Raw genomic sequence first — 57107 nt, 5'->3', positions numbered from 1 at the left:
TGGCGGGAACATCACGATCAACAATCCGGCACCCTCGCCGTCCCCCAGCCCAAGCCCGACCCCCACGCCAACGGCGCAAATCACCCCTGCTTCGGGCTGTCCGACGATTGCCGATCCGCAGGGCCTGACCGACAATGGTACGATCACCAACCCGACCACGGGCACCTATCGCGTCTGCGCTCTGCCGACACAGATCAACGCCAGCATCAACCTGCCCTATATTCAGGGTGTGGTGTATGAACTGCCCGGTCGCGTCGATGTCGGAACCGACGGCGGTCCGACCGCATCGAACGCCGATACCGATGTTACGCTCAGCATCGAACCCGGCGTCGTGATTTACGGCGGCACCGGCGTTTCCTGGCTGGCGGTCAATCGCGGCAACAAGATCAATGCTGTCGGCACCGCCGACAAGCCGATCGTTTTCACCAGCCGCGACAATATCCTTGGTCTTAACACCGACAGTTCGTCGGGCCAGTGGGGCGGCGTCGTGCTGATGGGCCGTGCGCAGGTCACCGACTGTCAGGATCCGGCCGCAACGCCTGGCACCACGGCTTGCGAACGGCAGACCGAAGGCGCGGTTGATCCGGCGCTGTATGGCGGCAACACCAATGACGATGACAGTGGCGTGATGGACTATGTCCAGATCCGCTATTCGGGGTATGTGCTGTCGGCCGATAGCGAGCTTCAGTCGCTGACCCCGGAAGGCGTCGGTTCGAAGACCAGGATCGGTCATTTCATGTCGTTCAACAGCTCTGACGACGCCATTGAGATGTTCGGCGGTCATCCGCGCGTCAAGCACATGGTTTCGGTCGGTGCCGAAGACGACAATCTCGACAGCGACACCGGTACCAAGGCGCATCTGCAATATGTGCTGGTCGTTCAGCGTCAGGGCATCGGCGATGCGATGATCGAGGCGGATACCGATAACTCCTCCGACGGCGACACGCCGCGTCAGAATACGAAGCTCGCCAACTTCACCTTTATCGACCGTTCGCCGAACAATTCGGATCAGGCGTCGATCCTGCTGCGCGGCGGCACCGACTACACGATGGTCAACGGCGTATTGTCGAGTGCCGACAATCCCTGTCTGCGCATCAGCCGCACGCAAACCGCATCGACCACGGCCAATGCAGCGATCGACGAAGCCGGTGCGCCGGTCTTCCGGTCAGTGGTGATGACCTGCGGCACGCCGAAATATATCGGCAGCAACGGCGTAACGGCGGCTGAGGTCGAAGCGATCTTCGGTTCGGGCAAGAACAACAACGATGATTCGTTCACGCTCAGCCTGACCAACCTTTTCGTCAACGGCGCCAACGAAAACGCGGTGACACCGTTCGATGCGGCGACCCTGAACGATACCGGCGACACCTTCTTCGAAACCACCGATCATATCGGTGCGGTGAAGGACGCCAACGACACCTGGTATCAGGGCTGGACCTGCTCCAGCGCGACCGTCGACTTCGGCGGTGGCGAAAGCGCGTGCAGCTCGCTGCCGGTTTACGACAGCTAAGGTCACACGATCCGATACGGGGGCGGGGCATGTCACGGCATGGCCCCGCCCTCACTTCAGGCCGATTTCCCAGGGGGTCCGTACCAATGAAAACCATGCCGGCGTTTGTCCGCCTGCTGCTCGCCAGTTCGGCACTGATCGTGCCGGGCGCCGCTTCGGCGCAAACCGGCGACACCGCCCAGACAGGGGGCGCCGTCGTTCCCGGCACCGCCCCTGACGCCACGGCGGATCAGCCGCAGACCGATATCTCCATTCCCGGTGCCGACATTGTCGTGACCGGCCGCCGCAACGCCAATATCGAACGCGACACCGATCAGGTGGTGTCGGTCCTGTCGACCGAAGATATCGCGCGCACGGGTGAAGGCGACATTGCCGGATCGCTGTCGCACGTTTCGGGCCTCAGCGTCGTCGGCAACGGCTATGTCTATGTGCGCGGCCTTGGCGACCGCTATTCGCTGTCGCTGCTCAACGGCCTGCCGCTTCCCAGCCCGGAGCCGCTCAAGCGCGTCGTGCCGCTCGACATCTTTCCGACCAGCGTCATTTCCTCGGCACTGGTGCAGAAAAGCTATTCGCCGAATTTCCCCGGTGAGTTCGGCGGCGGCGTCATCAATCTGACGACCATCGCGGCCCCGGAAAAGAGTTTCCTTTCGATCGACGGCGGCGTCGGCGTGAACAGCGTGACCACCGGGCAGCTCGGCTATACCTATTTCGGCAGCCCCTCCGACTGGACCGGGTTCGATAACGGGCAGCGCGATACACCGCCCGCGCTTCAGGCGTTTCTGAACAGCGGCGATCAGATCGGTTCCTACGCCGATGAACAGGATGTCGCCAAACAACTGGTGCTGCCGCGCATGGCGGTCGTGCAGCGCAACACCGATATCCCGGTCGACTGGAGCGGCAACATCACCGGTGGCACGTCGTTCGACCTTGGCGGTTCGCGCCTCGGCATCATCGCATCGGCGGGTTACAGCAATGAATGGCGCACCCGCGACACGCTCAATCAGACGGCGGATTCCGCCGACCTGTCTACGCTGCGTACCAATTACGAGCGCGTCATCACCGATAACCACGTCGTTGTGAACGGCCTGTTCGGCATGGGGCTGGAGTTCGGCCGCAACAAGATCCGCTGGACCAACCTCTATATTCGCGACACGCTGAAGGATACACGGCTGGCGCAGGGCGACAACAGCTACAATAATTATCACAGCATCATTCAGGACACCGCCTGGTACGAACGCCAGTTGATCGATACGCAGCTTGTCGGCGAGTTCAAATTCGATCCCGTCGATGTCGATATCCGCTTCGGTTATGCCAATTCGAAGCGACGCTCACCCTATGAAACCAGCTTCACCTATACCCGCGTCGATGCGCCGCTGAGCGAGCCGGACAAACAGTCCTGCTACACCGATTATCAGGATGGATGCGGATATGTCGGGTTATATGCCAACGTCCTTGATAACCAGTCTGGTTCGGCATCGGTGGCCTTTTCGCGACTGAATGAAAATCTCTGGTTTGGTGGCGTCGATTTCACGGTCGATGCCGGGCCCGACCTGAAATTCGTAAGCGGCGTTTCCTATACCGATACCCGACGTACTTCGACGCGCCGCGATTTCGGCTTCACGCTGCAGAACCGCACCGCGGACGGGTTCGGCTTCAACATCGCCAATCCCGGTCCGGTCTCGCTGTTCCGGCCCGACTATCTGCTCGAGCCGACGGTCATCGAATATTATGACGTCCGTCTGGTGGAGCGCGATCCGGGTTCCGCCGGATTCGGGGCGAGCCTGACCAACATGGCGGCGTATCTTCAGGGCAAATGGGACGTCAGCGATACGGTCCATGTCGATCTGGGCGTGCGCTATGAAACCGCCAAGCAGACCACGGCGCCGCTCGACGTGTTCACCGTTCCCATCGCCTCGACGCAGGGGAACAAGATCGACCGCGACTACTGGTTGCCCGCCGCAACCGTCACCTGGTCCTTTGCGCCCGATATGCAGTTTCGCCTGAGCGGATCGAAGACGATCGCGCGTCCGCAGTTCCGCGAGTTGCTGTATCAGCGCTATTACGATCCGGCGACCAATCGTACCTATACCGGCAACCCCTATCTGACCGACAGCCAGCTTTATAACGCCGAGGCGCGGTACGAATGGTATTTTGCCAGCGGTCAGCACATCTCGCTTGCCGGTTTCTACAAGCGGCTAGAGCATCCGATCGAGCAATATCTCTACACCGACGGCAACAGCTATTTCTCTAGCTTTGCCAACGCGCCCAAGGCCGATCTGTACGGTGCGGAGATCGACGTCACCAAATATTTCGACCTGTCCGCACTGAGCGATACCGGCTTTTTCGCGGCGCGGCGTATTCGCCTCAATGCCAATTATACCTACACCCATTCGCGGGTGAAGGTGACCGCCGGCGACATGACCTATAACAATACGGGCGCGTATATTCCGTCGACCAACCTGTTCCGCGACGATCGTCCGCTGACCGGGCAGTCCGACCATGTCGCCAATCTGGAATTCGGCATGGAATCGCGCGACGGGCTGTCGCAGCAAAGCTTTATCCTGAACTATGCCAGCAAGCGGCTGACTGCGCGCGGTCCGCTGCCGCAGCCGGATATTTTCGAATATCCCGGCTTTACGCTCGACTTCGTGGCGCGGCAGGGCATTCGCATCGCCGGGATCGAGCTGAAGGCAAAGGTCGCGGTGCGCAACATCACCGGCAATATCTATAAGGAATATCAGCAAAGCGACGACAACCGCGTTTACTGGAACCGCTATCGTCAGGGTACGAGCGCGAAGTTCACGCTCGGCCTGGATTTCTGATCGGAAGAGGGGGCTAACTGAAGGGGGTAATCCCCCTGATCGGGGGCGGGGCTAATGTGCCCCGCCCCGTTTGTCATCTATGCTTCATAGAAACGTCAGCAAAACGTCATTGAACTATGGGAACCGGCTGTATCGGCGGGTGGGGGATTCGCGTGCAGCGTACCATTATCTTGAAGCGGCTGGCCGCGGTACGGCACTGGCTTCCGGCGGACGTTTATTTGTGGCTGAAGGCATTGTTGCTCGCCGTGCTTGCGGTACAGGCGGCGTGGTTGGTGTGGGTGCTGGCGACACCGACAGGACCGTTCGGCGCGTGGCGACCGGCAGCACCGCAGGCGATGGCTCCGGAGATGCAGAGCGCCTTGCTGGCGCGGTTCGATCCGTTTTTCCGGTCGGGTGCGGACAGCGCGGATGACAGCGGCACCGTCACCGACCTCGACCTGCAACTGTTCGGCGTGCAGATCAATCGTGGAGCGGGCACCGGATCGGCGATCATCGCCGGGCCGGACGGTGAACAGCAAAGCTATGGGGTGGGCGAGGAGATCGTCCCCGGTGCGAAGCTGCTTGCCGTGGCGTTCGACCATGTCGTGATCGATCGCGGATCGCGCAGGGAAAGTCTCTATCTCGATCAGTCCACACCGGCACCGGTGGCCGGCGCTTCGGATAGCCCGGCGCCGACGCCCACGCCTGTTTCTGCCGGGTCCGGCAAACCGCCGATCAAGCTGACCCCGACCGCAGTACGGGACGGCATCGCCTTCACGCCGCGCAGCGAGGACGGGAGAGTCAGCGGCCTCGTGCTTGCTCCCAGGGGCGATGGCGCGGTGTTTCGTGCCGCCGGATTTCAGCCCGGTGACATTGCCACCGCCGTGAACGGTCAACGCATTACGTCCGCTGCAGCTCTGGCCGCGCTGCAATCGCAGATCCGGCCGGGCGCGCGGCTTTCCATAACGGTTGAACGGGGCGCTGCGTCCGTTCCCGTTTCCCTCAATCTTGCGAGCGAATAAGCGTGAAGAAACTCCTCCCTCTTGCGGCTTTGGTGATGACCGCCGTCGCGCCGAATGTCGCTATTGCGCAATATTCGCTGAATATGCGCGATGCTGATGTACGAGCCTTCGTGGCCGATGCGGCGCGCGTCATGCACATGACGATGATCGTCGACGGACGCGTCAACGGCAAGATTTCGGTCGTCACTGAACGCCCGCTCAGCCGATCGGAATATTTTGAAGTATTTCTGTCGACCTTGCGTGCCAACGGGCTGGTCGCGATTCCCATTCAGGGCGGCTATCGCATTCAGCCGATCAACGGTGCCGCATCCGAACCGACTCGGATCACGCAGCGCGCCAGGGGCGGCAACCAGTTCGTTACCGAGATTTTCCGGCTGAAAGCGATTGATGCGGCGGGCGCCATCGAAACGCTGCGCCCATTGGTCAGTTCGCAAGGGTCGGTGACGGCCAACCGCGATGCCAATTCGCTGGTCGTCGTCGATTTCGCCGATAATGTCGCGCGCATTCGCCAGCTTCTGGAGCGCATCGACCGGGACAATGCGACCAGCCAGATCGTCTATCTGAAAAATGTCGGCGCGCGCGAGGTGGCGGAATCGCTCACTAATCTCGCGGGCAAAGGCGCCAACGGCTCCGCGCCGCCTGTCACCGTAACGGCCATCGACAGCAGCAATGCGCTGGCGCTGCGCGGTGATACCACCGCCGTTGCACGGTTCGTGGCGATGGCGCAGGGGCTGGATCAGCACGCCGCCGACGGTACGCAAATCCGCGTTTACTGGCTGGAACATGCCGATGCCGAACAGTTGCTGCCGGTGCTGCAACAGCTTCTCGGCCAGCCGGTGACGCAGCCCAGCGAAGCCCCCGGTTTCATCACCAGTTCGAGCGGCAGCGCGTTCGGCAAATCGGGGTCGAGCAGCACCGCCGCCACCTCATCGCCCACGCCCAGTCCGACGCCGACAAGTTCCGGCACCAGTTCGGGCAGCGGAGCCGGGGCCGGAATCGCCACACACGGCCCGGCGGTGGTCACCCGCTATCAGGGGGCGAACGCGATCATCGTCGCCGCGAATTCGGACGTCCAGCGCAAGCTGGGCGAGGTTATTCGCCAGCTCGATACGCGGCGCGAACAGGTGCTGGTCGAAGCGATCATTGTCGAAATCAGCGACAATGCCGCACGCAAGCTGGGGGTACAGTTTCTGCTCGGCGGTAAGAATACGCCCTTTCTGGCCACCAACTATTCCAATGCCGATCCCAATATCCTGACCCTGGGCGGTGCGGCTGCCAATTACCTGCTCGGACGGCAGACCTCCACCAGTTCGGACGGCAGCACCACGACCACCTATGACAATCCGCTGGGCAGCGGCATCACCGATGCGGCGGCGCAGTCGATCCTGAATGCCACCGGCGGCTTTGGCGGTGCAGTGACGGAGATCGGCAAGAATGCGGTATTCGGCGCGATCCTGAACGCGGTGAAGTCCGACACGGAATCGAACGTTCTGTCGACGCCGTCGATCATGACGCTCGATAATCAGCAGGCGCAGTTGCTGGTCGGGCAGGAAATTCCGGTGACCACCGGCGAAGCGCTGTCGAGCAATTTCGACAATGCGTTCCGTACCGTGCAGCGCGAAAATGTCGGCATTCAGCTCGACGTGAAGCCGCAGATCAATTCCTCCGGCTCGATCAAGCTGTATATCCGGCAGGAGGTGTCGAGCATCTCCGGCCCGGTGTCGAGCAACTCCAGCGACCTGATCGTCAACAAGCGCGAATTCAAGACGGTGCTGACCGTCGATGACGGCGACATTCTGGCGATCGGTGGCCTGCTCGACCAGAATGAGCGGCGGACGCTGGAGCGTATCCCGCTGCTCAGCGATATTCCCCTGCTGGGGGAGCTGTTCAAATCGCGCTCGCGCAGCAAGGTGAAGACCAACCTGATGGTCTTTATCCGTCCGACCATCATCCGCTCGGCGGAGGATGCACGCAAGCTGACTGCGCGGCGTTATGGGTATATTCGCGGGCGACAGCTAGCGCGCAATCCGAACGAAGAGCCTTCGATCGACGCGCTGGTGCGCGATTATATGGGCGCGGCTCCGCCTGCCGCGACGCCTCAGCCCGGCGACGTGACGTACGACGGGTCGGCCCCGCCCCCCGCCGGTCCGGAGACCGATCAATGAGCGCAACCGGCGGCGATATCGACGCTGTGGGCGAACCGGCGGTGCCGATGGGCGCGGGTCACGATTTGCCGATGGAATTCGATGCGCCGGTGCATGACGATCTGCCGGTCACTGCCGTGCTCGATATCCCGCACGGTTTTGCCCGCGCACATGGCGTCATCCTGTTGCCGCGCGACGATGGCCGGTTGACCGTGGCGTTGCGTGAAGGCGCCGATCCGGAAGTGCTGATCGAGGTGCGGCGCCATCTTGCCGAGGCTTTCGATATCGCCTTTGTCGATGCCGCGACCTTCGACCGTCATCTGCAGGAGCGCTATACCATCGACGACAGCGCGGCAGGGCTGGCCGGCTCGATCGCGGCGGAGGACGATCTCGACGCGCTGGCGGGCGGCATCCCCAGTGCGGAGGATCTGGTGGGCAGTGCCGATGACGCACCCGCCATCCGCCTGATCAACGGCATCATCGCAGAGGCCGTGCGGCAGGGTGTCAGCGACATTCATATCGAACCCTATGAAAGCGGGCTGACGGTACGGATGCGCATGGACGGCGTGCTGAAGGAAACGCTGCGCATGCCGCCGCATGTCGCGCCCGTGGTGGTCAGCCGCGTGAAGGTGATGGCGCGGCTCGACATCGCCGAACGCCGCATTCCGCAGGATGGCCGAATCGCCATCACGCTGGGGGGCAAGCGCCTCGACGTGCGCGTCTCCACCCTGCCCGGTCGTGCAGGCGAGCGCGTGGTGCTGCGTATCCTCGACAAAGATCAGGCCGGGCTGTCGCTCGACCTGCTGGGGCTGGGCGGTAAGGCGGAAATCGTGCTGCGCGAAGCGCTGGCCGAACCCAACGGCATCATTCTCGTCACCGGCCCCACCGGATCGGGCAAGACGACGACGCTCTATGCCAGCCTGTCGCAGCTTAACGACGGCAGCCGTAATATCCTGACCGTCGAAGACCCGGTCGAATATGCGATTGACGGAGTCGGGCAGACGCAGGTGAATGCAAAGGTCGGGCTGACCTTTGCGGCGGGCTTGCGCGCGATCCTGCGGCAGGATCCGGATGTGGTGATGGTCGGCGAAATCCGCGACCGCGAAACCGCTGAAATCGCGGTACAGGCGTCGCTGACCGGCCATCTGGTGCTGTCCACCGTCCATACCAACGACGCGGTCGGCGCGATCACGCGGATGCGCGATATGAAGGTGGAGCCGTTCCTGCTCGCTTCCACGCTGCGCGCGGTGGTGGCGCAGCGGCTGGTCCGCCGGTTGTGCGACCATTGCCGCAGGCCCGAACAGGCGGATCAGGGCGTGGCGGCGCTGTTGGGATTCGATTCAGGCGCGATCGTCTATCGCCCGGTCGGCTGCAAGGAATGCGGCAATACCGGGTTCAAGGGACGGATCGGCGTGTTTGAGGTGGTGCGCGTCGATACCACCATCCGCAAGCTCATCAATGACGGCGGCGACGAGGCGATGATCGCGCGGCATGCCTTTCTCAACGCGGCCAATCTCGGCTCGGCGGCACGCGCACTGGTGAAGGCCGGCTTGACGACGCCCGAAGAGGCGATCCGCATTTCACGGCGGGAGAGCGAGGACGGCGATGGCTGACTTCGCCTATGTCGCCATCGACGCGCGCGGGCGCGAACGGCGCGGCCATCTGAACGCTGCCAATGACGGTGCGGCACGCGCAACGCTGGCGGCACGCAGGCTGCATGTCGTGCGTATTGCCCCCGGTGCTGCGCCCGCCAAATCGAGTCGGGGACCATCGCTGCTGTCAGCGCTCAACGCGCGCAGGCTCTCGGCCAAGCAACTGACGCTGTTTACCCGCCAGTTCGCGACGATCAGCCAAGTCAGCCCGATCGAGGAATCGCTGCGCACCATTGCCCGGCAGAGCGAGCAGGATCATGTCCGCGCCATTGTCGCGCGTGTCGCCGACGGTGTGGTTGAGGGGCGCAGACTGGCCGATGCGATGGCGCGCGAACCGCGCAGCTTTCCGCCGCTCTATCGCGCGATGGTGTCGGCGGGCGAAAGCTCCGGCACGCTGCCCGACCTGCTCGAACGACTGTCGGCGCTGCTGGAGCGGCAGGCGGAGATGCGCGGCAAGGTGTTTTCCGCGCTTGCCTATCCGGTCGTGCTGACGCTGGTGGCGATCCTCGTCGTCGCGGTGCTGATGATCAAGGTGGTGCCCAAGGTGGTGGAACAGTTCGACAATGTCGGCCAGCAACTGCCGCTGCTTACCCGTCTCGTCATGGGGGTGAGCGGTTTTCTGGCAAGCTGGTGGTGGGCGCTGGCGATCCTTTTTGCGCTGCTGGCGGCGGGGTTTGCACTGCTGATGCGGCGGGAGGATTTTCGTTTGATCGTCGACGGCGCGATGCTGCGTGTGCCGCTGCTGGGTCGGTTGATCCGCGACCTTCATGCCGCGCGCATGGCGCGCACGCTGGCGACGATGGTCGAAAGCCGCCTGCCGCTGATCGACGGCATTCGCCTGACCGGGCAGACGGTGCACAACCGGGTGCTACGCAAGGCAACCGCGGAGATCACCGAGTCGATTCGCGCGGGCGGCAGCCTGTCGGGCGCGCTCGGCCGCGCGGGCGTGTTTCCGCCGTTGCTCGTCTATCTCGCGGCGAGCGGGGAGACGGCGGGACGGCTTGGCCCCATGCTGGCGCGCGCCGCCGACTATCTCGAACGCGAATTCGACAATTTCACCGCGACCGCGCTGTCGATGCTCGAACCGGCGATCATCGTCGTGATGGGCGTCGTCGTGTCGGTCATCATCCTGTCCATCCTGTTGCCCATCCTGCAACTGCAATCGCTGATCGGAGCCTGATTCCATGCGCCTGCCGCATTGTCGCCATCTCAACCGCCTGCGCCGCATCCTTGCCGTACAGCGCCGCCGCGCCACCCGTCATCGCGATCCCGAAGCCGGGTTCACGCTGGTCGAACTGATGGTCGTCATCGTCATCATCGGCCTGCTGGCCACGGTCGTTCTCATCAACGTGCTGCCCAGTCAGGACAAGGCGATGGTGACGAAGGCGCGCGCCGATATTGCCACGCTGGATCAGGCGATGGAGATGTACCGCCTCGACAACATGACCTATCCAAGCGCGGCTGACGGGTTGCAGGCACTGCGCACGCCGCCCGCCGACCTGACCCAGCCGGGCCGCTATCGCCCCGGCGGTTATATCAAATCGCTGCCCAATGATCCCTGGGGGCGTCCCTATCAGTTCAGCGTTCCCGGCAAGGATGGACAGCCTTTCTCCATCTATTCGCTGGGTGCGGATGGTGCTCCCGGCGGCGATGGCCTGAACGCGGACATCTACGCGCAACAAGGCTGAGCAGGGTTTCAGGTCCATGCGGCGCAACGGCTTCACTCTGGTCGAAATGCTCGTCGTCATCACCGTGATGGCGCTGATGGCGGGCGTCGTGGTGATGTCGATCGGCCCGCGCGGCAATGGTCCGGCCACCGCCGCCGACCGGTTTGCCAGCCGTGTCGCCGCCGCGCGCGACGCCGCGATTACCACCGGTGCGCCGGTGGCTGTATGGGTCAGCGCCTCGGGATACGGCTTTGAACGCTATGCCGACCGCCATTGGGAACCGATGACGCAAAAGCCGTTCAGGGGCGATGACTGGGGCAGGGATATGGTCGCGACCATGGACCATGCCGAGCGTGGCCGCATCGCATTCGATACGATCGGCCTGCCCGCAACACCGGTATCGGTGACGCTCAGCGACGGGTCGCGCAAATCGGTGGTGACGGTGCGCGCCGACGGCGATGTCACGGTGCTGTGATGGCGACAATAGCCTATCCTTCTTCCGCCCGCCCGGACGAACAGGGCTTTACCCTGATCGAGATGCTGGTGGCGCTGGCGGTGTTTTCCATCGCCGCGCTCGCGCTGCTGCGGCTCGACGGCTATGCGGTCGCGACCACGGCCGATCTCGACGCGCGCTCGATGGCCGAACTGGTCGTCGATAATCAGGCCGCATTGATCGCTACCGATCCGGCACCACCCGATAAGGGTGATGCAACCCTTCAGGTCACCAATGGCGGGCGCCGCTTCACCGTTCATATCCGCACCGCACCGACGGTCGATCGGCGGCTGGTGCGCGTCGACCTGCTTGCCGTGGAGCAGGGCGGAGTCGGGCGCGCAGGCCGCACGCTGGTAAAGCAGGTGCAATGATGCCGGACGTGCCCGCTTCCCAACGCGGCTTCACGCTGGTCGAGATGCTGGTGGCGCTGGTTGTCTTCGCACTGCTGGCGAGCGCAGGCGTCGGCCTGTTGCGCGCCAGCGTCGACACCCAGTCGGCGGTGGCGCAGCGCCTGAGCGAACGCAAGGGCGTGGAGCGGCTGCGGCTGATGTTCACCACCGATCTGGGGCAGGCCGTCGACCGCCCGACCCGCGATGCGCGCGGTGCCAACGAGCCGGCCTTTGCGGGCGATCAGGGCGGCTTCATGCTGGTGCGCGGCGGCTGGAGCAATGTCGGCGATGCGCCGCGTTCCGATATGCAACGCGTCTATTGGCGCTTTGACGGCGATCATGTCACCCGCGCCGGTCAGGTGACGCTGGACGGATCGCAGCCCCGGCCGCCGATTGCGCTGGCCGATGCGGCATCCGCGACCATGCGCTATCGCGGGGCGGATGGTGTCTGGTATCCGACCTGGCCGGTACAGGGACAAATCCTGCCCGTTGCGGTCGAACTGACGATGCAGGCACAGGGGCAGGCGCCGCTGACCATCATCGCCACCCTGCCGCCGGGGCCACGTCCGGTGGCACCGTTGTCTGCTGAGGCATCGTCATGATCGGGAAGCGGAACGAACGCGGCATGGCACTGCTGACGGTGTTGTTGCTGGTATCGGTGATGGCGGTGATCGCCGCGACCGCGCTCGACCGGCTGACGCTGGCGACGCGGCTGGCGGGTAATGCGGTAACGCTGGGGCAGGCGCGCGCCTGGCTCGGCACCGCGGAACTGCTCACCACCACCCGGCTCGATGATATGCTGGCGGCCAATCTGTCGCAGACGACGCTGGATGCCAGCTGGCTGGGGCAGCCGCGCACCATTGCCCTGCCCGACGGTGCGGTCGTTACGGCGACGCTGACCGATGGCGGCAATTGTTTCAATCTCAACAGTCTGGTCAGCGAAAAGCAGCCCGGTGTCTATGGCACGCGGGCCACTGGCGTTGCCCAGTTTATCGCGCTGATGGAGGCTCTGGGCATCGGGCAGGGGGTAGCCGTCAATGTTGCCGGTGCTGCCGCCGACTGGATCGACAGCGATGACGTTGCAGGGCCATCGGGCGCGGAAGATGCGGCCTATGCCGGGCGGGAAGGGGGCGGACTTGCCGCCAGCCGCCCGATGGCGGACAAGAGCGAATTGCGCGGGGTCGCAGGCGTCACGCCAAAGCTCTACGCAACGCTCGAACCCTGGATATGCGCGCTGCCTGTGACTGACCTGTCGCCGATCAATGTCAACACGCTGCTACCGGCGCAGGCGCCGCTGCTGACCATGCTCGCGCCCGACCAGATCAGTCCCGGTCTGGCGCGCGCGCAGCTTTCCAGCCGTCCGGCCGGAGGCTATGGCAGCGTCTATCGTTTCTGGAATTCGCCGATGCTTGCGCGCCTCGACATTCCCCGCGGCGTTGCCGCACAGGTTCAGGTAAAGACCGACTGGTTCGATCTCGATGCACGTGTCGGATCGGGAGGGCTGGACGTCAGCGAACAGGCGCTGGTCGATGCCCGCAAACAGCCCGTGATGATCGCGCGGCGGCAATGGACGAGTGTACGGTAGCGCATGGCGGAAACGATCCTGATCGCATTGCCTGCCGCACCGGAACAGGCCCCTGCCGAAACGCCCTGGTGGCGGATCGCCGACGGTGCCGTGATCGCGCATGGTGAAGATGCACGCTGGCTGGATGTGCTCGCGGATCCCGCCATAACCGTGGACCTGATCGCGCTCGCCCCGGTTTCCCGTGTGCGGCTTGGGTTCGCGCACAATGCCGACATGCCGGTGCGACAGGCAGTGGCGGTGGCGCGCGTCCGGGCCGGGGAAACCAGTCTTGGCGATCCCGAAACGCTGCACATTGTCGCGGCGGCGATGTCGGGCGCGGACGGGATGATTGCCACGGCTACGGTCGCCAATGACGCGATGCTGGGCTGGCGCGAATGGCTGGACGGACTGGGCTGCAAAACGGCCGCCATCGTGCCTGCCGGGCTTGCCATGCCCTATGGTGAGGACTGGCATCGGGCGAGTCTGGCAGGCGAAACCGTGCTTGCGCGCGGCCGCACTATCTTCCCCGACGAACCCGCGCTGGTACAGGCACTGGCGGCAGGTGCGGCAATCGCCGATGTCGATCCGGCGACGACAGACACCGAACTGGTCGCGCTGGCGCAGACGCGCCCGCTCAACCTGCTGACCGGTCGGTTCGCCATCCGACGCCGCTGGAAGGTCGACCGTCTGCGCTTGCGGGAATTGTTGATTCTGCTGGCGCTGGTTGCGATGCTCGGCTTGTTGATAGCGCTCGCCCAGCTCTGGCGGATCGATCATGCCGCGAACCGGCTCGACGCCGAGGCCGCGCGCGCTGCATCGCAGGCACTGGGTAAGCCGGTCACCATCGACACCGCAGAGGCGGAACTGGATGCGAAAGCCGCGCGCCGGCCCGGAACCGGCGGCGATTTCGCATCGCCCCTTGCCGCGTTGTTCGCGGAAATGGAGGGTAACGCCTCCGTTACTGCCACCGCTATCGGGTGGCAGGGGGACGGAACGCTGACGGCCACGCTCGCCGCGCCGCGCGCAGAAGACATCAACCGCGTCCTGCTCGCATTGCAACGGCAGGGCTGGACCGCCACCGCCGTTTCGCGAAATGCGCCCGATGGCCGGATCATGGCGGATATTACCTTAAGGGCAACACCATGACCGCTTCACTTAGCCAGTGGTGGCTCGGCCGCAGCAGGCGCGAACGCAACCTGCTGTTGTTGATGCTGGCCATCGCGGTGCCGATCCTGCTGTGGCTGCTGGTGGTGCGACCGCTCGACACCGCATTTACCACTGCCCGCCTGTCGCTGAACGAAAGCATCGCCCGCCATGGCCGGATTATTGCGAAGGCCGATGCCCTGATGGCGGCACCTGTGCCGGACGCGCCAAAGGGAAAGCCGCTCGACACGCTGGCGTCGCTTAGCGTGCTGGTGGCCGATGCCGCCAGCCAGATCGGTCTGACGCTCGATAGCGCCAATCCGGTCGGCAGTAACGCCATCGACATCCGTATCGCACAGGCGCGACCGGCTGCCGTTACCGGCATGCTGTCGCACCTTGAGACGCGCGGGCTGAGCGTTGAAAGCATGCGCATGACACCTGCCGGGACGGGCACGGTGTCGGTCAGTGCGCGTCTGGTGCGTAGATGATGAGGCGCGTTCGCTGGCCCCTGTGGATCGCGGGTGTGTTCGTGCTGGCGCTGCTGGCCCTGTTTCCGCTGCGCCCCGCCCTGCAAATTGCGGGGGCGGAGCGATCGGGACTTGCCGCCCGTGCCGTTGCCGGGACGGTATGGAACGGCGCGATGGGCGATGTGCGGCTGCGTCATCTGCGGCTTGGGGATTTTTCCGTTTCGCTCAATCCGCTGGCGCTGCTGACGGGATCGGCCAACCTCCATTTAACCCGTTTCAAGGATAGCGACGGGCCTCTGACAGGGGTGTTGCGAAGCGGGCGCCATACCGGCGGGGTCGCGCATCTGAAAGGGCGGGTCGCCGCCGCCGGTCTGTTCGGACAGGTGCCGCTTGACGCTCTGGAATTTTCCGACACCACGATCCTGTTTCGCGACGGCCATTGTGCGCGGGCGGAAGGTACGATGACCGCGATGCTGGGGCAGGCGCTGGGCGCGCTCGATCTTTCCCCCGATATGCGCGGGCAATGGCGTTGCGACGGTGACAGGGCACGTATCGTGCTGAGCGCTGGAGCGGGTCAGCAGGTCGATTTTTTACTTGCCGCGAGCGGTAGATACCAGATCGAAATGCGCATTGCGTCGCGGAGCGGGGAGCAGCAGGTCGCATTGGGGTTGTTCGGATTTCACCCGCGCGACGGTGCGATGGTGCTGACGACCAACGGGCAGTTGTGAACACGCTTCTTCTCGGTATTTCGCCACTGGTCAGTGCGTCGACCCTTGGCGTGCTGGGCGCGATTTTCGGCAGCTTCCTCGCTACCCTGTGTCTTCGCTGGCCGCGCGGAAAAAGCGTGCTGAAAGGGCGTTCGCAGTGCGATGGCTGCGGTCGCTTCCTGACCGGAATCGACCTGATTCCACTGTTCAGTGCTGTGTTTAGCCGCGGACGGTGCGGACGCTGTGGTGCTCTGATCGCCCCGTTGCACTGGAAGGTCGAACTGACGGCAGCACTTGCCGGGATCATTGCTGCGCTATGCTTTCCTTTTGCACAGGCGGCGGCTCTGGCGGTGCTGGTCTGGCTGGCATTGCCGCTGATCGTGCTCGACTGGCGGCATTTGTGGCTTCCCGACCCGCTGACCTTCCTCCTCGCCCTGGCCGGGTTGGTGCTGGGTGGATTGCTCGGCATTTCCTTCGATGCGCAATTGATCGGGGGCCTGACGGGCTTCGGGATGCTGTGGAGCATGGCGGCCGGCTATCGCCTTTTGCGCGGGCGTGACGGCATGGGGGCGGGCGATACCAAGCTGTTGGGCGCGCTGGGCCTGTGGGCGGGATGGCAGGCCCTGCCGTTCATTCTGTTGCTGGCGGCGCTGGGCGGGCTTGGCATCGCCTTGCTATATCGTACGCAGGAGCGCCTCGACGAGCGTCAGCTTCCCTTCGGTGCCTGCCTTGCCAGCGCAGCGATCACGGTTGCCGCTGCCAATCTTCAATATGGCTGGTGGTAGGAAACGACGTTACCGGCTGTCGGCCTGCAAGGCGTCGAACAGGCGGCTGCGGATGGTGCGGATCGCCGCCATCGCATCCTGTTCGACGGGTTTTTCCTGCCGCTCGGTTTTCAGCAACTGCTGCACCCCGCGAATGGTATAGCCTTCCTTGTTGAGCAGCCGGTGGATACGCCGCACCAGGGCGGCATCTTCGGGCCGGTAATAGCGCCTCTGGCCTGCGCGTTGCAGCGGACGAAGCTGAGGAAAGCGCGTTTCCCAATAGCGTAACCGGTGCTGCGGCAGGTTCAGTTCCTGCGCCAGCTCGCCGATGGTGCGAAAGGCGCCGGACGCCTTGGTCGGTTCCGGCCCGGTCACGCTCAGTCGGCGTCGATAATCCGGTCGCGCAGCATCTGGCTGGCGCGGAAGGTCAACACGCGGCGCGGTGCAATAGGCACTTCCACGCCGGTTTTCGGATTGCGGCCGATGCGTTCGCCCTTGTCGCGCAATACAAAGCTGCCGAAACCGGCAATCTTCACATTCTCACCATCGGCGAGGGCGTTGCACATATGTGCCAGAATCTGTTCGACAAACTCGCCGGAATCCGCACGCGAGAGACCGATCTCGCTATGCAGGGCATCGGCCAGATCTGCTCGGGTCAGCGTACCGGTCATCACATCTCCCCGCTTTCGAGTCCATTTTGAACGAAACAATAGAGTATCATATTGACGAAATTGCGCAAACATCAACCATAACGGCTCCGTTATGATTAGTAGCGTATTACGGATGCGCCCCAGGTGAACCCGCCACCCATCGCTTCCAGTACCAGCAGGTCGCCGCGTTTGATCCGGCCGTCCCGAATCGCAACGTCAAGCGCCAGCGGAACCGATGCTGCGGAGGTATTGGCGTGCCGGTCCACCGTAACCACCACTTTTTCCGGCGAAAGGTTCAGTTTTCGTGCTGTGGCGTCAAGAATCCGGGCATTTGCCTGATGGGGTACCACCCAATTGACGTCATCGGCGGTCAATCCCGCAGCTTCCAGCGCTTCCGACATGACATTGGCAAGGTTCACCACCGCATGCCGGAACACTTCGCGTCCCTTCATGCGCAGTTTGCCGACAGTACCGGTGGTCGACGGGCCGCCATCGACATAGAGCATGTCGTTATGGCGCCCATCGGCGTGCAGGCGGGTTGCCAGAATGCCTGCGTCGCCCTCGCGCGCTTCCAGAATGATTGCACCCGCCCCGTCCCCGAATAGGACACAGGTGCCGCGATCTTCCCAATCGAGGATGCGGCTGAAGGTTTCGGCGCCGATTACCAGTGCCCGATTCGCGGCACCGCTGACGATCATGCTGTCGGCGACCTGCACCGCGTAAAGGAAGCCCGAACACACCGCGGCGACATCGAATGCCACGCAATCGCCAATGCCCAGCGCTGCCTGTACCTTAGTCGCGGTCGATGGAAAGGTCTGGTCGGGCGTGGCCGTCGCCAGCACAATCAGGTCGATATCGTCAGCCGGGATTCCTGCATCCGCCAGCGCCGCTCTTGCTGCATCGGCGGCCAGCGTGCCGGTGGTCTCGTCCGGGCCGGCGATATGGCGAAATCGGATGCCGGTGCGTTCGACAATCCATTCGTCGGACGTGTCCACCGTTTCCGCCAGCTCGGCATTCGATACCCGGCGGGCGGGGAGTGCCGAGCCGGTTCCGGCGATCACGGCGCGACGGGTCATGCGGCCTCCGCTTCGAAATTACGCAGATTGTCGGAGATGCGACGGGTCAGGTCGTCGCGCACCATCTTCGCGGCCACGCCGATCGCGGTAGCCACGCCCAGTTCGTTGGCACCGCCATGGCTTTTGACCACCAGTCCGTTCAGGCCCAGAAACACCGCGCCGTTATGGTTGTTGGGATCGAGCTGGTCGCGCAGCAATTCGGTGGCCGGGCGTGAAATCAGGAATCCGACCTTCGACCGCACGGAACTGCGGAAGGCGCGTTTCAGCAGGTCGGCGACGAACCGCGCGGTGCCTTCGGCGGTCTTGAGCGCGATATTGCCCGAAAACCCGTCGCATACCACGACATCGACTTCACCGCGCGACAACCGGTCACCCTCGATATAGCCGTTGAAGGTCAGCGGCAGATGGGTGGCGGCGCGAAGCTGTGCGGCGGCATCGCGGATGCTTTCGATCCCCTTCTGCTCTTCGGTGCCGATATTGAGCAGCGCGACACGCGGGCTTTCCAGTTCCAGCGCGGTGCGCGCATAGGCAGCACCCATAACGGCGAACTGGACGAGATTGCGGGTGTCGCATTCAGCATTGGCGCCGAGGTCAAGCATGACCAGATCGGTCTCGCCCAGACTGGGCAGCAGTGCCGCAAGCGCCGGTCGATCGATCCCCGGCATGGTGCGCAGCGACAGCTTGGCCATCGCCATTAGTGCGCCGGTATTGCCGGAGGAAACGGCGGCGGCGGCCTCTCCCCGCTTGACCAGATCGACGGCGATTCCCATCGACGTGGTGCGGGCGCGGCGCAGCGCCTGGCTCGGCTTCTCGTCCGAACGCACGACTTCGGCCGCGTGGACGACTTCCGACGCGGCGGACAGGCCGGGATGGTTTTTCAGGCCGCCGCGAATCGCCTCTTCGTCCCCGACGAGCAGGAATTTCGCGTCGTTATATTGGCGCCGCGCGCGCGCGACACCGGCCAGCATGACGGCAAGTCCTTCATCGCCGCCCATCGCATCGACGGCGATCCGGGAGCTTGAAGTCATGTGCGAACCGTCCTGTACCTTAGTGTTCAGCCCTCGACCGAAACGATCTCACGGCCGTTATAATGGCCACAGGCATTGCACATATGGTGCGGGCGCTTCAACTCGCCACAGTTGGGGCATTCCTGAAATGCCTCGACCTTCAGCGAATCATGGGCGCGACGCATGCCACGCTTGGACGGGGTGGTTTTTCTCTTCGGAACGGCCATTTCGGCACCTTCTTCAAAATCTGTTCATGTGTTCGGGTGTCGCGATACGCCGCGCGCGCGATCAAGGCAAGCGGCCACACAGTCCGGCCACTCGCCGGACCGGCAAGCGGCAGGTCACGAAGCGAGCGAGCGCCTATACCGATTTTCCCCGGCATTGCAAGCGTTCGCGCTCCGTGCCACTGGAGGCAACGGCAAACGAAACAGGGGATGCATGGTGCTTACGGTAACATTGGTGACGGCTGGGGCGTGCGCGATCCTCAACCTCTGGCTTGCCTTTCGTGTCGGGCAGGTACGCCGCGGCAAAAAGATCTTCATCGGTGACGGCGGCGATACGCAACTGATCGCACGCATGCGTGCGCAGGCCAATTTCGTTGAATATGCGCCGTTCATCCTGATCCTGATCGGTCTGATCGAATATACGCAGGGGACATCGCTGCTGTTGTGGATTGTGGGCCTTGCCTTCGTGCTCGCCCGTATCCTGCACCCGTTCGGCATGGACGGCTGGATGCCCGGCCGCATGGCGGGCACCGCGATCACGCTGCTGCTGTTGCTGATACTCGGCATCTACGCCGCCACGCTGCCCTTCACCGCAGGCCCGCACAGCAGCGGCACCACCCACGCCGTCGAAGCACTGCCGCGCACGGGGTGAGCGGGAGCGCCTCTTGCTCAACGTCATGCCAGCGCAGCCTGGCATCCATGTCTCTCGCCACACTTAACAGCGCGCACAGTATAGAGACAGACCCCGGCCTGCGCTGGGGTGACGATGGACGGCAGGCGGGGAATGCGTCGCTCCCGCCTACCCCGCCTCCGCGCGGAAACGCGCGACTGCGGTGTCGGAGACGAACGGGTTGCTCTGCCGTTCATGCGCGAAATTGCTCATCGGGCCGTGGCCGGGAATGAAGGCGGTATCGTCGCCCAGCGGCCATAGCCTGCCGGTGATCGCGTTGATCAGCGAGGGATGGTCGCCCAGCGGAAAGTCGGTACGGCCGATCGAGCCCTGAAACAGCACATCGCCGACAATCGCCAGTTTCGACGGTGCATGGTGGAACACGACATGGCCGGGCGTGTGGCCGGGACAGTGATAGACGTCGAGCGTCAGCTCGCTCACCGTTACCCGATCGCCCTGTTCCAGCCAGCGATCGGGTTCGAACACCATGCCGTTGACGCCGTAATTCTTCCCGTCCTCATCCAGTCGGGAGATCCAGAAACGGTCGGCCTCCTGCGGCCCTTCGATCGGCACGCCTAGTTCTTTGGCGAAAGTGCCCGCCTCTCCGCAATGGTCGATATGGCCATGGGTGATCAGGATTTTCTCGATTTCCACGCCATGTTGTTCGGCAGCGGCGCGCAGCCGGTCGAGATCGCCGCCGGGATCGACGAATGCCCCGCGCATCGTCTTTGTGCACCAGATCAGCGAGCAATTCTGCTGAAGCGGGGTGACGGGGATAATAGCGGCGCGCAGCGGTGGGTTTTGCATGGTATCGACATAGGCGGCGCACCGCTTTGCGGCAACACGGGCTTGCCGTTCGCGCGCTTGCGCTGCATGTCGCAAGGCATGACGCGGCTTGATGACGCCAATCCCTTTGTGTTGCTGGACGACGCCCGCCCCGGCGGTGCGCCCGCGCGGCTCTATACCGATCCGGTCGAGCTGGTGGAGGCGTGGAGCGCCGATGCCGTGCCCGCCTGCCTCGACCGCATTCGCGCTGCTGCCCGCGATGGCCTGCACGCTGCCGGCTTCCTCGGCTATGGTGCAGGCGCCGCGTTCGAACCGATAATGCCGACGGAGGGCGATGGCGAAACGCCCCTGCTGTGGTTCGGGCTGTTCCGGAGTTGGGAGGAACTGACGCCGAAGGAAGTGGAGGCACTGCTTCCTGACCCGACCGGGGCGTGGATCGGCAGGCCGCAACCCGATATCGACTTTGCGGCCTACGCCGACCATGCCGAAACCGTGGCCGGGCATATTCGTGACGGGGACATTTATCAGGCGAACCTGACCTTTCAGGCGACGGTGCCTGCCGAGGGGCATGTGCTGGCGGTGTATGCGGCGCTGCGGCGGCGGGCGCGGGCTGGCTATGGCGCGGCGGTGTGGACTGGGCAGAACTGGCTTTTATCCTTCTCTCCCGAACTGTTTTTCGCGCTGGAAGGGGGCAGATTGCGCGTTCGCCCGATGAAGGGCACCGCGCCGCGCGGTACCACGCCGGAGGAGGATAAGGCGCTGGTCGAGGCATTGCGCAGCGATCCCAAGCAGCGCGCGGAAAACCTGATGATCGTCGATCTGATGCGCAACGATCTCAGCCGTATCGCCCGTCCGGGCAGCGTCGCGGTGCCCGAAAAATTCGGGATCGAGACTTATCCGACAGTCCACCAGATGGTGTCCGGCGTGACTGCCGAGCTGGCACCGGGGAAGGATGCCGTCGATGTGCTGGGCGCCCTGTTTCCCTGTGGCTCGATCACCGGCGCCCCTAAAATCCGCGCGATGCAGGTCATTGCCGAGGTGGAACAGGGGGTGCCGCGTGGTCCATATACCGGTGCGATCGGGCGGATCGACGCGGACGGCGATGCGATGTTCAACGTCGCTATCCGTACATTGTGGTCGGGTGAGGGGGGGCGGTTCCGCATCGGTCTCGGCTCCGGCTATGTCGCTGATTCGGAACCGCGGCGCGAATGGGAGGAGTGTCTTGCCAAGGGCGCGTTTCTGAACGCCGGGCAGCGCCCCTTCGACCTGATCGAGACGATGGCGTTCGATCCGCGCACCGGCATCACGCTGCTCGAACGGCATCTGGCACGGATGAAGGAAAGCGCTGCCCGGTTCGGCTTCAGTTTCGACCGCCATGCCGCGCGCAACGAGTTGCAGGCCGCGACCTTCCGCCTGCGTGCGCCCTCGCGGGTGCGGCTGCTGCTCAGCCCCAGCGGTGCGGTGGCGATCGGCATCGACCCCATGCCTGTGCCGCCCGACGAGCCGGTGCTGGTGGCGATCCGTCCGCTGCCGGTGGACAGCAACGACTTCCGATTGCGCCACAAGACCACGGACCGGGCTTTCTATGATGACGCCCGACGTGCAAGCGGTGCGTTCGAGATCGTGTTTACCACCCCCGACGGCGCGTTGACGGAAGGCAGCTTCACCTCAATCTTCGTGCCGCAGGGCGACCGGCTGGCCACACCGCCCATCCGATCCGCCCTGCCGGGCGTGCTGCGCGCAGAACTGCTGGAATCGGGCAGGGCCTTTGAAAAAACACTGAAAGCCGATGACCTCACGCAAGAATTTTACATCGGCAACGCACTTCGTGGCCTGATTCGTGCGCGACTGGTTGCGGAAAGCCCGGCGCGCGGCTAAAGCGCCCGCGCCGTATCCGACAGGGAACCCGATCCATGCAGACTTCGACCGCGCTCGACCGTATCCAGCCCTCTGCCACGCTCGCCATGACCGCGCGCGCCGGCGAGCTGAAACGTCAGGGTGTCGATGTGATCGGCCTGGGTGCGGGCGAACCCGATTTCGACACGCCCGATTTCGTCAAGGAAGCCGCGATCGAGGCGATTCGCGCGGGCAAGACGAAATATACGCCGGTCGACGGCACGCCCGAACTGAAAGAAGCGATCGTCGCCAAGTTCAAGCGCGATAACGGCCTCGATTATGCCACCACGCAGGTCGGCGCACAGGTCGGCGGCAAGCATACGTTGTTCAACGCGATGGTGGCGACGCTGAACCCCGGCGATGAAGTCATCATTCCCGCCCCCTATTGGGTCAGTTATCCCGATGTCGTGCGCTTTTGCGACGGGCAGCCGGTGGTGGTGCAGGCGGGGCCGGAACAGGGCTACAAGCTGACACCCGAACAGCTTGACGCCGCGATCACCGACAAGACCAAGTGGCTGGTACTCAATTCTCCGTCCAACCCGACGGGAGCGGCTTATAGCGCCGATGAACTGCGCGCGCTGGGCGAAGTGCTCGAACGTCACGAACATGTCTGGATCTTCGTCGACGACATGTACGAACATATCACTTATGACGGGTTCGAATTCACGACGCTCGCACAGGTCTGCCCGTCGCTGTATGGCCGCACGCTGACTGTCAACGGCTGTTCGAAAGCCTATGCGATGACCGGCTGGCGGATCGGCTTTGCCGGTGGTCCGCAATGGCTGATCCGCGCGATGGCGAAGCTGCAGTCGCAATCGACCTCCAACCCGACCTCGATTTCGCAGGCCGCTGCCGTCGCGGCGCTGACCGGCGATCAGAGCTTTTTGAAAGAACGCGCCGCTGCGTTTGAAAAGCGCCGCGATCTGGTGGTGTCGATGCTCAACCGGATTGACGGGATGACCTGCCCGCGTCCGCAGGGCGCATTCTATGTCTATCCCGAATTTTCCGGGCTGATCGGCAAGAGTACGCCTGACGGCACGGTGATCGATACCGATCAGGCGATGGTCGGCTATCTGCTCGATCATGCACGCGTGGCGGCGGTGCATGGCGCGGCATTCGGTCTGTCGCCCGCGATGCGGATCAGCTACGCGACCTCGGACGCGCTGCTGGAAGAAGCCTGCAATCGCATTCAGGAAGCCTGCGCTTCGCTTCGCTGAACAGGTTGCTCACCGCAGGTTAACCCCCGCCGGTATATATATACGCACCCTGACAGAAATGTTCGGGAAACTTTTGGGTTGCATTTTACAACGCGCACCCCATTTGTGCACCGCACACAAAACGCAGAACAACAGTAGAATGACGATGAAAAAAGCGACTGGCGCAACCAGCTTTACCAAGCTCTTTCTCTCCGGCTTCGTGCTCGGCACCGCCGGGCTGCTCGCCGCGCATTCGATTACGGCGCAAGCCTCTCCCGCCAACCCTGCGGCGGTGCATTCGACGATCCAGCGTTAAGCCGATGAGGATGCTGCGCCTTTCCGCAGCATTGGCCGGCCTTGGAGCGCTGGCTGTATTTTTCATGCCTGTCGGGCATGCCGAAAAGGCAGTTCCGCTTCCTCCTCCCGCTTTTACCATGGCGCCTCCTGCAAAGATGCAGACGGCGGTACTGGCCGGCGGCTGTTTCTGGGGCATGGAAGCAGTGTTCGAACAGTTGAAGGGCGTCCACAAGGTCACGGCTGGCTATGCTGGCGGCAGGGCGTCGACCGCCACCTATCGTCAGGTCAGCAGCGAAACCACCCGTCATGCCGAAGCTGTCCGGATTACCTATGATCCGCGCCAGATCAGCTATGGCCGGTTGCTGCGCATTTATTTTTCGGTCGCGCATGATCCGACCCAGCTCAACCGTCAGACACCCGATGTCGGCACCAGCTATCGCAGCGCGATTTTTCCGCAAAATGTCGCGCAGAAGCAGGTTGCCCAGCGCTATATTGCACAACTGAACAAGGCAGGCGCTTTTTCGAAACCGATCGTCACCCGGATCGAAGGCGGGCATTTCTATCAGGCCGAAGCCTATCACCAGCATTATTACGACCGGCATCCCGACAGCCCCTATATCGTGCGCTGGGACAAGCCGAAGGTTGCGGCGCTGAAGGCCGCCTATCCCGACTGGGTGCGCTGAGCCTTAGGACGGATCGCCATTCAGCCCTGATGGCCTGCAAAAGGCGGCTTTCCGCGCTTCCAGTGCTCACGTACTGAAAGTACGCTGCGCGCCGGGTCACGAAAATCCACCATATTGTTCTACGAACGTCTGCGACTCCGTCACATCATCTTCTGAATGCTGATCCGTCCTAAAGCAGCGACAGTTCGTTGAGCTTGCCGATCAGCGCCGGCGGCATCGCGGCGACGGCTTCTCCGGCGGCATCGAGATCGGCAGGAGCATCTTTCCCTTCCAGATAGCGCCAGCCCTGATGCGCGCGCTTGGGGTGCGCCTGCACCAGAATCAGGCGGGGTTCGAGATGGATGGCGGTGCGCCCGTTTTCCGCTTCGCTGAACCCCAGGATCGGTGAACGCGCGACCAGTTGATGGCGCAGGATCCAGTAGAGCGACCCGCCCGCCATTTCTTCGTGGCGGCGCGGCAGGTAGCGGGTGACGTGCGTGAAGCCGCCCGCCGCACGACGCGCGGCAATGCGTTCCTCAAACGCTTCCAGACTGTCGATGCCGAACGCGACCTTGGTGATGTGCAACGCCATGACGCGGATGTGGGGCTTCAGCGGACGTGACTCAAGTTCAATGGACGTTGAACAGCGTCGCCAGCCCCAGCAGTGCGAAAAATCCCATGCAATCGGTCATCGTCGTGACGAATACCGTGGAGGTGATAGCCGGGTCGATCCGCAGCCGGTCCAGCCCGATGGGGATCAGCACCCCCGACAGTCCGGCATTGATACTGTTGATGATCATCGCCGCGAACAGGATCAGCGACAGTGCTGTGTCATGATAATAAAGCTGACAGCCGAGCGCCATCAGGAACCCCAGCGCAATACCGTTGGCGATGGAAATCCACCATTCGCGCAGGATCATGCGCCAGGTGTTCGACGTGGTGAGCTGATTGGTGGCAAGCGCGCGTACCGTCACCGCCATCGTCTGAGTCGCGGCGTTGCCGCCCATGCCCGATACGATGGTCATCAGCGCCGACAGGGCGACCAGCTTGGCGATGGTGCCGGAGAAAAAGGCGATGACCGTTGCCGCCAGGATCGCGGTGCCCAGATTGATGAGCAACCAGGTCATCCGCGTCCGGATGGTGCTGGGCAACGGCTCGTTGATGTCGCCTTCGCCTGCACCGGACAGGCGCAGAATGTCCTCGCCCGCTTCCTCGCTGATGATGTGGACGACATCGTCCACCGTGATCATGCCGACCAGCCGCCCCGAGGAATCGACCACAGCCGCGGAGATCAGCGCGTATTTCTGAAAGCGCAGCGCCACTTCTTCCTGATCCAGATCGACCGGGATCAGCGTCTGTTCGCGTTTCATGACGTCGCCGATCGAGACCACGCGCGGCGTGCGCAGAATCCAGGACAGATGGCAGGTGCCGACCGGGCGGTGGCCGGGGTCGACCACGAAGATTTCCCAGAAATCGGTCTGGAGTTCCTCGCTGCCGCGCAGATAATCGAGCACATCGCCGACCGTCCAGTGCTCCGGCACCGCGATCAGCTCGCGCTGCATCAGGCGCCCGGCGGATTCCTCGGGATAGCTCAGCGCTTCTTCGATCGCGGCACGGTCGTCGGGGTCGAGCGCGCGCAGCACCGCGCGCTGATCCGCCTCCTCCATATCCTCGATGATCGCAACGGCATCGTCGGTGTCGAGTTCGGCGGCGAAGCTGGCAACCTGATGCGGGGACAGCGAATCGATCAGCTCTTCGCGGACCCAGTCGTTGAGTTCGCTGATCACTTCGCCGTCGATCTGATCACCGATGGCGGCAATCAGCGCGCGGCGCTGGTCGCCGGGCGTCAGTTCGATCAGGTCGGCGATGTCGGCGGGGTGCAACGGCTCGACAAGGTCGCGCACTTCATCGGTGTCGTCCGCCTCCACCGCATCGAGTACGGCGCGCACGAAATCGTGCTTCAGGCGGTCGTCTTCGTCCAGCTCGCTTTCGGGTTGTTCCACGGGGTCGGAAAGTCGGGTATCGCTCATCCGTCCTCCTTTCCACAAACCGGCCGGAGTGCCCGTCTAGCGCGGCAAGCGCGCGCTGCCAATCGTTCGCATGCGCACAACCGCAATTCGCTGACGGTTGAGGTAGCGCACGCGGCTGGCTAAGGGGAGGGCCACATTGACCGGAGTTGTTTCAAAAATGACCGATACCAATCCCATGCTGCACATGACGCTGGAAAGCGGCGACGTGAAAATCCGCCTGCGGCCCGACCTTGCTCCCAAGCATGTCGAGCGTATTACCAGTCTGGCCGATAAGGGCTTTTACGACGATGTCGTTTTCCACCGCGTCATCGACGGCTTCATGGCGCAGGGCGGCGACCCGACCGGCACCGGCACAGGCGGTTCCGACGAACCCGATCTTCCGGCGGAATTCAGCGACGAACCGCATGTTCGCGGCGTATGTTCGATGGCGCGCACGATGAACCCCAACAGCGCCAACAGCCAGTTTTTCATCTGCTTCGACGATGCGCGTTTCCTCGACGGGCAATATACCGTCTGGGGCGAAGTCGTCGAAGGCATGGAGCATATCGATGCGCTGCCCAAGGGCGAACCGCCGCGCAATCCGGGCAAGATCGTCAAGATGCGTCCTGCCTGACGCTGAAGCCGATCTGCGCGCCGCTTTTCCGCATTATCCGAAAAGCGGCGCGCCAGGATCAGAAATTATTCTTCCGGAACGTCGAACGTTTCGAACAGCCAGTCATGGAACAGTTTGACCGGGCGCTGCGACAGCGCGCGGGGCCGACAGGCGAACCACCAGCTATAGGGGCTTTCGACTTCCATATCGAACAGCCTGACCAGCCGGTCGTCACGGCGCGCGGAAAAATGACTGTCGAGCATCAGCGCGATCCCCAGACCTTGCGCCGCCGCTTCGAAGATCAGCGGGCCTGAGTCGAAATAATCGATCGCGGCAGCCTCCAGATCGGGACGCCCGATGGCGTTGCGCCAGATGCTGAAACTGTCGGGCATGTCGCGATGGACAAGGATCGTCTGGCCGGACAATTGCGCCGGGTCGAGGATGGGATTGTCGCCTTCGGTCAGGCTGCGTGCACCGATGGCGAGCAACTTGCTATGGTCCAGGCGACGGCCATAGAGCGCCGGATCGACATCCTGTGCCAACACGATTGCGGCATCCAGTCCGTCGCCAAGACGCGCCAGCCCATGGCCGCCTGTATCGACGTCGAGATGCAGTTCGGGATGGCGTTTGCGCAGGTCGGGCAGCTTTGGCAACAGCCGCTTTTCCGCGAACAGCGGCATCACGCCGAGCCGAAGTCGCAGAAGGTCGATCGCGCTGGTCATTTCCTCGACCGCATCGGACAGCGTGTCCAGCGCCGGCGCGATCCGACGTAACAACCGGTCGCCGTCTCCGTTCAGGCGCAAGGACTGGTGACGGCGCTCGAACAGCGGCTTGCCGATAAAGCGTTCCAGCGCCTGCACGCGTCGGCTCAGTGCCGGAGACGAGAGCGCAAGCTCATCCGCCGCAGCCTTGATCGACCCCAGCCGGGCGACATGCACGAACGCTTCGATGGCGGTCAGCGGAGGAAGCCGTCTCATTACGGCATTGTGCGATGCGTCATGAGAATTGCAACTACAATGATGAACCGCCTTTGTGCCACGGTCGACCAAATTGCAAAAAACGCAACCAGACCTATTCTTTTCGCACTTGCACAAAATCATGGTGCAGTGCACATAGGACGTGCCTTTCAGGCATCCTCTCCTAAACCTTTCAAGGCCGGTCCATCTGGATCGGCCCTTTTTTTGTCTGCGGCACCCCCTCGATCTTGCGGAACCCCGTTCCTATGTCCTGCCTCCCCCCTTGGGAACGGACAGTGGAAAGGACGGGCCGATGGCCGACGATGAACGTACTCCCAACCGGCTGCAAGTGGCCAACTCCCGCCCGGAAGACAGCGGCAGGGGGCTGGCGCATCTGCCGCGCGCGACGATGGCGGCGATGGGGCTTAGTGAGGGGGCTGCTGTCGAAATCGCCGGAAAACGCGCTACGCCTGCCATCGCGGTCTATCCCTATCCCGAAGATGAAGGGCTGGAAATTATCCGCATCGACGGGCTTCAGCGTGCCAATGCGGGGGTCGGATCGGGCGAGTTCGTCGAAATCCGCAAGGCCGATCCCAAGCCTGCGACTCGGGTTGTCTTCGCACCTGCACAAAAGAATTTACGGCTTCAGGGTTCGTCCGAAGCGCTTAAACGGACCTTTTTCAACCGGCCGTTATGTCAGGGCGATGTCGTCGCCACGGTCGGGCAGCAGCGGGTCGCCGATATCCCGCCGCAGGTCGCCCAGCATTTGCGGGCACCCGCTTATGCGCTGCAGGAAATCCGCCTGACGGTGTTGTCGACCACGCCGAAGGGCGTCGTCCATATCGATGCCGATACCGAAATCGAACTGCGCACCGATTTTGCCGAGCCGCAGGAAAGCCGTCGCGCCGACGTCACTTATGACGATATCGGCGGTATGGCGGGAACGATTGATCAATTGCGTGAGATGGTTGAGCTGCCGCTGCGCTATCCCGAACTGTTTCAGCGGCTTGGCGTCGATCCGCCCAAAGGGGTGCTGCTGCATGGTCCGCCGGGAACCGGCAAGACCCGGCTGGCGCGTGCGGTTGCCAATGAATCGGATGCCGAATTCTTCCTCGTCAACGGGCCTGAGATCATGGGATCGGCCTATGGCGAATCCGAAAAGCGGTTGCGCGAAGTGTTCGAGGAAGCGACGAAGGCCGCGCCCTCCATCGTCTTTATCGACGAAATCGACTCGATTGCGCCCAAACGGGGGCAGGTGTCGGGGGAGGCGGAAAAGCGGCTCGTCGCGCAGCTTCTGACGCTGATGGACGGGCTGGAGGCGCGCGCCAATCTGGTCGTGATCGCCGCGACCAACCGGCCCGAGGCCATCGATGAGGCGCTGCGCCGTCCCGGCCGGTTCGATCGCGAAATCGTTGTCGGTGTGCCCGATGAGCGCGGTCGTCGCGAGATTCTGGGCATTCACACGCGCGGCATGCCGCTGGATGAAGATGTCGATCTGGGTGAGCTGGCCCGCACCACCTATGGCTTTGTCGGGGCGGATATCGCTGCCCTGACGCGCGAAGCCGCGATCGAGGCGGTGCGGCGGATCATGCCGAAGCTCAACCTGTCGGAACAGACGATCCCGCCCGAAGTGCTCGATACGTTGTCGGTTGGCCGCAAGGACTTCCTTGAGGCGCTGAAGCGCGTACAGCCGTCCGCCATGCGGGAGGTGATGGTGCAGGCGCCGCAGGTCCGCTGGGACGATGTCGGCGGGCTGGACGAAGCGCAGATGCGGATGAAGGAGGGCGTCGAACTGCCGCTCAAGGATCCGCAGGCGTTTCGCCGACTGGGGATTCGTCCCGCCAAGGGCTTCCTGCTCTATGGTCCGCCCGGAACCGGCAAGACGTTGCTCGCCAAGGCGGTGGCGCGGGAGGCGGAGGCGAACTTCATCGCCACCAAATCCTCCGACCTGTTAAGCAAATGGTATGGCGAAAGCGAGCAGCAGATCGCCCGGCTGTTCGCCCGTGCGCGGCAGGTCGCACCCTGCGTGATCTTTATCGACGAGCTTGATTCGCTGGTGCCCGCGCGGGGCGGTGGGCTGGGCGAGCCTCAGGTGACGGAACGCGTGGTCAACACCATCCTTGCCGAGATGGACGGGCTGGAAGAATTGCAGTCGGTGGTGGTGATCGGTGCGACCAATCGCCCCAATCTGGTCGATCCGGCGCTGTTGCGGCCCGGACGGTTCGACGAACTCATCTATGTCGGCGTGCCCGATCAGGCGGGACGCGAACGCATCCTGTCTATCCAGACGCAAAAGATGCCGCTGGCGTCCGATGTCGATCTGTCCGTCATCGCCGCGCGGACCGACCGGTTTACCGGTGCGGATCTGGAAGATGTGGTGCGCCGTGCCGGGCTGGTGGCGCTGCGCGAATCGCTGACCAACGATCAGGTGACGATGGCGCATTTCGAAACCGCGCTCAGCGAATCGCGGGCCAGCGTCACGCCGGAGATGGAACGCGAATATCAGGCCATGTCGGCGAAACTGAAGCAGGAGGCGGTGGCGATGCAGCCGATCGGCTTCATTACGCCGGGGATGCTCAAGCGTCGGACTGACGAAGAGTAGTGGTCAATCTATCGCTGGACGATGGCTTTCTGTCTTCGTCCAGCAATAGTCGCGGGTGACGGTGGCGATGGTGACCGTATAGCTGTCGTACCAGCGTTCGCGTCCGGCCTCACGGATACGGATATGATCGGGGTGATCGCGCCAGGCAGCGGCATCGTCGGCGCTGTCCCAGAAGCTGATGGTGATTCCGGTGCCGTCGGGGCTGCGGGCGCTTTCCATGCCGGCAAAACCCCGCTGCGCGGCGGCCAGTGCGGCCATATGTCGGGACGCTGCGGCATAGCCATTTTCGTCCGCGTGCGTGCGGACGGAGGTGAAAATCACCGCAATTTGGCCTTTTCGCGTATCTTCCATAGTCAAGGACTAGCCGTATCTTACAGTGTCGCAAGCCCGGTTCGCAGCAGTTGCGCTTGATTGTTGGCCCCAGTTTTGCGACGTAGCGTCGCCAGTGCGCGCTATCACGGCGCTTCGAATGGGAATTTCATGACCGCTTCTTCCAGTACCGCCGCTCGCAAGGGAGCCCGGCGCGGCCTGCCGCTTTCACCCTGGGCCATGTTTTTTCGCGGGTTCCTGAAGCACCCCGTCATGGTCGGATCGATCATTCCTTCCTCGGGTAAGCTGATCCGCAAGATGCTCGGACCGGTCGACTGGAAGAATACGAAACTGTTCGTCGAATACGGTCCTGGCGTCGGCACCTTCTGCCAGACGGTACTCGACCATATGGAGCCCGATGCGCAATATATCGCCATCGACACCAATCCCGATTTCATCGCCTATCTGCGCAAGAATATCCGCGATTCGCGCTTTTCCGCGGTACATGGTTCGGCCGCCGACGTGGTGCAGATCGTGAAGGATCATGGCCATGACCATGCGGACTATGTGCTGTCCGGCCTGCCCTTTTCGACGTTGCCGCCGGGGGTTGGCGACAAGATCGGCGCCGAAACCGCGCGCGTGCTGCGGGTGGACGGCGCGTTTCTGGTCTATCAGTTCTCGCCCAAGGTGCATGATTTCCTGGCACCGCAGTTCAACGACATCGATCACGCCATGGAATGGTGGAACGTGCCGCCGGCGCAGCTTTACTGGGCGTGGAAACGATAACCGCGGCCACAGTGCAACCGACGGCCACGTTCGGACGTATCTCCCAATAGTTTCCCGCCGGTTGGTTGCGGGCCGGGGAGAAGCATGGACGAACCCATTTGCTGTTTGAACGCGATCGGCACGGCGACGCCATCGCACGATATTCATGACGCTTTCATCGGCTGGGCGCGCGAGCAACTGCCGGCTTCGCGCGACCGGCGGTTGTTCGACCGGATGGCGGCGCGTGCGGGCATCGAGCGGCGCTGGTCGGTGCTGCCCGAAACCGACGGCGGTGGATCCCCGGTGGATTCGGGAGGTTTTTACGGGGCAGAGATGCCCGGTACGGCAGCCCGCATGACGCTCTATGCCGATGCGGCACCCGATCTCGGCATGACGGCGATCGAGCGACTTGCCGAACAGGAATCGCTGAACGGTGTCACCCATTTCGTTGTCGCAAGCTGCACTGGGTTCGTAGCCCCCGGAATCGACCAGATTCTCGCGACGCGGCTGGGGCTTGCGCCTTCGGTCGAGCGGTTGATGATCGGCTTCATGGGTTGTTATGCTGCGGTGGCCGCCCTGCGCAGCGCCCGCCACATAGTCCGCTCCACACCCGGGGCGAAAGTGCTGGTGCTGTGCGTCGAACTCTCCACCCTGCACCTGCAACCCGCCGATACGCTGGAACCGCTGCTGGCGATGCTGCAATTCGGCGACGGCGCCGCGGCGGCACTGGTCAGCGCGCAGCCACAGGGGCTGGCGCTGGAAGCGCCGTTTGCCGCTGCCCTGCCGCAATCGGCCGACCTGATCCGCTGGACCGTCACCGATCAGGGCTTTGCCATGCACCTGTCAGGGGAAGTGCCGGGGCGCATTGCCGATACTCTGGCCGATGCCGATTTCACGCAGGTGCTGACGCGTGGTACGGTTGCTCAGGATATCGACGGATGGGCAGTGCATGCAGGCGGGCGATCGATCCTGGATGCCGTGGAGCGCGGATTGCACCTCGACCCCGCAGCACTGGACGATTCGCGTGCGGTACTGGCGCGCTTTGGCAACATGTCCTCGGCAACGCTGATGTTCGTGCTCGCAACCATGTTGAAGCGACCGGTTGAACGCGGCGTGGCACTTGCGTTCGGACCGGGACTTGCGGCGGAGGGATTCGGGTTCCGGAGCGTGGGATGAATGCGCTTGCCCATCGCCGCATTGCCGAGGAGCAGATGGACGATCCCGATCTGGACCCGGCGATCTATCGCGCGGTGCTGTCCGATCTGGCGCAGGTCAATCACGTGACGATGGCGGCACGGCCCACGCTCGATTTTCTAAAGCGTGTGGCAAAGGGCCGCGACCGGCTGCGCATTCTGGATGTCGGCTATGGTGATGGCGATATGCTGCGTCGGATCGCACGCTGGGCAAAGCGGCGCGACATCGTACTGGATTGCGTCGGCATCGACTGCAATCCGGCGAGCGAAACCGTGGCGCGCGCGCATACGCCGGACGATCTGGCCATCACCTATCGCACCGGCGACTATGCCGGTCTGGCAGGCGAGGGCTGGGATTGCATCCTTTCCAGTCTGGTCGCACACCACATGACCCGGGATCAGTTGATCGCATTCCTGCGCTTCATGAAGGCGGAGGGTCGGTGCGGCTGGCTGATCAACGATCTGCACCGCCACCGCTTCGCCTATCATGGCTATCCGTTGCTTGCGCGCCTGATGCGCTGGCACCGGATCGTGCGGGAGGACGGCACGCTGTCGATTGCACGCTCCTATCGTCCGGTGGAATGGCAACCGCTGCTTGATGCGGCCGGGGTGAAACAGGCCCGCGTGTTTCGCGCCTTTCCCTTTCGCCTGTGCGTCGAATGCGTCCGCTGATCCTCGGCGCCGGTCCGGCGGGTGCCGTGGCGGCGATGACGCTGGCGCGGGGTGGGGACGCTCCGATAATCCTCGAACGCGAACGGGTGACGGGCGACGCGCTTTGCGGCGGATTTCTGAGCTGGCGCACGCTCGCTGCACTCGAACGCCTTGGTGTGGAGCGTTCATCGCTGGGCGATGCGGATGTGAGCAAGGTGCGCCTGTTCGCGGCTGATGTCTGCGCCGAAGCCGCGTTGCCGCATCAGGCAAAAGGCGTGTCGCGCCACCGGCTCGATTCGGTGTTGCTGACACACGCGCTTCAGGCAGGAGCGGCGGTTGAGCGCGGGGTGACAATTCGCGAGGTCTCCGATCGCCGGGTGCGACTTGCCGACGGAGCCGAACTGACCAGTGACGCATTGTTCCTCGCAACGGGCAAGCATGATGTGCGCGGTGCGGCGCGGCCTGCGGCGGCGAAGGGAGCGGACCCGGCCATCGGCCTGCGGATCCGGATCGGCCCGTCGCCTGTCCTGCGCACATTGCTTGCCGGAATGATCGAACTTCACTTGTTCGATCGGGGTTATGCCGGGCTGATGCTGCAGGAGGACGGCAGTACCAATTGCTGCATGGCGGTGCATCGATCCCGATTGCAGGAAGCGGGAAGCCCGCGCGCTCTGCTGGATGCACTGGGCAATGCCTGCCCGCGTCTGGGCGAGCGGCTGTCCTGTGCGAACGGCGGCGATTCGATCGATGCGGTGGCGAACGTCCCTTATGGCTGGCGGGCATCAACGACCGGAGCGGGGTGTTTTCGGCTGGGCGATCAGGCGGGGGTGATTCCATCGCTTGCCGGTGAGGGGATTGCGATTGCAGTGGCGAGCGGGATTCGTTCCGCACGCGCCTATAGTTCCCATGGGCCAGAGGCGGCGCCGGAATTTCAGCGCGAATTCGCTCAGGCGCTGGCGCGGCCGATCGGCATGGCGTCGGTGCTGCGTACTATGGCCGAATCGTCTTTTGCGCCATGGATGGTCCGTGCCTGTGCCGCGTTCCCGTCGCTGGCGGGGCTGGGTGCGCGGCTGACGCGTATCGGATCATCTTGACGACGCGCCTGCGCCGCCACACATTTCCGATATGGAAAAACTGACCCTGTCCGAAAGCGAATGGCGAGAACGCCTGACGCCGGAGCAATATCATGTCCTGCGCGAAGGTGGCACGGAACGCGCCTTTTCCGGGCATTATAACGGCAACAAGGCGGACGGTATCTATCGCTGCGCGGCCTGTGCAACGCCCTTGTTCGACAGCGCCGACAAATATGATTCGGGGTCCGGCTGGCCGAGCTTCACGCAGCCCATCGCCGGGGATCGTGTGGACGAGCATCGCGACACCAGCCACGGCATGGTACGTACCGAGGCGCGCTGTGCCGTCTGTGACGGGCATCTGGGCCATGTTTTTCCTGACGGTCCCCCGCCCACAGGACTGCGCTATTGCATGAATTCGCTGTCACTGAACTTCGTGCCGCGCGCCGATGCGCCGTCCGTCGCATAATGCTTGTCGAAACGGGGATTTGGCCGTAATCCGACCTGCAATCGATGGCACGTTCCCCCAAATCCCGTAAGCGTAAAAAAGGCGGTCTGGTCCGGCGCATTGTCGTCTGGACTTTGGGCATCGGCACGCTCATTGCCTGTTGCGGGCTGATTGCGCTGGTTATCGCGGTCTATACGACCAAGGCATCGCTGCCGAGCTTTGACCAGCTCAAATCCTCACCCAACGGGCAGATGATCCGCGTTCATTCGGCCGACGGCACCGTCATCGCCACGCTTGGCCCCAGCTATGGCCAGTGGATTTCCTACGACCAGATTCCGGTCGATATGCGCCACGCGATGATTTCGATCGAGGACCGCCGGTTCCGTTCGCACATCGGCGTCGATCCGATCGGCATGCTGCGCTCGTTGCGCTTTGCCATCCGGTATCACGGTACCGGGCGGCGCTTGCAGGGTGCCTCGACCATCACGCAGCAGGTGGCGCGTACCATCTTCCTGTCGAACAAATACGATATCAGCCGCAAGATCAGAGAGGCGATTCTGGCGCTCGCGATGGAGCGAAAATTCTCCAAGGACCAGATTCTCGAACTCTATCTGAACAAGGTGTATTTCGGCGGTGGCGCCTATGGCATCGACGCGGCTTCGCGTCTGTTCTTCGGCCATTCCGCGACGCATCTGAGCCTGGGAGAGGCGGCGATCATCGCCGGGCTGGTGAAGGCGCCGTCGCATTATTCGCCGACCGCCGATCCGAAGGCTGCCGTCGACCGCGCGGGTGTGGTGCTGCATGCCATGGTCGAAACCGGTGACATCACCCAGGCACAGGCGGATGCAGCCAATCCGCATGTCGTCAAATTCGCGCCGCAGCCCAAATATAACAGCGTGCGCTATTTCACCGACTGGGCGCTGCCGCAGCTCGAAAGCCTGATCGACGAGACTCAGGCGCCGCTGGAAGTCTGGACGACGCTCAACCTGAAAATGCAGCGCGAGGCAGAGGCGGCGGTGCGTGCCAATGTGCCGAAGGGCGCGCAGGGCGCGCTGGTGTCAATGGATCGCGATGGCGCAGTACGCGCACTGGTCGGCGGCACGGACTATGTCACCTCCACCTATAACCGCGCGACTCAGGCGGAACGCCAGCCGGGGTCGTCCTGGAAACTGTTCGTCTATCTCTCTGCGCTGGAGGCCGGGTATAAGCCGGATGACATGATCGACGACCAGGCGGTCGACATCAACGGCTGGACCCCCAAGAATGACGAAGGCTATTATTTCGGGCCGGTGACGCTGCGCAAGGCGTTTGCGCTGTCGCTCAATGCTTCGGCGGCGGAGATCGGGCAGAAGGTCGGGTTCGGCACGGTGGCCGACATGGCCAAGCGGCTGGGCATTACCACGCCGATCAACACCTATCCGGCAATGGTGCTGGGCACCTCTAACGTGCGCCTCATCGATATGACGCGCGCCTATGCCACCATTTCCAATCAGGGGGTGGCGGTGGTGCCGTTCGGGATCAACCGGGTGACGTCGAACGGGCAGGTTCTGTATCAGCACGAAACCGATACCTCGAACGTGCTGGTTGCGCCCTATATCGCAGCGGAGATGACCGATTTGCTGCAGACCGCGGTCAACACCGGCACCGGTCGCGCGGCGCGGATCGGTCGTCCGGTGGCGGGCAAGACCGGTACCACCACTTCCAACAAGGACGGCTGGTTCATGGGTTTCTCCAGCGGGCTGACCACCGGCGTGTGGATGGGCCGTGACGATGCCAAACCGATCCGGGGGCTGTATGGCGGCACCGCGCCGGCGCGCGCCTTTGCCGCGTTCATGAAGCAGGCGGTGGCCGACCGCCCCGTCGAGCAGTTCCAGACCGCGCTGACGCCGCCCGACTGGCAGACGGAGCCGGACGATCAGTCCTATTTCGGCAGCCCCGATAACGGCATGTTTGTCGATCCGAACGGAATGCCGCTCGGCAACAGTTCCAGCACCTATCCGGGGGGCAGCTATTACAGTCCGCAGGACGCCTATCCCGGCGATCAGCCGGATGGAGGACAGCAGCAGACGCAACAGCCCGTCAATCCTTCGGACACGCCGCCTGCGCCACCGCAGCGGCTGGATCAGGACTGGCTGGACCGCGCCCTGGGACGCAAGCCGGAAGCACAGCCGACGCCGCCTGCCCAGCGTCGTCAGACGCAGCCGCAACCTTCGCCCAGTCCGACGCCGTCTCCTAAAAAGGACGCACCGCAGTCGCTGCTACCGCATCAGTTCGACCGTCCGAACCAGTGAAGCGCTGCGCCGTTGCGGCGTAGCCATGCGCGGGCGATCTTCGGGTCGCTGTCGCTGATCTGCCCGACCAGTGCGTGAAAATCCGGTCCATGGTGCATGTGCACGCGATGCGCCACCTCGTGCGCCACGGTCGCTTGCAGCACGCTGTGCGGTGCCAGAATCAGCCGCCAGCTATAACGGATCGTGCCGCTCGATGAGCAGCTTCCCCAGCGTCCGTGCGGATCGCCTATCGAAACCCGCGCGACCGACACGCCGGCCCGTTCGGCAATGCGGGTGGTTTCCCCGGTCAGCACCGAAAACGCCTGCGCGCGCAACCAGCGTTCGACGCGGCGTTCGAACCCGTCGCGCGGGCCGCCGAAGATCAGCGTCTCGTTGGCGATCCGTCCGGCACGCGGCGCGGAGGCCATCCATTCCAGCGTGAGCACTGCATCGCCGAACGGAATGCTTGCCCCCGGTACGAACGGGCGAGCGGTCGGCAAGGTGGCGCGTTGTCGGGCAATCCAGTCGCGTTGGGATTTCGCCCATTCGAGCGCACGGCGTTCGGAAGCCCGCGGCGGCAGAGTGAGCCGGATCGCGCCGCTGGTCGGATCGACGGAGAGTTTCGCCCGCCGTGCACGCGGATGCCGGACGACCTCTATGTCCCCGGTCACAGGATGCGGTCGACCATATGATGCTCCAGATCGCCCGCATCGGTTTCGGAGATCGTCCAGCCGCGGGTGGATTCGCCCGCGCGGTGCACCGCCTCCCGGTCGCCGCAGACCAGATAATGCCATTCGGGCAGGGGCTGTCCTTCCGCGCGCAGGCGATAGGCGCAGGTCGAAGGCAGCCACCAGACGCTGGACACTGTCCGCGCGGTAAGCCTTACGCAATCGGGTACATGGGCATGGCGGTGGCGATAGTCGCTGCACCGCCCCGCATCGCGATCGAGCAGGCGGCAGGCGACGTTGGTCGCAGCCAGTTCTCCGGTATCGGCATCCTCCAGCTTGTGCAGGCAGCATTTGCCGCAGCCGTCGCACAACGCCTCCCACTGTGCGCGGTCGAGCGCTTCCAGTGGCTGTTCCCAGAACCGGTCGCTCACGATACCCAGCGCCTGAGCGTATCGGCCACCGATTGTGCCGACTCGTCCACCGGCACCAGTGCAATGGGCTTGTTTTCCGGGCTCATCAGATAGGCGACCTGGCTGTGGTTGATCAGATACTGCCCGCTGCCATTTTTCGCGGGCACCTTCTGATAGAAGATGTGATATTCCTTTGCCGTCTTCGCAATCGCCTGATCGCTGCCGGTCAGGCCGACCATGGTCGGGTAGAAGGCGGCGACATATTGCTTCAGCACCGGCGGCGTGTCGCGTTCGGGATCGACGGATACGAAAATCGGCACGACTTTCGCCGCCACGCCGGGATCGCTTTTCGCCAGCATCCGCATCCCCTGTCCCAGATGCTGCATGTCGACGGGGCAGACATCGGGGCAATAGGTATAGCCGAAATACATCACCCGGTATTTGCCCGCGAAGCTGGCGCTGGTGACGGTCTTGCCGTCCTGATCGGTCAGGGTGAAAGGACCGCCGATCGTCGCGCCTTGCAGGGGAGGCGACGAATCCGTCTGACCGGAACTGTTCGCGCCCGAACAACCGGCCAGTGCCACTGCCGCTGCCAGAAGAACCGTATTACGTGAAAACTGATTCATGACAGCGCCATCCTTGATCTGATAGGGAAGCAGTTGCAACCATATCGCCAAATCTGACGGGATTTCACATCATCATGTCCGTTCGCGTGCTTTTTGCTGCCCTTGCCGCCGTCGCACTGGTTCCCGCCAGTGCATCCGCCCAGAATGTTTCGCCGGGCTATAGCTTTCTGAAAGCGGTCAAGGACGGAGATGGAACGAAAGTGACCGACCTGATCGCATCGTCGTCGGGCAGCGTCATCAACGCCACCGACGACAAGGGGGAGGGTGCGCTCGATATCGTGGTCAGGCGGCAGGATGCGACCTATCTGCGTTTTCTGCTCGCCAAGGGGGCGGACCCGAATATTCAGGATGACGCGGGCAACACCCCCGCGATGCTGGCGGTCGAGAATAACTTCCCCGCCGCGATCGATATTCTGTCGCGCTATAATGCCAATTTCAATCTGCCCAATAAGCGTGGGGAAACGCCGCTGATTCGTGCGGTGCAGATGCATCAGGTCATGGTGGTGCGCGACCTGCTGGCGCATGGCGCCAATCCCGACCAGCCGGATAATATCGCCGGCATGTCCGCGCGCGACTATGCCAAGCGCGACCGCCGTTCTCCGGCAATCCTCAAAGCGATCGAGGAAGCGCCGAAAAAGGCGCAGACCGATATTATCGGCCCGACCATGTGAAGAAAAAGGCCCGCTGCCTGTTCAGGCGCGGGCCTTTCTTTTGATCGGGTGCCGGAGGTGCAGAATGTCTCCGGCGGATGCGCGCGTCAGTACACCCGCTTTTTCGGAATGATATAGTCGACATCGTCGGTGAGCGTATAGTCGTGGACCGGGCGATAATCGATATCGACCTTGCCCGCTTTGCCACCCCAGCCGTCGAATGTCGCAATGGTGTGCTTCATCCAGTTGGCGTCGTCGCGATCGGGATAATCCTCATTGACGTGTGCGCCGCGGCTTTCCTTACGATTGGCGGCTGACTGGATCGTCACCATTGCCTGTGCGATCAGGTTGTCGAGTTCCAGCGTCTCGACCAAATCGGTGTTCCAGATCAGCGACTTGTCGGTGACATGGATGTCCTCCATGCCCGCATAGACCTTGTTCATATGGCCGACGCCTTCCTGCATCAGCTCGTCGGTGCGGAACACGGCGCAGTGCTTCTGCATCGTCTTCTGCATGTCGAGGCGGATCTGCGCGGTCGGCGAACTGCCATTGGCGTTGCGGAAATGATCGAGCCGGGTCAGCGCAAATTCTTCCGAACCCTTGGGCAGCGGATCGTGCGGCGTGTTCGGCTTGAGCTGCTCCTTGAGGCGCAGGCCGGTAGCGCGGCCGAACACCACCAGGTCGATCAGCGAGTTGGAGCCGAGTCGGTTGGCGCCATGCACCGACACGCAGGCTGCTTCACCCACCGCGAACAGGCCGGGGACGACCGCATCCGGGTTGCCGTCCTTCAGATGGACAACCTCGCCATGATAATTGGTCGGGATGCCGCCCATATTGTAATGGACGGTCGGCACCACCGGCAGCGGCTGACGGGTCAGGTCCACGCCCGCGAAAATCTTGCCGGTTTCGGTAATGCCGGGCAGGCGTTCATGCAGCACCTTGGGATCGATATGGTCCAGATGCAGCCAGATATGGTCGCCTTCCTTGCCGACGCCGCGGCCTTCGCGGATTTCCATCGCCATCGACCGCGACACGACGTCGCGGCTGGCGAGATCCTTGGCCGACGGCGCATAGCGTTCCATGAAACGCTCACCTTCGGAATTGGTCAGATAGCCGCCTTCGCCGCGTGCGCCCTCGGTAATCAGCACGCCCGCACCGTAAATGCCGGTCGGGTGGAACTGCACGAACTCCATGTCCTGCAATTGCAGGCCCGCGCGCAGCACCATGCCACCACCGTCGCCGGTGCAGGTATGGGCCGAGGTTGCGGAGAAATAGGTGCGGCCATAGCCGCCGGTCGCCAGCACCACGGAATGCGCACGGAATCGGTGAATCGATCCGTCCTCAAGACACAGCGCGATGACGCCGCGACACTTGCCGTCTTCCATGATCAGGTCGAGCGCGAAATATTCGATGAAGAAATCCGCGTCGTATTTCAGGCTCTGCTGGTACAGGGCATGCAGCATGGCATGGCCGGTACGGTCGGCGGCGGCACAGGTACGCTGCACCGGCGGACCTTCGCCCATATTCTGCATATGGCCGCCGAACGGGCGCTGATAGATGGTGCCGTTGTCGTTGCGGCTGAACGGTACGCCGGCATGTTCCAGCTCATAGACGGCGGCGGGTGCCTCACGGCAGAGATATTCGATCGCGTCCTGATCGCCCAGCCAGTCCGACCCCTTCACGGTATCGTACATGTGCCAGGACCAGTGGTCGGGCGTGTTGTTGCCCAGACTGGCGGCGATACCGCCCTGTGCCGCGACGGTGTGGCTGCGCGTCGGGAACACCTTGGAGATGTTTGCCGTCTTCAGCCCCGATTCGGCGATACCCATGGTGGCACGCAGACCGGAACCGCCCGCACCGACGACCACGGCGTCATAGGTGTGGTCGATGATCTTATATGCCTCTTTGGCGTCGGTGGCGGCCATTATGCGGATGCTCCGGTGAATGCGATGCTGAGGACGGAAAAGATGCCGATGGCGGCGCCGACGATGACGAAGGCGTTGAGCAGGATCATCAGCACATAGCGGTTTTCGGAATGGGCATAATCTTCGATCAGCACCTGCAGGCCCAGCCGCGCGTGATAGAAGACGCTGGCGATCAGCAGGATCATCGGGATTGCCACCCATGCCGACTGCATCCAGCCGCTGACGGTAGTCCAGTCATAGCCCGGCAGCCGCGCGATCGAGATCAGGAACCATGTCATCAGGAACAGGTTGGCGGCCGCGGTCAGCCGCTGGTGCCACCAGTGATGCGTGCCTTCATGCGCGCTGCCCAGCGCGCGTACGCGGCCGATGCTCGTTCCGTTGCCCATATTATTTGCCCCAGATCAGATAGGCCCAGAAGGCCGCGGTGGCGAGGATCGAAAAGACGATGGTCAATATCGAATAGCGGCGATTGGCCTTCAACTCATAGCCTGCGCCGACATCCAGGATGAAGTGCCGGATGCCGCTTGCCAGATGCTGAAAGAAGCACAGCGTCAGGCCGATGCCGACGATATAGCCGATCACATTCAACGCGCCGGTATGCAGCGTGAAGACGTTCATGAACGCCGCGTAGCTTGCACTGCCGCCGGAAAGTGCGGCCAGCCACCACACGATCAGAACGGTGCCGACCAGCGCCATCCCGTCGCCGGTAACGCGGTGGAGAATGGATACCAGCATGTTCGCACCCCATTTCCATGCGGTGAGGTGCGGGGACAGGGGGCGGGTGTGTGGAGAAGCGCTAGCCAAGATCGGGTTCCTTTCCGTGAAGCGCTACTTACCGTTCATGCGCAATGTTTCAAGTCAAAGCGGTTGCTTTGGCTAACCGGGCCTTAACTTCTTTCGGCCTAATTGGGGCCCTGCATTATGCGAAATATTCAGGGGCAAGGCATTCGTGAGCACCGCATCGAGCAAAAAAGATTTGCCCGTTATCGGGAAACTGGCTGGTGAAATCGATCTGACAGGGCGGCTTCGTGCCTTCGATGTGGACGGAACTCTGCTGGAACAGGCAAAGGAAGTCTGGGCCGTGCTTCAGGAGGATGAGCGCGCCATTTCGGAAGCCTATTGGCAACAATGGCTGCGATGCTTTTCGGACAACAAAGCCTGGGCACCGCACGAAACCGAAAAAATGATCGATCTGGGCTGCGTGTTTCTGCGCAATCGCTTCCTTGATACGCAAGGACGCGTCTGGGTCGAATCGATCGAACGCTCCGTGGCAGCAGCCTATGCTTCGGATGTCCCCCCGATGGCGCTGTTGTCGATGATCAGCGCCAGCGACCGCGCCGCGCTCGACATTCTGATGCGCAAGATCGATCGCGATGACGATCATCTGGCCGCGCTGATTGACACGCTGATGCGGTTGTCGGCGCTGGAAAGCGATATCACGGTCGCGCTCTACAACTGTTATCGCGAATATAGCGCACATGTTGCGCGTGATCGCCTGACCACGGAATTTCGTGACAGCATTGGCATCACGGTTGAGCGCGCGTCTGGCGAAAGCGCCGAATTGCGGTCGCAGGCGGTGGACACCTCAACCGCCGCGCGCGGTATGCTGGACAAGACCAGCGAGGTCGCGGCGGCGGCGGAACAGTCGGCGATTGCCATGCGCGAAGCCGCGCATACCGCGGCCGGACTGATTCGCGCGATTGAGGATGCGCGCAGCGAGGTGGAAGTCGCAGCGGAAATCGCTAATCGCGCAGGCGTACAGGCCGGCGATGCGGTTGAGACATCGAATGCGCTTTCTGACCATGCGAAGTCGATTGAATCGATTCTGGGCCTGATCCGCGATATTGCCGGGCAGACCAATTTGCTGGCGCTCAATGCGACGATCGAAGCGGCGCGCGCAGGCGATGCCGGACGTGGTTTTGCGGTGGTTGCACAGGAGGTGAAGAGCCTGGCGAGTCAGACCGCACGCGCCACCGACGATATTGCCGCCAAGATCGCCGCGATACAGGCGGCGACCAAATCCACGGTGATGAGCAGCGCTTCGGTCTCGACAACCGTGGCAGAGGTCCGGGAGTCAGCCGGACGTATTCGCAGCGCGATGGAAGCACAGGCGCAGACCGTGACGGCGATCACGGCTGCGGTCGATGAAACCGCGCTTGCCGCCGATTCAATGTCGTCCACGATCGCGGCGATCCGTGAGGATACCGAGGGCGTCGCCAGCGACATCGACAAAGTCGGGCAGGGCTTTGCCACGCTCGATGGGGAATTGAGCAGCCTGAAGAACAGCGCGAGCGACTTCGTCAGCAAAGTCGCCGTGTAAAACGGGATTGGAACCTGAATGGAGAGTGCCGAGGAGGAGTTTCTGGGCGGATGGAGCGGTGGTGATCGTTCCATGCGCGACCGGATTCGTGACTATGACGAAACCGGCGCACTATCCCCGCGCTGCGTAGAAATCCACGACCTGATCGCGGAAGACGCAATATCCGTCGGCGAAGCGTTCTGGCAGCATTATCTGTCGCTGGACGCGGTTGCGCATGTGCGCCCGCATCTGACCGGTGACCGCTTGCGGCGGCGTGTCGAGGCAACGGCTTCCTATATCCTGTTGCGATTCAGAGAGTCGACCGGCGAGGATTGGTTGCGCGCTGCGCAGCAATATGCCCAGCAAGCGAATCGTTCGGCCATTCCCTTGCCGGCGCTGTTCAGCAGCATGGCGCTGGTCAACAGCCAGGTCATTGCCATTTTGATGCGGCGGCTGGAGCCGGGGAGCGCCCATCTTGCCGTGCTGTGCGATGCCGTACAGCGGCTGGGAATGCTGGAGGCGGAGGTCATGGCGACCAGTCTCGGTGCGCAGGATGCGGAGCGCAGCCGCAAGATACGCCGGGTCGGTGCACGGCATTTTCGCGCCAATATCGCTGAAGTGATCGAGGGAACGTCGGTACTCGGCAACCGGATGCGTGATCAGGCGGTGACGGTGTCGCAGGCCGCGCACGGCACGCTGGGCAGGACCAATGAGGTCGCAATGGCGGCGGAACAATCGGCCGCGGCGATGCGCTCGGCGGCGGAAACGGCGGCCGGGCTGATCCGGGCGATCGAAGATGCGCGCAGCGAAGTGGAAGTGTCGGCCGCGATCGCCGATCGGACATCCGATCAGGCGGGACAGGCTGTCCGGGTTTCGCAAACCCTGTCCGAACATGCCGAATCGATCGAATCGATCCTGAAACTGATCCGTGACATTGCCGGACAGACCAATTTGCTGGCGCTCAATGCGACCATCGAGGCGGCACGCGCGGGCGATGCCGGGCGCGGCTTTGCCGTGGTGGCGCAGGAAGTAAAGAATCTCGCCAGTCAGACCGCGCGTGCAACCGACGATATCGCCGCACAGATCGCGTCGATTCAGGACGCAGCGAGAAGCACCGTCATCAGCAACGGGTCGGTTCGCGAATCGGTCGGCGAAGTACGTGAATCGGCACAGCGTATTCGTGCCGCCATGCAGGAACAGGCCGGCACGGTGACGGCCATCACCGCTGCGGTCGATGAAACCGCGCTCGCGGCAAAAACAATGTCGGAGACGATTGCCGCTATCCGGTCCGACACCGAAGGCATGGCCGGCGAAATCGACAGACTGGGCATGGAGTCGAAGGATATCGATGCCAAGCTTATCAAGCTGAAGGCGGCGGCCGACGATTTCGCCTCGCGCGTGGCAGGCTGATCATTGCGCCCTTTGCCTGATCGCGTCCGGCGGGGTAGGGCAGGTGCATGAGCAATACCCATATTTTGCTGACCGGTGCCAGCCGAGGCATTGGCGCGGCGATTGCCGATGCACTCGACAGGCCAGACGTGCGTTTGGTGCGTCATGCCACCGCCAGCCATACCGCCGCCGACTTCACCGATCCTGCAGCCCCCAAAAGCCTGTGGCAGCGCGCGCTTGACGCACTCGATGGCCGGATCGACGTGCTGATCAACAATGCCGGAATTTTCGAGGCTTCCGCGCTCGATCAGCCGCATGAGGACTGGGTGGCTGACTGGCAGCGCACGATGCAGGTCAATCTGACCGCGTCTGCCGAATTGTGCCGCCTCGCGGTACGCCACTGGCAGGAAAACGGGCGCGAAGGGCGGATCGTCAATGTCGCCAGCCGCGCCGCCTATCGCGGCGACAGCCCGAAACACTGGCATTATGCGGCGGCCAAGGCCGGTATGGTAGCGATGACCAAGACGATCGCGCGCGGCTATGGCGGCGAAGGCATCCTTGCCTTCGCCATCTGCCCCGGCTTCACCATGACCGGGATGGCAGAGGACTATCTCGCCAGCCGCGGGGGACCGCAACTGCTTGCCGACATCCCACTGGGTCGGGTCGCCACGCCGGAGGAAATCGCGACCATCGCGCGGTTTTGCGCACTCGAAGCGCCGGGTTCGATGACCGGTGCGGTGATCGACGCCAACGGCGCCAGCTTCGTGCGATAGGGAGGCGGACCGTGGCCGATAGCTGGAAACTGACGCTGCCGTGTACGCGTGCGGAGGCGGAGGCGCTTGCATTCGACCCGCCGGGACTTGCCGCGCTGGAGCCGCCGCCGGTGCTGATGACCAGCGAGCGCGTGGAGGATGATCCTGGCGCCTGGCAGCTTGAGGCTTTTTTCGATGCCGAGCCCGATGCTGCGACGGTCGCCGCGATCAGGGCGCTGGTGCCCAGTGCGGCGCAATCGGATGCGCGGCCCGAACGGATCGCCGAACAGGACTGGGTAACGCTCAGCCAGGCCGGGATCGAGCCGGTGCATGCCGGACGCTTTTATGTGCATACCAGCACCAACAAAGGTGTGGCGCCGGAGGGCGCAAAATCCTTCCTCATCGAGGCGGGGCTTGCCTTCGGCACCGGATCGCATGACACGACCGGCGGCTGCCTGAAGACGCTCGACGCGTTGAAGCGCAGCGGGCATCGGTTCCATAATATCATGGATGTGGGCACTGGCACCGGGCTGCTTGCCTTTGCCGCCATGCATTTATGGCCCGCTGCGTCCGCCACCGCGTCGGATATCGATCCGATGTCGATTACGGTGACGCGTGAGAATGCGGTCGCGAACGGGGTGCCGATGGGCAGCGCGCCGGGGCGGTTGACGCTGGCGGTCGCAGCAGGGCTGGATCATCCCATGCTGATCCGGCGCGCGCCTTATGACCTGCTGATTGCCAATATCCTCGCCGGGCCGCTGATCGAACTGGCGCCGAGCCTGTGTGCAGCGCTGGCGGAAGGCGGGACGCTGATCCTTGCCGGACTGCTCGACCGGCAGGCCGCAACCGTGGCCCGCGCCTATCGCCGTCAGGGGCTGCGGCTGGCCGGATGGATTGACGGCGAGTGGCCCACGCTGCGTTTCGTCAAGCGGGCCCGCCATGGCACGCCGCGCGTCACGCGCTCCGGCCCGGACGGCAGCGGCATCGCGCCGGGTTTCGGTAGCTGGTAGTTACTGGCTGCGGGTCGTACTCATCGAATAGGGTCGTGACGCGGGCGAGGTCGCCCATGTCTTGTTCGGCTGCGCCTGCATGACGAAGTGCAGCGTGCCGCCGTCCATGATCTCCCGATGCGTGATATAGCTGCGGTTGAGCGGCTTTCCGTTCAGCGTCACGCTGCCGACATAGGGGTGCGCGCCGTCCATATGATCGGCGATCACGGTGAAGGTCTTGCCATTGGGCAGGTGCATCGCCGCGCGGTTCACGAAGGGCCGTCCGATGACATATTGCAGGCTGCCCGGTGTCACCGGATAGAAGCCGAGCGAGGTGAAGATCAGCCAGGCCGACATCTGGCCCAGATCGTCATTGCCGGAAAGGCCGTCGGGCGTCGGCTTGTACTGCGTATCGACGATTTGTTTCAGACGACCCTGCGTCTTCCACGGTGCGCCGGCATAGTCATAGAGATAGGCGACATGGTGGCTGGGTTCGTTGCCGTGGATATATTGCCCGATCAGCCCGGCAATGTCCTCGGCATGGCTGTAATCGAGCTTTGAATTGTCATAGTCGAACATCTGGTCGAGCTTGGCGACAACCGCCTTGTCGCCGCCCATCGCCTTGAACAGCGCCGTCTGATCCTGCGGCACGAACCAGCTATATTGCCAGGCATTGCCCTCGGTATAATCCGAGCCATAGTTGATCGCGGTCGGATCGAACGGGGTGCGGAACTGTCCGTCGGATTTCTTCGCACGGACGAAGCCGGTCTTGGGATCGAAGGTGTTTCGCCAATAGCCCGCGCGCTTGTAGAATCGCTGGGCGATGTCCTGCCGCCCCATCGCCTGCGCCATGCGCGCGATCGTCCAGTCGTCATAGGCATATTCGACCGTCTTGGAGGCCGCTTCCGGTTCCTTGTCGATCGGCACATAGCCCATCTTCATATAGTCTTTCAGGTCGCCATAGGGACCATAGGTGGCGCTGGCGACCATCGCTCTCAGCGCCTCGTCGGCGTCGAACCCTTTGATCCCCTTCAGATAGGCATCGGCGATGATCGGCACGGCATGATAGCCGATCATCGTCCACGTCTCGCGCCCCTGAAACTGCCAGACGGGCAGGATGCCGAACGGGCTGTCCTGCTGGCTGACGAGCAGCGAGCGGATGATGTCGGCGTTGACGTCTTCGGGCTGGATCAGCGTCAAGAGCGGCTGTTCGGCGCGAAACGTATCCCATAACGAGAAGGTCGAGCGGAAGGTGTAGCCCTTGGTCCGATGCACCTGATTGTCGGGCCCGCGATAACGCCCGTCGGCATCGCCCGCGACCGAGGGTGCGATCAGCGCATGATAGAGCGCGGTATAGAGGTTGGTGCGTGTCGCCTGTGGCGCGTCGATGTCGATCACGCCAAGCGCCTTTTGCCATTGTGCCTTCGTTTTTGCGCGGATCGTATCGAAATCGCCGGGTTCGCTGGCAAGGTTGTTGAGCGCGCCGGCCTCATCGACCGAGGAGATCGCGACCTTTACTTCCAACGGTTTGGCAAGCTTGCCAAAGTCGAGGCGTGCAACGAGAGCGCGGCCCTGCCTGTATGCAACCGTATCGGTGCCGCGGCCCGGCCCCTGAAAGCCCTTATAGGCGATGTTTTTCTCGGTATCGACAAAGGCATGGCCGGTCAGCGGCTGCGAAAACCGCATGGCGAAGCACAGGATGCGGTCGGGTGCCCAGCCGCGTGTCTGGCGACAACCGGTCAGCGTGTGATCGTCGCGCATCCGTACGGTCGACCAGAGTACCTTACCCGGATAATTGTACATCGACGTGCGCAGGTCGAAGACGAGATGCGCCGCCTTGTCGGCGGGGAAGGTATAGCGATGCACGCCGACACGCGTTCCCGCCGTCATTTCGGCGCGCACATCGTAGTCCGACAGCGTGACGGCGTAATAGCCGGGCGTCGCGACCTCCGTCGAATGGCTGAAGCGCGAGCGATATCCCGAGCCGGGATCGTCGCTGCTGCCGGGTTCCAGTTGCACATCGTCGCCGCTGACCGGCATCACCAGAAAATCGCCAAGATCGGAATGGCCCGCACCCGAAAAATGGGTGTGGCTGAACCCTTGAATCGTTGGATCGGTGTAGCGATAGCCCGCCGCATGGCCATAGCATTTGCGGATCTGGCAGGTCGTATCGGTATCGGGGGAGAGCTGTACCATGCCGAACGGCGCGACCGCACCGGGGAAGGTGTGGCCTTCACCACCGGTTCCGATCATCGGATCGGCCGTGTCATAGGGCGTGGCCTGCCGCGGTTGCGCGATGGCAACGGGAGTCGTGACGAGGCCGATCAGGGCGTTTGACGCGATAATGGTGCGGAGAAGCTGGCGCATAATCCTATCAAAGCAAATTGATTATATAAATGAAAGCGCAATTCTGTCTTGGCAGGGCAGGGCGCGTCGCATGCGTCGGGCGTTGGAACCTTTGTCCTTCAGAGAGGGGAAATGTGCTCATCTGATCGCGGCCGGAGCATTGACAGCCTTAAATTGATCCGCTTTATGAAAGTTGAGTTATTAAATCTCTTGCCTTGATGATGTTTTAACCGGAAACGCGGGCTGACGGGGATTGGTTGCGGTATCAAAGTCGGAGATCGGCCTATATGACGTTCAAGCTTCCCGGCTATGATACCATACAACCGGCCTTAAACGGCAGGGACGCCAGAGACGCTCGACTGACGCTGAGTCTGTCCGGTACCAACCTTGAACGTGCTGGCGATTACAACCAGCGGATCGTGTTGCAGGCAATTCGTCTTGCCGAAGAAACGACGCGCAGCGAACTGGCGCGGGTGACGGGTCTGACGTCGCCGACTATCGCCAATATTACCAAACGCCTGATGGACCTCGGCCTGATCAAACCTGCGGGGCGGTTGCAGGGCAGGCGGGGTCAGCCGGCGATGCGGATCGTCATCAATCCCGATGGTGCGTTTTCGATCGGGCTGAATATCGACCGCGACCATATCACGCTTATCGCGCTCGACCTCGCCGGAAAAATCCGCAGCCGCCAGTCCTGTGAGATCGCCTTTGCCCTTCCCGGTACGGTTGCAGAATATATTCGCAAGGTATTGCCGCAATTGCTTGAGGAAGGGGGACTCGACCGAAGCCGTATTCTCGGTGTCGGGGTCGCGCTTCCCGACGATCTGGGGCAAATTTCTTTGCCGCATCGACCGCAGGAATATGATGCCTGGAACGGGATCGATCTGAGGGAATTGCTGCATGAGGTTATGCCCTGGCCGCTCTATGCCGATAATGATGCGGCGTCGGCTGCTTTGGGCGAGGCCAATCTGGGCAATGGGATTGAATTGCCCAGCTTTTTCTATTTGCTGATCAGTGCAGGTCTGGGCGGGGGGCTGGTCATCGACCGAACCTATGTGCGTGGCGCGGATTCGCGTTCGGGTGAAATCTGGGCAATGCCGGACCCTGCACGCGGCGCAGGGGCGAATGTGCAGGATACCGTGTCGCTTTCGGCAATTTACGCGCGGCTGGAAGCAGCGGGCCATGCGGTTGAGCGGCCCAGTGCCCTGCTGAACGACAGTTCGCCGGAGAAGATGGCAATCATCGAAGAATGGCTGGATGATGCGGCAGCGGCGCTCGTGCAGCCGCTGATTGCCGTGAATTGTCTGATCAACCCTTCGGCGATCGTGATCGGCGGCCGGTTGCCGGGCAGGCTGGCCGATGCACTGGTCGAGCGGCTGAACGACAGGATGGCGACGTTCAGTCTGCCCGCGATCGCACCGGTCCGGCGCGGCGAAACGGCGGATGATGCGTCGGCTATCGGCGCTGCGATCATCCCGTTTCTGGACACGGTTCTGCCGTCGGAATCGATCCTGATGCAGGCGGGGCGTTAACTGCAGCAGGACGAAAACAGCTATGCCGTCATCCGCTCTGCCATGAGATCCAGATCGACGCCGCGCGTTTCGGGGAAAAAGGTGGCAACGACCAGCAGTTGTACGACCATGGCGGCTGCGAAAATGGCAAAGGGGGCACCCGGCGACCACGCCACCAGCACCGGGAAGACTCCTGCGATCAGCGCATTCATCAGCCAGTGCGTACCGGCGCCCAGCGCACTGCCGCGTGCGCGGATCGGGGTAGGAAATATTTCCGAGATATAGACCCAGATCACAGCGCCCTGACTGGTCGCGAAAAAAGCGATGAAACCGATCAATGCCGGCAGCATCACGGCGTTTGCGATGGCACCGAACAGCACGGCCGCAGCAGCACCAAGGCAAAGGACCATCCCCGTGGCCCCGATCAGCAACAGGGTCTTGCGTCCCAGCCGGTCGATCAGTGCCATGCCGACAAGCGTGAAGACCAGATTGGCGATGCCGATCAGGATCGCCTGACGGTCCGGCGAAAGCGAGCCGGCGCGCGCGAAGATGTCGTTGAGATAGTAGAGAACGGCGTTGATGCCCGCGAGCTGATTGAACATCGCCACCGATATGGCGAGCAGAATCGGTTTGCGATGACGATGCCAGGACAGTTTCTCATCGGCGGGATCGCGTTGCAGCGCCTGTTCGATGCGGTGGAGTTCCGCCGCTGCCGCTTCAGGCGTCAACCCGATCCGGGCAAGGGCATCATCGGCTTCGTCGCGCCGCCCCCTGGTCATTAGCCAGCGCGGGCTGTCGGGAATGGCGAACAACAGGATGAAAAAGATTAGCGCGGGTGCGGCGGTGACGCCCAGTTTCCATCGCCACGCCGTGGCGTCGCCGATCAGCCCGGCGATGGCGGCATTGCTGAGATATGCAACCAGAATGCCGATCACGATCATCAACTGGAACAGGCCGACCAGCAGCCCGCGATGCCGCGCCGGTGCGATTTCAGCGATATAGACCGGTGCCAGCACTGAAGAGCCACCGATCGCAAGGCCGCAGATAAAACGGAACACCAGAAATGCCGACCAGTTCGATACCAGCGCGCAACCCAGCCCTGCGACGAAATAAAAGGCGGCGAGGACGCGCAGGCTGTTGCGACTGCCAAAGGAGTCGCCGGGCTTTCCTGCCGATAGTGCGCCGATCAATGTTCCCCAGAGCGCTGCCGAAACCGTGACACCCAGCGTTTCGGGAGTGAGGGCGAACAAGCGAGTCAGATCGCCGGTAACGCCTGCGATAACGGCGGTGTCGAATCCGAACAGCAAGCCGGCAAGCGCCGCCGTTCCGATGGCAGCGGCCAGTATCGTGCCATTGTTCCGCGTGCTTTGTCCCTTTCGGGCGGAATCCCTCTCCTGATCCGTTGCCCCGCGCATGTTTCTCTCCGGCAGATCGCTTTGCGATATGTTTTTCTATGGGTTGCAAATGCCAGACATGCGACAAAAGAACAAATAAATTAAATTTCGTTATTATCTTGACGTTTTTGCGACCGGGCGGCAGGCTTCGGGTTGATAGAATGCGCTGCACCGGAACCGGTGACGGTGCCTCGATATGAACCGCGCGGAAACAACCGGCGGACGAACCGGGAGGAAAACTTGCCTGCAACGCGTCTGGCGACCCATCGTGTCGAAAAGCCCTGGGGGCGTCATCAGCTATGGGGTGCGTTCGCCGAGGCCCCTGCTGACGGTGCGCCGATTGGCGAGATATGGTTTCAGGCCCCCGGCGATGCAGCGCCCGATCTGCTCATCAAATATCTCTTCACCAGCGAGCGGTTGTCGGTGCAGGTGCACCCCGACGATGCACAGGCGCGCGCGCGCGGCCTCCCGCGGGGTAAGGATGAATGCTGGCTGATCCTCGATGCGGACGCGGATTCGACGATTGCGCTGGGAACGAAACAATCGGTCGACAGGGAAACGCTGCGATCGGCGGCGCTGGACGGCAGTATCGAAGATCTGCTCGACTGGAAGCCGGTCCGGGCAGGCGATTTTTTCTATTCAGCGTCCGGTACCGTCCATGCGATCGGCAAGGGCATTACCCTGATCGAGGTGCAGCAGAATTCGGAAACCACCTATCGGCTCTACGATTACGGGCGACCGCGCGAGCTGCATCTCGACGACGGGATAGCGGTGGCCGACGCCCGGCCCTACACCCCGCAAGCAGCGCCGGGACGGATAGCACAGGGGCGCAGCATCCTTGTCGAGGGACCGAAATTCGTGCTCGAAAGGCTGGGTTCGGGCAGCCGCACGCTGACGCATCCGGAGGGGGCCAGCGGCTGGCTGATCCCGATTGCTGGAAAAGGGCAGGCGGATGACCTGAACTTTCACGCAGGCCAATGCCTTTTGCTCGAGGGACGGGTGCAACTGGAAGGAGAGGCGGGCTGCGACCTGTTGCTCGCCTATCCCGGAACCCGACGTAACAACACAATCTGAGTCAATGGAGACGCCTGCGCATCGGGCGTCGGCGCTTGTCGCAGCGAGGACAGGAAGAGAAAGACAATGCAGGATAATCGGACCGGCACCGGCTGGACATTCGCCTATGTCACCATGCTGTTCTTTATCTGGGGAGCGGTGACGGCGGTCAACGACATCCTGATTCCGGCGGTGAAGGCGATCTTTTCGCTGACCGATACCGAGAGTTTCCTGACGCAATTCGCGTTCTTCATGGCGTATGGCATCGTGTCGCTGCCCGCGGCGGCGATCATGGGGCGGCTGGGTGCAGCCAATTCCATCATCGCGGCGCTGGCGACGATGATTCTCGGCTGTCTGCTGATGCCGCTGGCGACCTTCGTCCGTGCCTATCCGCTGGTGCTGGTCGGCCTGTTCGTCATCGCATCGGGAATTACTCTGCTGCAGGTGGCCGCAAACCCGCTCTCTGCATCGCTGGGAAAACCCGAACGGTCGCATTTCCGTCTCGTGCTGAGCCAGGCGTTCAATTCGCTGGGTACCGTGGTCGCCCCGATCCTTGCTGCCCAGACGCTGCTGCAGGGCGGCTTGTTCGACGGCGGGCCGGTAACGGAGGCGAAGATCGCCTATTCGCTGGGACGGATCGACATTGCCTATATCTTCATTGCGGTGGTTATCGGCATCCTGGCGCTGTTTCTCTACCGCGTTCGCCATCGCATTACCGCAGCCGCCCCGTCTGTCGAAGCCGGTACGTCGATCGCCAGCGCCTTTTCCTCGCCATGGGCACTGGCGGGTGCGCTGTCGATCTTCGTCTATGTCGGTGCGGAAGTGACAATCGGCAGCACGATGGTGAACTTTCTGGAACAGCCCGACGTCCTTGCGGTCACCGCGGTCAAGGCGGGCAGTCTCGTCAGCCTGTACTGGCTGGGCGCGATGATCGGCCGGTTCGTGGGATCGGGATTGCTGTACAAACTGCCTGCAGGGCCGCTGCTGACCGGTGCGGCAAGCGTGGCGGCGCTGCTGTGCCTGACGATCAGCCAGATCACCGGACCGGCGGCAGGAATATTGGCGATTTCGGTCGGCCTGTTTAATTCGATCATGTTCCCGGTGATCTTCTCGCTGACGATCGAACGGTCGAGTGCTTCCTCATCGGCCACATCAGGATTGTTGTGCATGGCGATTGTCGGTGGCGCGCTGGTACCCCTTATTTTCGCGCAGGTGGCCGATGCCAGCGGCAGCCGCTTCACCGCCTTTTTCGTACCCATGATCTGCTACGGCATTATTGGATTGTTCGGCTGGCGTGCCGCGCGTTCCCCCGTAACGCAGAGTGACTTGGCGGAAGTATCCCCGCACTGAAGCCGCATTCAGTGCCGCTGCCCGGGCGAATGCAGAGATAATATGCCCGGATAAATTTGACAAACAAATTGGTTTATTTAACGATGCTGCCATAAAAAACAGGGAGGGGCTAATGATGCAGGGCATTTTCACCGCCAAAACAGCACGCCGCATGCCGGGTCCGGTTAGGGCATGCACCCGGTTCTTACCGCCCTTTTTCCTGCTTTCGCTGGGACTGGCACTGGCGTCTGCCTCAGCGCAGGACGGCGGGCGAGGCAATGCCGCCGTCTCTCCTGTTGACCTGGCCAATCCGCTGGTCGGCACCGCGCCGCTGGACAAGCAATCGGTGATCGGCAACGCCCCGCCGCCCGGTGAGCCGGTATATACCGGACAGACCTCGCCGGGCGCGCGCCTGCCGCATTCCTCGGTCGAGGCAGCGCCGATCAACAACAATATCGCGCTATCTTATCCGAACGGCGTGCCGACGCCCTATTATTACACCAATCCGACGATGCTGGGCTTTTCCGGTGGCGGTGGCGCCACCTATGGCGGCAATGCCGAGCCGATTATCCAGCCGGTTGTCGGCGACTGGTCGGCGCCGCCCGCCTATCGCGAATCCTGGTACGACAAGTCGCGTGAAAAGGCGTCGCCGGGCTATTATTCGGTCTATCTCAACACGTTCAAAACAAAGGTCGAGCTGACGGCGACGCAATGGGCGAGCCTGATGCGCTTCACCTTTCCGGCAAGTCCGCGTTCCAACGTGCTGGTCAATTTCCCCGCGCATGGCGGCATGGTCGAGGTGGTGGGGGACCGCACCATCCGCGGCCGCTCCGCCGACAGCGGGGCGATTGACGGTTCCTATTTCGTCGCCGAATTTTCGAAACCGTTCGACAAGGTGGGTACGTTCCGCAAAGCACCGGGAAACGATGCCGGCTGGGGCATCGGCAGTAAGGATGTGGAACCCGGCCAGCGCACCATGTCGGGCAGTTATGCCGGTGCCTATGTGACCTTTCGCACGACCGATGGCGAACAGGTGCTGATGAAGATCGCGCACGGCACCAGCTATGCGCAGGCCGAGGCGCGGTTGAAGGGTGAACTGGCAGGCTGGAATTTCGACCGCGTCCACGCCGCCGCGCGCGACCAATGGGCGAAGCTGCTGGACCGGGTGCAGGTGACCGGTGGTACACCGAAACAACGGATGCTGTTTTATTCGACCCTGTTGCAGTCCTTTTCCTCACCCCGGCTGATCGCGGCGAAGGGAGAGAAATTCACCGACAGCAACGGCAAGGTGCAGACCGCGACGCATGACCGCTACAGCCCGGTGCCGTTCTGGGATACCGGGCGTAACCAGATTGTGCTGCTGGAGCTGCTTCAGCCGGAATTGATGCGCAACGTCATGGCGTCCGAGTTCGATATGGCGCGCGAAAAGGGGTTCATGAACACGTCGTTCCACGGTGACAATGCCGTGTTCATGTATCTGGGCGCGTGGGAACGCGGCATCCCCTTCGACTATAAGGCGGTGTACGAGTATCTGCGCAAGAACGCGACCGATCCCGCGGGTCCGCGCCATTATCTCGCCGAATATCAGAAACAGGGCTGGATTTCGGATGTCATTCCCAACGGCAATCCCAGCCCGCCTTATGCAGGCGGCAAGGCAGGCGCGGCGACCACGCTGGAATATGCCTGGGACGATCATGCGATGGCACAATATGCCAGGCGGCTCGGGAAGATGGACGATTATGCCATGTTCCTGAAACGAGCGCATAATTATCGCAATGTATTCGACACATCGATCGGGTTCGTGCGCGGGCGTACCGCCGACGGGAAATGGATTTCGCCGTTCGATCCGCAGGAGCCCTATTATAATTTCATGATGAAGGAGGCGTCGGGCTGGTCGACGCTGTGGCTGGTTCCGCATGACGTGCAGGGGTTGATGAACCTGCTGGGCGGGCGGGCGAAATTCGACGCGAAGCTCGATCAGTTCTTCACCACGCCTTATACCGCGAAGGGGATTTGCCGCGATTGTACCGGGCTGATCGGGCAATATGTGCAGGGCAACCAGCCCGACCAACAGGTGGCCTATTATTATGACT

General features: G+C 62.8%; 55 protein-coding genes (2 of these 55 running past the window's edge). 37 read left to right on the top strand and 18 right to left on the bottom strand.

Features of this window, described 5'->3' with window-relative positions; translation table 11 throughout:
* The 15 genes from FHR23_RS06020 to FHR23_RS05950 form a co-directional block, all read left to right on the top strand.
* On the top strand, positions 1 to 1510 hold the 3' portion of the coding sequence (locus FHR23_RS06020) for a hypothetical protein (RefSeq protein WP_184001953.1). It extends 98 nt beyond the left edge of the window; the window shows 1510 of its 1608 coding nt (coding positions 99-1608); its start codon lies beyond the left edge, outside the window; the stop codon is at positions 1508 to 1510.
* Between the two features lie 86 nt (positions 1511 to 1596).
* Positions 1597 to 4332 (top strand): TonB-dependent receptor domain-containing protein, encoded by a 2736-nt coding sequence (locus FHR23_RS06015; protein ID WP_184001952.1) that lies wholly within the window; start codon positions 1597 to 1599, stop codon positions 4330 to 4332.
* A gap of 152 nt (positions 4333 to 4484) precedes the next feature.
* Positions 4485 to 5333 (top strand): type II secretion system protein N, encoded by an 849-nt coding sequence (locus FHR23_RS06010; protein WP_343043020.1) that lies wholly within the window; start codon positions 4485 to 4487, stop codon positions 5331 to 5333.
* 35 nt (positions 5334 to 5368) lie between these two features.
* On the top strand, positions 5369 to 7498 hold the full coding sequence (gene gspD / locus FHR23_RS06005) for a type II secretion system secretin GspD (protein ID WP_184002214.1): 2130 nt from the start codon (positions 5369 to 5371) through the stop codon (positions 7496 to 7498).
* A gap of 71 nt (positions 7499 to 7569) precedes the next feature.
* Positions 7570 to 9090 (top strand): ATPase, T2SS/T4P/T4SS family, encoded by a 1521-nt coding sequence (locus tag FHR23_RS06000; protein ID WP_184002213.1) that lies wholly within the window; start codon positions 7570 to 7572, stop codon positions 9088 to 9090.
* Positions 9083 to 10309, top strand: a complete 1227-nt coding sequence (gspF, locus tag FHR23_RS05995) for a type II secretion system inner membrane protein GspF (protein ID WP_184001950.1) — start codon at positions 9083 to 9085, stop codon at positions 10307 to 10309. Before FHR23_RS06000 ends, gspF begins: the two co-directional genes overlap by 8 nt.
* Before the next feature lie 4 nt (positions 10310 to 10313).
* The gene (gspG, locus tag FHR23_RS05990; RefSeq protein ID WP_184001949.1) at positions 10314 to 10817 is read left to right on the top strand and encodes a type II secretion system major pseudopilin GspG; all 504 of its coding nucleotides are present in this window, start codon (positions 10314 to 10316) and stop codon (positions 10815 to 10817) included.
* Positions 10818 to 10833: 16 nt separating this feature from the next.
* Positions 10834 to 11271, top strand: a complete 438-nt coding sequence (locus FHR23_RS05985; protein WP_184002212.1) for a GspH/FimT family pseudopilin — start codon at positions 10834 to 10836, stop codon at positions 11269 to 11271.
* Entirely contained in the window at positions 11271 to 11660 is a 390-nt protein-coding gene (gene gspI / locus FHR23_RS05980; protein ID WP_184001948.1) for a type II secretion system minor pseudopilin GspI, read from the top strand. The genes FHR23_RS05985 and gspI overlap by 1 nt, the downstream gene beginning before the upstream one ends.
* On the top strand, positions 11657 to 12280 hold the full coding sequence (gspJ, locus tag FHR23_RS05975; RefSeq protein ID WP_184001947.1) for a type II secretion system minor pseudopilin GspJ: 624 nt from the start codon (positions 11657 to 11659) through the stop codon (positions 12278 to 12280). The genes gspI and gspJ overlap by 4 nt, the downstream gene beginning before the upstream one ends.
* Positions 12277 to 13263: a type II secretion system minor pseudopilin GspK gene (gspK, locus tag FHR23_RS05970; RefSeq protein WP_184001946.1), complete on the top strand. Its 987-nt coding sequence runs from the start codon at positions 12277 to 12279 to the stop codon at positions 13261 to 13263. The genes gspJ and gspK overlap by 4 nt, the downstream gene beginning before the upstream one ends.
* A gap of 3 nt (positions 13264 to 13266) precedes the next feature.
* Positions 13267 to 14388: a type II secretion system protein GspL gene (gspL, locus tag FHR23_RS05965; protein ID WP_184001945.1), complete on the top strand. Its 1122-nt coding sequence runs from the start codon at positions 13267 to 13269 to the stop codon at positions 14386 to 14388.
* The gene (gene gspM, locus FHR23_RS05960) at positions 14385 to 14873 is read left to right on the top strand and encodes a type II secretion system protein GspM (protein ID WP_184001944.1); all 489 of its coding nucleotides are present in this window, start codon (positions 14385 to 14387) and stop codon (positions 14871 to 14873) included. The genes gspL and gspM overlap by 4 nt, the downstream gene beginning before the upstream one ends.
* On the top strand, positions 14870 to 15580 hold the full coding sequence (gene gspN, locus FHR23_RS05955) for a type II secretion system protein N (protein ID WP_184001943.1): 711 nt from the start codon (positions 14870 to 14872) through the stop codon (positions 15578 to 15580). The genes gspM and gspN overlap by 4 nt, the downstream gene beginning before the upstream one ends.
* Entirely contained in the window at positions 15577 to 16344 is a 768-nt protein-coding gene (locus FHR23_RS05950; RefSeq protein ID WP_343043019.1) for a prepilin peptidase, read from the top strand. The genes gspN and FHR23_RS05950 overlap by 4 nt, the downstream gene beginning before the upstream one ends.
* A 9-nt stretch (positions 16345 to 16353) precedes the next feature.
* On the opposite strand, the gene FHR23_RS05945 is transcribed toward FHR23_RS05950, so the two are convergent.
* From FHR23_RS05945 to rpmF, 5 genes are all read right to left on the bottom strand, one after another.
* Positions 16354 to 16698 carry a MerR family transcriptional regulator gene (locus FHR23_RS05945; protein ID WP_184001942.1) on the bottom strand — a complete coding sequence of 115 codons (345 nt, stop codon included), beginning with the start codon at positions 16696 to 16698 and terminating at the stop codon, positions 16354 to 16356.
* A gap of 2 nt (positions 16699 to 16700) precedes the next feature.
* Positions 16701 to 16994, bottom strand: a complete 294-nt coding sequence (locus tag FHR23_RS05940) for an integration host factor subunit alpha (RefSeq protein ID WP_184001941.1) — start codon at positions 16992 to 16994, stop codon at positions 16701 to 16703.
* A gap of 95 nt (positions 16995 to 17089) precedes the next feature.
* Entirely contained in the window at positions 17090 to 18049 is a 960-nt protein-coding gene (locus tag FHR23_RS05935; RefSeq protein ID WP_184001940.1) for a beta-ketoacyl-ACP synthase III, read from the bottom strand.
* Complete coding sequence (gene plsX / locus FHR23_RS05930; RefSeq protein ID WP_184001939.1) at positions 18046 to 19077, bottom strand: phosphate acyltransferase PlsX; 1032 nt, start codon at positions 19075 to 19077, stop codon at positions 18046 to 18048. The genes FHR23_RS05935 and plsX overlap by 4 nt, the downstream gene beginning before the upstream one ends.
* A 26-nt stretch (positions 19078 to 19103) precedes the next feature.
* Positions 19104 to 19283 carry a 50S ribosomal protein L32 gene (gene rpmF / locus FHR23_RS05925; protein ID WP_184001938.1) on the bottom strand — a complete coding sequence of 60 codons (180 nt, stop codon included), beginning with the start codon at positions 19281 to 19283 and terminating at the stop codon, positions 19104 to 19106.
* 211 nt (positions 19284 to 19494) lie between these two features.
* On the opposite strand from rpmF, the gene FHR23_RS05920 reads away from it, so the two are divergent.
* Entirely contained in the window at positions 19495 to 19932 is a 438-nt protein-coding gene (locus FHR23_RS05920; RefSeq protein WP_184001937.1) for an MAPEG family protein, read from the top strand.
* 147 nt (positions 19933 to 20079) lie between these two features.
* Here the strand turns inward: FHR23_RS05920 and FHR23_RS05915 are convergent, their stop codons facing one another.
* Positions 20080 to 20757: an MBL fold metallo-hydrolase gene (locus FHR23_RS05915; RefSeq protein WP_281377181.1), complete on the bottom strand. Its 678-nt coding sequence runs from the start codon at positions 20755 to 20757 to the stop codon at positions 20080 to 20082.
* 78 nt (positions 20758 to 20835) lie between these two features.
* On the opposite strand from FHR23_RS05915, the gene pabB reads away from it, so the two are divergent.
* The 4 genes from pabB to msrA all read left to right on the top strand — a co-directional run bounded on the left by pabB (position 20836) and on the right by msrA (position 24808).
* Positions 20836 to 22614, top strand: coding sequence for an aminodeoxychorismate synthase component I (gene pabB / locus FHR23_RS05910; protein WP_184001936.1), 1779 nt, complete (start codon positions 20836 to 20838; stop codon positions 22612 to 22614).
* Positions 22615 to 22649: 35 nt separating this feature from the next.
* Entirely contained in the window at positions 22650 to 23849 is a 1200-nt protein-coding gene (locus FHR23_RS05905; protein ID WP_184001935.1) for a pyridoxal phosphate-dependent aminotransferase, read from the top strand.
* A gap of 145 nt (positions 23850 to 23994) precedes the next feature.
* Positions 23995 to 24144, top strand: a complete 150-nt coding sequence (locus tag FHR23_RS05900) for a hypothetical protein (protein ID WP_184001934.1) — start codon at positions 23995 to 23997, stop codon at positions 24142 to 24144.
* Between the two features lie 4 nt (positions 24145 to 24148).
* Positions 24149 to 24808 carry a peptide-methionine (S)-S-oxide reductase MsrA gene (gene msrA, locus FHR23_RS05895; protein ID WP_425506344.1) on the top strand — a complete coding sequence of 220 codons (660 nt, stop codon included), beginning with the start codon at positions 24149 to 24151 and terminating at the stop codon, positions 24806 to 24808.
* A 169-nt stretch (positions 24809 to 24977) separates the two neighbouring features.
* Here msrA and FHR23_RS05890 read toward each other — a convergent pair whose 3' ends face one another.
* Both FHR23_RS05890 and mgtE read right to left on the bottom strand, forming a co-directional pair.
* Complete coding sequence (locus FHR23_RS05890; RefSeq protein WP_184001932.1) at positions 24978 to 25379, bottom strand: DUF1489 family protein; 402 nt, start codon at positions 25377 to 25379, stop codon at positions 24978 to 24980.
* Between the two features lie 37 nt (positions 25380 to 25416).
* The gene (gene mgtE, locus FHR23_RS05885) at positions 25417 to 26817 is read right to left on the bottom strand and encodes a magnesium transporter (RefSeq protein ID WP_184001931.1); all 1401 of its coding nucleotides are present in this window, start codon (positions 26815 to 26817) and stop codon (positions 25417 to 25419) included.
* 157 nt (positions 26818 to 26974) lie between these two features.
* Between mgtE and FHR23_RS05880 the strand changes: the two genes are divergently transcribed.
* Complete coding sequence (locus FHR23_RS05880) at positions 26975 to 27430, top strand: peptidylprolyl isomerase (protein WP_184001930.1); 456 nt, start codon at positions 26975 to 26977, stop codon at positions 27428 to 27430.
* Positions 27431 to 27495: 65 nt separating this feature from the next.
* Here FHR23_RS05880 and FHR23_RS05875 read toward each other — a convergent pair whose 3' ends face one another.
* Positions 27496 to 28386, bottom strand: a complete 891-nt coding sequence (locus tag FHR23_RS05875) for a LysR substrate-binding domain-containing protein (RefSeq protein WP_184001929.1) — start codon at positions 28384 to 28386, stop codon at positions 27496 to 27498.
* A gap of 292 nt (positions 28387 to 28678) precedes the next feature.
* Here FHR23_RS05875 and FHR23_RS05870 point away from each other — a divergent pair, with 292 nt between their 5' ends.
* Positions 28679 to 30967: a CDC48 family AAA ATPase gene (locus FHR23_RS05870; protein ID WP_184001928.1), complete on the top strand. Its 2289-nt coding sequence runs from the start codon at positions 28679 to 28681 to the stop codon at positions 30965 to 30967.
* Positions 30968 to 30970: 3 nt separating this feature from the next.
* Here FHR23_RS05870 and FHR23_RS05865 read toward each other — a convergent pair whose 3' ends face one another.
* Positions 30971 to 31288: an antibiotic biosynthesis monooxygenase family protein gene (locus FHR23_RS05865; RefSeq protein WP_343043017.1), complete on the bottom strand. Its 318-nt coding sequence runs from the start codon at positions 31286 to 31288 to the stop codon at positions 30971 to 30973.
* A gap of 159 nt (positions 31289 to 31447) precedes the next feature.
* On the opposite strand from FHR23_RS05865, the gene FHR23_RS05860 reads away from it, so the two are divergent.
* From FHR23_RS05860 to FHR23_RS05835, 6 genes are all read left to right on the top strand, one after another.
* Entirely contained in the window at positions 31448 to 32062 is a 615-nt protein-coding gene (locus FHR23_RS05860; RefSeq protein WP_246359691.1) for a class I SAM-dependent methyltransferase, read from the top strand.
* Positions 32063 to 32146: 84 nt separating this feature from the next.
* The gene (locus FHR23_RS05855; protein ID WP_184001926.1) at positions 32147 to 33217 is read left to right on the top strand and encodes a type III polyketide synthase; all 1071 of its coding nucleotides are present in this window, start codon (positions 32147 to 32149) and stop codon (positions 33215 to 33217) included.
* Positions 33214 to 33906, top strand: a complete 693-nt coding sequence (locus tag FHR23_RS05850; protein ID WP_221227353.1) for a methyltransferase domain-containing protein — start codon at positions 33214 to 33216, stop codon at positions 33904 to 33906. The genes FHR23_RS05855 and FHR23_RS05850 overlap by 4 nt, the downstream gene beginning before the upstream one ends.
* Positions 33894 to 34979 (top strand): NAD(P)/FAD-dependent oxidoreductase, encoded by a 1086-nt coding sequence (locus FHR23_RS05845; RefSeq protein WP_221227352.1) that lies wholly within the window; start codon positions 33894 to 33896, stop codon positions 34977 to 34979. Before FHR23_RS05850 ends, FHR23_RS05845 begins: the two co-directional genes overlap by 13 nt.
* 31 nt (positions 34980 to 35010) lie before the next feature.
* Positions 35011 to 35424: a peptide-methionine (R)-S-oxide reductase MsrB gene (gene msrB, locus FHR23_RS05840; RefSeq protein WP_184001924.1), complete on the top strand. Its 414-nt coding sequence runs from the start codon at positions 35011 to 35013 to the stop codon at positions 35422 to 35424.
* A gap of 44 nt (positions 35425 to 35468) precedes the next feature.
* Positions 35469 to 37694 (top strand): transglycosylase domain-containing protein, encoded by a 2226-nt coding sequence (locus FHR23_RS05835; RefSeq protein WP_184001923.1) that lies wholly within the window; start codon positions 35469 to 35471, stop codon positions 37692 to 37694.
* On the opposite strand, the gene FHR23_RS05830 is transcribed toward FHR23_RS05835, so the two are convergent.
* Genes FHR23_RS05830 through FHR23_RS05820 form a run of 3 tightly spaced genes read right to left on the bottom strand, consistent with a single transcriptional unit; the run spans position 37670 to position 39377 of the window.
* Complete coding sequence (locus FHR23_RS05830; protein ID WP_184001922.1) at positions 37670 to 38344, bottom strand: YgjP-like metallopeptidase domain-containing protein; 675 nt, start codon at positions 38342 to 38344, stop codon at positions 37670 to 37672. The genes FHR23_RS05835 and FHR23_RS05830 overlap by 25 nt on opposite strands.
* Positions 38341 to 38772, bottom strand: a complete 432-nt coding sequence (locus tag FHR23_RS05825; RefSeq protein ID WP_425506343.1) for a YcgN family cysteine cluster protein — start codon at positions 38770 to 38772, stop codon at positions 38341 to 38343. The genes FHR23_RS05830 and FHR23_RS05825 overlap by 4 nt, the downstream gene beginning before the upstream one ends.
* Entirely contained in the window at positions 38769 to 39377 is a 609-nt protein-coding gene (locus FHR23_RS05820; RefSeq protein ID WP_184001921.1) for an SCO family protein, read from the bottom strand. The genes FHR23_RS05825 and FHR23_RS05820 overlap by 4 nt, the downstream gene beginning before the upstream one ends.
* A 74-nt stretch (positions 39378 to 39451) precedes the next feature.
* Between FHR23_RS05820 and FHR23_RS05815 the strand changes: the two genes are divergently transcribed.
* The gene (locus FHR23_RS05815) at positions 39452 to 40048 is read left to right on the top strand and encodes an ankyrin repeat domain-containing protein (RefSeq protein ID WP_184001920.1); all 597 of its coding nucleotides are present in this window, start codon (positions 39452 to 39454) and stop codon (positions 40046 to 40048) included.
* Between the two features lie 86 nt (positions 40049 to 40134).
* Here the strand turns inward: FHR23_RS05815 and sdhA are convergent, their stop codons facing one another.
* Genes sdhA through sdhC form a run of 3 tightly spaced genes read right to left on the bottom strand, consistent with a single transcriptional unit; the run spans position 40135 to position 42756 of the window.
* On the bottom strand, positions 40135 to 41952 hold the full coding sequence (gene sdhA, locus FHR23_RS05810) for a succinate dehydrogenase flavoprotein subunit (protein WP_184001919.1): 1818 nt from the start codon (positions 41950 to 41952) through the stop codon (positions 40135 to 40137).
* Positions 41952 to 42338, bottom strand: a complete 387-nt coding sequence (gene sdhD / locus FHR23_RS05805; RefSeq protein ID WP_184001918.1) for a succinate dehydrogenase, hydrophobic membrane anchor protein — start codon at positions 42336 to 42338, stop codon at positions 41952 to 41954. Before sdhD ends, sdhA begins: the two co-directional genes overlap by 1 nt.
* 1 nt (position 42339) lies before the next feature.
* Complete coding sequence (gene sdhC, locus FHR23_RS05800) at positions 42340 to 42756, bottom strand: succinate dehydrogenase, cytochrome b556 subunit (RefSeq protein WP_184001917.1); 417 nt, start codon at positions 42754 to 42756, stop codon at positions 42340 to 42342.
* Between the two features lie 172 nt (positions 42757 to 42928).
* On the opposite strand from sdhC, the gene FHR23_RS05795 reads away from it, so the two are divergent.
* Genes FHR23_RS05795 through FHR23_RS05780 form a run of 4 tightly spaced genes read left to right on the top strand, consistent with a single transcriptional unit; the run spans position 42929 to position 47402 of the window.
* Positions 42929 to 44272: a methyl-accepting chemotaxis protein gene (locus FHR23_RS05795; protein WP_246359690.1), complete on the top strand. Its 1344-nt coding sequence runs from the start codon at positions 42929 to 42931 to the stop codon at positions 44270 to 44272.
* An 18-nt stretch (positions 44273 to 44290) separates the two neighbouring features.
* Positions 44291 to 45661, top strand: a complete 1371-nt coding sequence (locus FHR23_RS05790) for a methyl-accepting chemotaxis protein (RefSeq protein WP_246359689.1) — start codon at positions 44291 to 44293, stop codon at positions 45659 to 45661.
* Between the two features lie 47 nt (positions 45662 to 45708).
* Positions 45709 to 46413, top strand: coding sequence for an SDR family NAD(P)-dependent oxidoreductase (locus FHR23_RS05785; RefSeq protein ID WP_184001916.1), 705 nt, complete (start codon positions 45709 to 45711; stop codon positions 46411 to 46413).
* 11 nt (positions 46414 to 46424) lie between these two features.
* On the top strand, positions 46425 to 47402 hold the full coding sequence (locus tag FHR23_RS05780) for a 50S ribosomal protein L11 methyltransferase (protein WP_343043015.1): 978 nt from the start codon (positions 46425 to 46427) through the stop codon (positions 47400 to 47402).
* Here the strand turns inward: FHR23_RS05780 and FHR23_RS05775 are convergent, their stop codons facing one another.
* Complete coding sequence (locus FHR23_RS05775; protein ID WP_184001915.1) at positions 47403 to 49748, bottom strand: GH92 family glycosyl hydrolase; 2346 nt, start codon at positions 49746 to 49748, stop codon at positions 47403 to 47405.
* Between the two features lie 266 nt (positions 49749 to 50014).
* On the opposite strand from FHR23_RS05775, the gene FHR23_RS05770 reads away from it, so the two are divergent.
* Positions 50015 to 51259 (top strand): ROK family transcriptional regulator, encoded by a 1245-nt coding sequence (locus FHR23_RS05770; RefSeq protein WP_184001914.1) that lies wholly within the window; start codon positions 50015 to 50017, stop codon positions 51257 to 51259.
* 20 nt (positions 51260 to 51279) lie between these two features.
* On the opposite strand, the gene FHR23_RS05765 is transcribed toward FHR23_RS05770, so the two are convergent.
* Entirely contained in the window at positions 51280 to 52653 is a 1374-nt protein-coding gene (locus FHR23_RS05765; protein ID WP_184001913.1) for a sugar porter family MFS transporter, read from the bottom strand.
* 219 nt (positions 52654 to 52872) lie between these two features.
* Here FHR23_RS05765 and FHR23_RS05760 point away from each other — a divergent pair, with 219 nt between their 5' ends.
* From FHR23_RS05760 to FHR23_RS05750, 3 genes are all read left to right on the top strand, one after another.
* Positions 52873 to 53706, top strand: a complete 834-nt coding sequence (locus FHR23_RS05760) for a class I mannose-6-phosphate isomerase (RefSeq protein WP_184001912.1) — start codon at positions 52873 to 52875, stop codon at positions 53704 to 53706.
* A gap of 66 nt (positions 53707 to 53772) precedes the next feature.
* Positions 53773 to 55035, top strand: coding sequence for a sugar MFS transporter (locus tag FHR23_RS05755; RefSeq protein WP_184001911.1), 1263 nt, complete (start codon positions 53773 to 53775; stop codon positions 55033 to 55035).
* A 112-nt stretch (positions 55036 to 55147) separates the two neighbouring features.
* Positions 55148 to 57107 carry the 5' portion of a GH92 family glycosyl hydrolase gene (locus FHR23_RS05750; RefSeq protein WP_246359688.1) on the top strand. Its footprint extends 440 nt past the window's final position, so the window shows 1960 of its 2400 coding nt (coding positions 1-1960); its start codon is at positions 55148 to 55150; its stop codon lies off the right edge, out of view.

It is taken from the genome of Stakelama sediminis, from assembly GCF_014199335.1.
Lineage (GTDB): Bacteria > Pseudomonadota > Alphaproteobacteria > Sphingomonadales > Sphingomonadaceae > Sphingomonas > Sphingomonas sediminis.
Note: the sequence above shows the minus strand (reverse complement) of the source record. Positions and strands in the feature narration are given on the sequence as shown.

What these genes read in the sequence shown, in the direction of transcription:
- rpmF (WP_184001938.1), bottom strand. Translation starts at nt 19,283, where the DNA reads ATGGCCGTTCCGAAGAGAAAAACCACCCCGTCCAAGCGTGGCATGCGT.
- FHR23_RS05790 (WP_246359689.1), top strand. Translation starts at nt 44,291, where the DNA reads ATGGAGAGTGCCGAGGAGGAGTTTCTGGGCGGATGGAGCGGTGGTGAT.
- gspI (WP_184001948.1), top strand. Translation starts at nt 11,271, where the DNA reads ATGGCGACAATAGCCTATCCTTCTTCCGCCCGCCCGGACGAACAGGGC.
- FHR23_RS05860 (WP_246359691.1), top strand. Translation starts at nt 31,448, where the DNA reads ATGACCGCTTCTTCCAGTACCGCCGCTCGCAAGGGAGCCCGGCGCGGC.
- sdhA (WP_184001919.1), bottom strand. Translation starts at nt 41,952, where the DNA reads ATGGCCGCCACCGACGCCAAAGAGGCATATAAGATCATCGACCACACC.
- FHR23_RS05880 (WP_184001930.1), top strand. Translation starts at nt 26,975, where the DNA reads ATGACCGATACCAATCCCATGCTGCACATGACGCTGGAAAGCGGCGAC.
- FHR23_RS05915 (WP_281377181.1), bottom strand. Translation starts at nt 20,757, where the DNA reads ATGCAAAACCCACCGCTGCGCGCCGCTATTATCCCCGTCACCCCGCTT.
- FHR23_RS05770 (WP_184001914.1), top strand. Translation starts at nt 50,015, where the DNA reads ATGACGTTCAAGCTTCCCGGCTATGATACCATACAACCGGCCTTAAAC.
- sdhD (WP_184001918.1), bottom strand. Translation starts at nt 42,338, where the DNA reads ATGGGCAACGGAACGAGCATCGGCCGCGTACGCGCGCTGGGCAGCGCG.
- FHR23_RS05845 (WP_221227352.1), top strand. Translation starts at nt 33,894, where the DNA reads ATGCGTCCGCTGATCCTCGGCGCCGGTCCGGCGGGTGCCGTGGCGGCG.
- FHR23_RS05815 (WP_184001920.1), top strand. Translation starts at nt 39,452, where the DNA reads ATGTCCGTTCGCGTGCTTTTTGCTGCCCTTGCCGCCGTCGCACTGGTT.
- pabB (WP_184001936.1), top strand. Translation starts at nt 20,836, where the DNA reads ATGACGCGGCTTGATGACGCCAATCCCTTTGTGTTGCTGGACGACGCC.
- gspD (WP_184002214.1), top strand. Translation starts at nt 5,369, where the DNA reads ATGACCGCCGTCGCGCCGAATGTCGCTATTGCGCAATATTCGCTGAAT.
- gspJ (WP_184001947.1), top strand. Translation starts at nt 11,657, where the DNA reads ATGATGCCGGACGTGCCCGCTTCCCAACGCGGCTTCACGCTGGTCGAG.
- FHR23_RS05755 (WP_184001911.1), top strand. Translation starts at nt 53,773, where the DNA reads ATGCAGGATAATCGGACCGGCACCGGCTGGACATTCGCCTATGTCACC.
- FHR23_RS05850 (WP_221227353.1), top strand. Translation starts at nt 33,214, where the DNA reads ATGAATGCGCTTGCCCATCGCCGCATTGCCGAGGAGCAGATGGACGAT.
- FHR23_RS05820 (WP_184001921.1), bottom strand. Translation starts at nt 39,377, where the DNA reads ATGAATCAGTTTTCACGTAATACGGTTCTTCTGGCAGCGGCAGTGGCA.
- msrB (WP_184001924.1), top strand. Translation starts at nt 35,011, where the DNA reads ATGGAAAAACTGACCCTGTCCGAAAGCGAATGGCGAGAACGCCTGACG.
- FHR23_RS05940 (WP_184001941.1), bottom strand. Translation starts at nt 16,994, where the DNA reads ATGACCGGTACGCTGACCCGAGCAGATCTGGCCGATGCCCTGCATAGC.
- gspN (WP_184001943.1), top strand. Translation starts at nt 14,870, where the DNA reads ATGATGAGGCGCGTTCGCTGGCCCCTGTGGATCGCGGGTGTGTTCGTG.
- FHR23_RS05870 (WP_184001928.1), top strand. Translation starts at nt 28,679, where the DNA reads ATGGCCGACGATGAACGTACTCCCAACCGGCTGCAAGTGGCCAACTCC.
- FHR23_RS05985 (WP_184002212.1), top strand. Translation starts at nt 10,834, where the DNA reads ATGCGGCGCAACGGCTTCACTCTGGTCGAAATGCTCGTCGTCATCACC.
- FHR23_RS05875 (WP_184001929.1), bottom strand. Translation starts at nt 28,386, where the DNA reads ATGAGACGGCTTCCTCCGCTGACCGCCATCGAAGCGTTCGTGCATGTC.
- gspG (WP_184001949.1), top strand. Translation starts at nt 10,314, where the DNA reads ATGCGCCTGCCGCATTGTCGCCATCTCAACCGCCTGCGCCGCATCCTT.
- FHR23_RS05775 (WP_184001915.1), bottom strand. Translation starts at nt 49,748, where the DNA reads ATGCGCCAGCTTCTCCGCACCATTATCGCGTCAAACGCCCTGATCGGC.
- FHR23_RS06015 (WP_184001952.1), top strand. Translation starts at nt 1,597, where the DNA reads ATGAAAACCATGCCGGCGTTTGTCCGCCTGCTGCTCGCCAGTTCGGCA.
- FHR23_RS06000 (WP_184002213.1), top strand. Translation starts at nt 7,570, where the DNA reads ATGGAATTCGATGCGCCGGTGCATGACGATCTGCCGGTCACTGCCGTG.
- gspK (WP_184001946.1), top strand. Translation starts at nt 12,277, where the DNA reads ATGATCGGGAAGCGGAACGAACGCGGCATGGCACTGCTGACGGTGTTG.
- FHR23_RS05920 (WP_184001937.1), top strand. Translation starts at nt 19,495, where the DNA reads ATGGTGCTTACGGTAACATTGGTGACGGCTGGGGCGTGCGCGATCCTC.
- msrA (WP_425506344.1), top strand. Translation starts at nt 24,149, where the DNA reads ATGAGGATGCTGCGCCTTTCCGCAGCATTGGCCGGCCTTGGAGCGCTG.
- FHR23_RS05890 (WP_184001932.1), bottom strand. Translation starts at nt 25,379, where the DNA reads ATGGCGTTGCACATCACCAAGGTCGCGTTCGGCATCGACAGTCTGGAA.
- FHR23_RS05765 (WP_184001913.1), bottom strand. Translation starts at nt 52,653, where the DNA reads ATGCGCGGGGCAACGGATCAGGAGAGGGATTCCGCCCGAAAGGGACAA.
- FHR23_RS05935 (WP_184001940.1), bottom strand. Translation starts at nt 18,049, where the DNA reads ATGACCCGTCGCGCCGTGATCGCCGGAACCGGCTCGGCACTCCCCGCC.
- gspF (WP_184001950.1), top strand. Translation starts at nt 9,083, where the DNA reads ATGGCTGACTTCGCCTATGTCGCCATCGACGCGCGCGGGCGCGAACGG.
- FHR23_RS05835 (WP_184001923.1), top strand. Translation starts at nt 35,469, where the DNA reads ATGGCACGTTCCCCCAAATCCCGTAAGCGTAAAAAAGGCGGTCTGGTC.
- gspL (WP_184001945.1), top strand. Translation starts at nt 13,267, where the DNA reads ATGGCGGAAACGATCCTGATCGCATTGCCTGCCGCACCGGAACAGGCC.
- FHR23_RS05905 (WP_184001935.1), top strand. Translation starts at nt 22,650, where the DNA reads ATGCAGACTTCGACCGCGCTCGACCGTATCCAGCCCTCTGCCACGCTC.
- plsX (WP_184001939.1), bottom strand. Translation starts at nt 19,077, where the DNA reads ATGACTTCAAGCTCCCGGATCGCCGTCGATGCGATGGGCGGCGATGAA.
- FHR23_RS05855 (WP_184001926.1), top strand. Translation starts at nt 32,147, where the DNA reads ATGGACGAACCCATTTGCTGTTTGAACGCGATCGGCACGGCGACGCCA.
- FHR23_RS05900 (WP_184001934.1), top strand. Translation starts at nt 23,995, where the DNA reads ATGAAAAAAGCGACTGGCGCAACCAGCTTTACCAAGCTCTTTCTCTCC.
- mgtE (WP_184001931.1), bottom strand. Translation starts at nt 26,817, where the DNA reads ATGAGCGATACCCGACTTTCCGACCCCGTGGAACAACCCGAAAGCGAG.
- FHR23_RS05785 (WP_184001916.1), top strand. Translation starts at nt 45,709, where the DNA reads ATGAGCAATACCCATATTTTGCTGACCGGTGCCAGCCGAGGCATTGGC.
- gspM (WP_184001944.1), top strand. Translation starts at nt 14,385, where the DNA reads ATGACCGCTTCACTTAGCCAGTGGTGGCTCGGCCGCAGCAGGCGCGAA.